Origin of the sequence: Streptomyces sp. NPDC048637 (assembly GCF_040650675.1) — a bacterium.
GTDB lineage: Bacteria > Actinomycetota > Actinomycetes > Streptomycetales > Streptomycetaceae > Streptomyces.
On the sequence record NZ_JBEZHQ010000032.1, the window covers coordinates 1 to 57,671 of the forward strand.

The 57,671-nt window shown below is 72.3% G+C and carries 38 protein-coding genes (1 of these 38 running past the window's edge); 20 read left to right on the top strand and 18 right to left on the bottom strand.

Annotated elements, in window-relative coordinates:
• The first annotated feature begins 311 nt into the window (after window positions 1–311).
• Window positions 312–1,541, top strand: a complete 1,230-nt coding sequence (locus tag AB0C46_RS30450) for a S1 family peptidase (protein ID WP_362831740.1) — start codon at window positions 312–314, stop codon at window positions 1,539–1,541.
• Between the two features lie 25 nt (window positions 1,542–1,566).
• Here AB0C46_RS30450 and dnaE read toward each other — a convergent pair whose 3' ends face one another.
• Complete coding sequence (gene dnaE / locus AB0C46_RS30455; RefSeq protein WP_362831741.1) at window positions 1,567–5,175, bottom strand: DNA polymerase III subunit alpha; 3,609 nt, start codon at window positions 5,173–5,175, stop codon at window positions 1,567–1,569.
• Window positions 5,176–5,533: 358 nt separating this feature from the next.
• On the opposite strand from dnaE, the gene AB0C46_RS30460 reads away from it, so the two are divergent.
• Window positions 5,534–6,589 (top strand): LysR family transcriptional regulator, encoded by a 1,056-nt coding sequence (locus AB0C46_RS30460; protein ID WP_362831743.1) that lies wholly within the window; start codon window positions 5,534–5,536, stop codon window positions 6,587–6,589.
• Window positions 6,590–6,798: 209 nt separating this feature from the next.
• Here the strand turns inward: AB0C46_RS30460 and AB0C46_RS30465 are convergent, their stop codons facing one another.
• The gene (locus AB0C46_RS30465) at window positions 6,799–7,185 is read right to left on the bottom strand and encodes a MarR family transcriptional regulator (protein WP_362831744.1); all 387 of its coding nucleotides are present in this window, start codon (window positions 7,183–7,185) and stop codon (window positions 6,799–6,801) included.
• A gap of 85 nt (window positions 7,186–7,270) precedes the next feature.
• On the opposite strand from AB0C46_RS30465, the gene AB0C46_RS30470 reads away from it, so the two are divergent.
• The 6 genes from AB0C46_RS30470 to AB0C46_RS30495 all read left to right on the top strand — a co-directional run bounded on the left by AB0C46_RS30470 (window position 7,271) and on the right by AB0C46_RS30495 (window position 14,506).
• The gene (locus tag AB0C46_RS30470) at window positions 7,271–8,746 is read left to right on the top strand and encodes an MFS transporter (protein ID WP_362831746.1); all 1,476 of its coding nucleotides are present in this window, start codon (window positions 7,271–7,273) and stop codon (window positions 8,744–8,746) included.
• A 266-nt stretch (window positions 8,747–9,012) separates the two neighbouring features.
• A complete protein-coding gene (locus AB0C46_RS30475; RefSeq protein ID WP_362831748.1) occupies window positions 9,013–9,705 on the top strand; it encodes a PepSY domain-containing protein in 693 nt (230 codons plus the stop codon).
• 249 nt (window positions 9,706–9,954) lie between these two features.
• Window positions 9,955–10,422, top strand: a complete 468-nt coding sequence (locus AB0C46_RS30480) for an acyl-CoA thioesterase (RefSeq protein WP_362831750.1) — start codon at window positions 9,955–9,957, stop codon at window positions 10,420–10,422.
• Window positions 10,423–10,599: 177 nt separating this feature from the next.
• Complete coding sequence (locus tag AB0C46_RS30485; protein ID WP_362831751.1) at window positions 10,600–12,621, top strand: LodA/GoxA family CTQ-dependent oxidase; 2,022 nt, start codon at window positions 10,600–10,602, stop codon at window positions 12,619–12,621.
• Window positions 12,618–13,787 carry an FAD-dependent monooxygenase gene (locus AB0C46_RS30490; RefSeq protein ID WP_362831753.1) on the top strand — a complete coding sequence of 390 codons (1,170 nt, stop codon included), beginning with the start codon at window positions 12,618–12,620 and terminating at the stop codon, window positions 13,785–13,787. The genes AB0C46_RS30485 and AB0C46_RS30490 overlap by 4 nt, the downstream gene beginning before the upstream one ends.
• Window positions 13,784–14,506 (top strand): hypothetical protein, encoded by a 723-nt coding sequence (locus AB0C46_RS30495; protein ID WP_362831754.1) that lies wholly within the window; start codon window positions 13,784–13,786, stop codon window positions 14,504–14,506. The genes AB0C46_RS30490 and AB0C46_RS30495 overlap by 4 nt, the downstream gene beginning before the upstream one ends.
• 106 nt (window positions 14,507–14,612) lie before the next feature.
• Here the strand turns inward: AB0C46_RS30495 and AB0C46_RS30500 are convergent, their stop codons facing one another.
• Window positions 14,613–14,804, bottom strand: a complete 192-nt coding sequence (locus tag AB0C46_RS30500) for a DUF397 domain-containing protein (protein WP_362831755.1) — start codon at window positions 14,802–14,804, stop codon at window positions 14,613–14,615.
• A 3-nt stretch (window positions 14,805–14,807) separates the two neighbouring features.
• The gene (locus tag AB0C46_RS30505) at window positions 14,808–15,641 is read right to left on the bottom strand and encodes a helix-turn-helix transcriptional regulator (RefSeq protein ID WP_362831828.1); all 834 of its coding nucleotides are present in this window, start codon (window positions 15,639–15,641) and stop codon (window positions 14,808–14,810) included.
• 187 nt (window positions 15,642–15,828) lie between these two features.
• On the opposite strand from AB0C46_RS30505, the gene AB0C46_RS30510 reads away from it, so the two are divergent.
• From AB0C46_RS30510 to AB0C46_RS30550, 9 genes are all read left to right on the top strand, one after another.
• On the top strand, window positions 15,829–16,248 hold the full coding sequence (locus AB0C46_RS30510; RefSeq protein ID WP_362831756.1) for an ATP-binding protein: 420 nt from the start codon (window positions 15,829–15,831) through the stop codon (window positions 16,246–16,248).
• Between the two features lie 520 nt (window positions 16,249–16,768).
• A complete protein-coding gene (locus AB0C46_RS30515; RefSeq protein ID WP_362831757.1) occupies window positions 16,769–23,917 on the top strand; it encodes an SDR family NAD(P)-dependent oxidoreductase in 7,149 nt (2,382 codons plus the stop codon).
• Entirely contained in the window at window positions 23,910–28,793 is a 4,884-nt protein-coding gene (locus tag AB0C46_RS30520; protein ID WP_362831758.1) for a beta-ketoacyl synthase N-terminal-like domain-containing protein, read from the top strand. The genes AB0C46_RS30515 and AB0C46_RS30520 overlap by 8 nt, the downstream gene beginning before the upstream one ends.
• The gene (locus AB0C46_RS30525; RefSeq protein ID WP_362831760.1) at window positions 28,783–29,100 is read left to right on the top strand and encodes an acyl carrier protein; all 318 of its coding nucleotides are present in this window, start codon (window positions 28,783–28,785) and stop codon (window positions 29,098–29,100) included. Before AB0C46_RS30520 ends, AB0C46_RS30525 begins: the two co-directional genes overlap by 11 nt.
• A 7-nt stretch (window positions 29,101–29,107) precedes the next feature.
• On the top strand, window positions 29,108–29,914 hold the full coding sequence (locus AB0C46_RS30530) for an alpha/beta hydrolase (protein WP_362831762.1): 807 nt from the start codon (window positions 29,108–29,110) through the stop codon (window positions 29,912–29,914).
• A gap of 2 nt (window positions 29,915–29,916) precedes the next feature.
• Entirely contained in the window at window positions 29,917–31,200 is a 1,284-nt protein-coding gene (locus AB0C46_RS30535; protein WP_362831830.1) for a glycosyltransferase, read from the top strand.
• 5 nt (window positions 31,201–31,205) lie between these two features.
• Window positions 31,206–33,068, top strand: a complete 1,863-nt coding sequence (locus AB0C46_RS30540) for a class I SAM-dependent methyltransferase (RefSeq protein ID WP_362831763.1) — start codon at window positions 31,206–31,208, stop codon at window positions 33,066–33,068.
• On the top strand, window positions 33,065–33,988 hold the full coding sequence (locus AB0C46_RS30545) for a galactokinase (RefSeq protein ID WP_362831765.1): 924 nt from the start codon (window positions 33,065–33,067) through the stop codon (window positions 33,986–33,988). Before AB0C46_RS30540 ends, AB0C46_RS30545 begins: the two co-directional genes overlap by 4 nt.
• A 62-nt stretch (window positions 33,989–34,050) precedes the next feature.
• Window positions 34,051–35,199, top strand: a complete 1,149-nt coding sequence (locus AB0C46_RS30550; protein WP_362831766.1) for an alkaline phosphatase family protein — start codon at window positions 34,051–34,053, stop codon at window positions 35,197–35,199.
• Between the two features lie 128 nt (window positions 35,200–35,327).
• On the opposite strand, the gene lysX is transcribed toward AB0C46_RS30550, so the two are convergent.
• Together lysX and AB0C46_RS30560 are read right to left on the bottom strand one after the other, a co-directional pair.
• Entirely contained in the window at window positions 35,328–38,645 is a 3,318-nt protein-coding gene (gene lysX / locus AB0C46_RS30555; RefSeq protein WP_362831767.1) for a bifunctional lysylphosphatidylglycerol synthetase/lysine--tRNA ligase LysX, read from the bottom strand.
• A gap of 68 nt (window positions 38,646–38,713) precedes the next feature.
• The gene (locus tag AB0C46_RS30560) at window positions 38,714–39,574 is read right to left on the bottom strand and encodes an Ig-like domain-containing protein (protein WP_362831768.1); all 861 of its coding nucleotides are present in this window, start codon (window positions 39,572–39,574) and stop codon (window positions 38,714–38,716) included.
• 279 nt (window positions 39,575–39,853) lie between these two features.
• On the opposite strand from AB0C46_RS30560, the gene AB0C46_RS30565 reads away from it, so the two are divergent.
• Window positions 39,854–40,048 (top strand): hypothetical protein, encoded by a 195-nt coding sequence (locus tag AB0C46_RS30565; RefSeq protein ID WP_018088533.1) that lies wholly within the window; start codon window positions 39,854–39,856, stop codon window positions 40,046–40,048.
• Window positions 40,049–40,142: 94 nt separating this feature from the next.
• Here the strand turns inward: AB0C46_RS30565 and AB0C46_RS30570 are convergent, their stop codons facing one another.
• From AB0C46_RS30570 to xylB, 6 genes are all read right to left on the bottom strand, one after another.
• Window positions 40,143–41,357 (bottom strand): phosphodiester glycosidase family protein, encoded by a 1,215-nt coding sequence (locus AB0C46_RS30570; RefSeq protein ID WP_362831832.1) that lies wholly within the window; start codon window positions 41,355–41,357, stop codon window positions 40,143–40,145.
• Between the two features lie 224 nt (window positions 41,358–41,581).
• The gene (locus AB0C46_RS30575) at window positions 41,582–42,220 is read right to left on the bottom strand and encodes an N-acetylmuramoyl-L-alanine amidase (protein WP_362831770.1); all 639 of its coding nucleotides are present in this window, start codon (window positions 42,218–42,220) and stop codon (window positions 41,582–41,584) included.
• Between the two features lie 245 nt (window positions 42,221–42,465).
• Window positions 42,466–43,881: a family 2B encapsulin nanocompartment shell protein gene (locus AB0C46_RS30580; protein ID WP_362831772.1), complete on the bottom strand. Its 1,416-nt coding sequence runs from the start codon at window positions 43,879–43,881 to the stop codon at window positions 42,466–42,468.
• A 146-nt stretch (window positions 43,882–44,027) separates the two neighbouring features.
• On the bottom strand, window positions 44,028–45,440 hold the full coding sequence (locus tag AB0C46_RS30585; RefSeq protein WP_362831833.1) for a family 2B encapsulin nanocompartment shell protein: 1,413 nt from the start codon (window positions 45,438–45,440) through the stop codon (window positions 44,028–44,030).
• A 161-nt stretch (window positions 45,441–45,601) separates the two neighbouring features.
• The gene (locus AB0C46_RS30590; protein ID WP_362831773.1) at window positions 45,602–46,876 is read right to left on the bottom strand and encodes an ROK family protein; all 1,275 of its coding nucleotides are present in this window, start codon (window positions 46,874–46,876) and stop codon (window positions 45,602–45,604) included.
• 65 nt (window positions 46,877–46,941) lie between these two features.
• Window positions 46,942–48,372, bottom strand: coding sequence for a xylulokinase (xylB, locus tag AB0C46_RS30595; RefSeq protein ID WP_362831774.1), 1,431 nt, complete (start codon window positions 48,370–48,372; stop codon window positions 46,942–46,944).
• A 130-nt stretch (window positions 48,373–48,502) separates the two neighbouring features.
• On the opposite strand from xylB, the gene xylA reads away from it, so the two are divergent.
• Window positions 48,503–49,666, top strand: a complete 1,164-nt coding sequence (gene xylA / locus AB0C46_RS30600) for a xylose isomerase (protein WP_362831775.1) — start codon at window positions 48,503–48,505, stop codon at window positions 49,664–49,666.
• A gap of 18 nt (window positions 49,667–49,684) precedes the next feature.
• On the opposite strand, the gene AB0C46_RS30605 is transcribed toward xylA, so the two are convergent.
• Window positions 49,685–50,650, bottom strand: a complete 966-nt coding sequence (locus AB0C46_RS30605; protein ID WP_362831777.1) for an acetylxylan esterase — start codon at window positions 50,648–50,650, stop codon at window positions 49,685–49,687.
• Window positions 50,651–50,785: 135 nt separating this feature from the next.
• Here AB0C46_RS30605 and AB0C46_RS30610 point away from each other — a divergent pair, with 135 nt between their 5' ends.
• Entirely contained in the window at window positions 50,786–51,640 is an 855-nt protein-coding gene (locus tag AB0C46_RS30610) for a hypothetical protein (RefSeq protein ID WP_362831779.1), read from the top strand.
• Window positions 51,641–51,757: 117 nt separating this feature from the next.
• On the opposite strand, the gene AB0C46_RS30615 is transcribed toward AB0C46_RS30610, so the two are convergent.
• From AB0C46_RS30615 to AB0C46_RS30635, 5 genes are all read right to left on the bottom strand, one after another.
• Window positions 51,758–52,597: an amino acid ABC transporter ATP-binding protein gene (locus AB0C46_RS30615; protein ID WP_362831780.1), complete on the bottom strand. Its 840-nt coding sequence runs from the start codon at window positions 52,595–52,597 to the stop codon at window positions 51,758–51,760.
• Window positions 52,594–53,379 carry an amino acid ABC transporter permease gene (locus AB0C46_RS30620; protein ID WP_362831781.1) on the bottom strand — a complete coding sequence of 262 codons (786 nt, stop codon included), beginning with the start codon at window positions 53,377–53,379 and terminating at the stop codon, window positions 52,594–52,596. The genes AB0C46_RS30615 and AB0C46_RS30620 overlap by 4 nt, the downstream gene beginning before the upstream one ends.
• An 11-nt stretch (window positions 53,380–53,390) precedes the next feature.
• Window positions 53,391–54,188: a basic amino acid ABC transporter substrate-binding protein gene (locus tag AB0C46_RS30625; protein WP_362831783.1), complete on the bottom strand. Its 798-nt coding sequence runs from the start codon at window positions 54,186–54,188 to the stop codon at window positions 53,391–53,393.
• Between the two features lie 170 nt (window positions 54,189–54,358).
• Window positions 54,359–55,279 (bottom strand): homocysteine S-methyltransferase, encoded by a 921-nt coding sequence (mmuM, locus tag AB0C46_RS30630; protein WP_362831785.1) that lies wholly within the window; start codon window positions 55,277–55,279, stop codon window positions 54,359–54,361.
• A gap of 152 nt (window positions 55,280–55,431) precedes the next feature.
• On the bottom strand, window positions 55,432–57,671 hold the 3' portion of the coding sequence (locus tag AB0C46_RS30635) for a glycoside hydrolase family 2 TIM barrel-domain containing protein (RefSeq protein ID WP_362831787.1). 811 nt of this gene lie beyond the right edge of the window; only the last 2,240 of its 3,051 coding nucleotides appear in the window; the start codon falls outside the window, past its right edge — the gene reads right to left on this strand; it ends in the stop codon at window positions 55,432–55,434.

A 57,671-nucleotide genomic window follows, 5' to 3' on the forward strand; every position in this document is an offset into this window, starting at 1 on the left:
CCCCGGGGGGTGGGGGGGGGGGGGGGGGGGGGGGGGGGGGCGGCCCGCCCCCCCCCCCCCCCCCCGCCGCGCATGACGGGCATTCAGGTGTCGTCGCTCCCGGATGGCGGGCACCCGAGTAGGTCACATTGCGCAGCGCCTCAGGCAGCTGCCGGAACGCCACCGCGCCGTGGACGGTGGGGACTTGACGGCCGGGTTCACGGAACACCCGGTCATGATGCCGGGGATCTTACTCATGCCGCACGCCCCGGTGTCGAGCACGCTCACCACATCGGATCCGACGTGCACTCGACACCGCGAGGAGATCCCCGATGGAACGCCGCTTTCGCAAGGCAGCTCTCTGGGGCGCGACCGCCGCCGCCGTCCTGGCGGCGGTCGGCCCGTTCAGCCCGGCGCACGGCGTGCCCCGGCCCGACCCGACGCCCCAGCCCTCGCCGCGCGGCATGCTCGACGCGATGCGCCGGGACCTCGGGCTGACGGCGGTGCAGGTGCGGACCCGGCTCGCGCAGGAGACCGACGCGCACCGTGCCGCGGCGGCCGTGCGCCGGGCGCTGAGCACCCCGCCCGCCGGGATGTGGTTCGACAAGACCACCGGCAAGCTCGTCGTCGCGGTCACCGGCGCCGCCGACGCACAGCGGGTGCGGGCCGCCGGGGCGGTGCCCAAGACGGTGCCGCACGGCCGCGCCGCGCTCACGGCCCTGGTGCGGCAGATCACCGGCCGGGCCGGCGACGGGGTGCCCGGCGTCACCGGCTGGGGCGTGGACGAGCGGGCCAACGGTGTGGTGGTCCGCGTCGACCGCACCCGGCACACGGCCCGGACCGCCGTCTTCGAGCACGGCGTCCGTGAACTCGGAGCGCGCGCGAAGATCCCCGTCACCGTCGAGCGCAGCGACCAGACGCCGCGTCAGCAGGGCGGCACGGTGGTCGGCGGTGAGCGCTGGATGCCCGGCAGCGAGGGCATCTGTTCCATCGGCTTCTCGGTGACCGGGCCGGGGGACTTCCAGGGCTTCCTCACGGCCGGTCACTGCACCCTCACCGCCGATCAGGCCGCGTTCGGCAAGGACGGCAGCCTGATGGGGACCTCCAACCGGGGCGGCGGGCACAGCGTCAACGGACGCGAGGGAGACTTCGGGCTGGTCGAGGTCGACCAGCCGGACTGGACGGTCAGCTCGAACGTGGCCGGCCAGGGCGGTGCGCCGGTCACCGTCACCGGCGCGCAGGAGGGCCTGGCCGGTATGTCGATGTGCCACTCCGGGCAGAGCAGCGGCTGGCACTGTGGGGAGATCACCCGGGTCGACCAGACCGTGGACTACGGCAACGTGGTCATCGAGGGCCTCTCGTTCACCAACGCCTGCTCGGCGCCCGGCGATTCGGGCGGATCGTATGTCACCCAGCCCAACGCCCCGAAGGCCCTGGGAGTGCACTCGGGCGGCGGCGCCGCCGGCTGCGGCAACTTCGGCGGTGCCACCATCACCATCTTCCAGCCGGTCGGCGAGGCCCTGGAGAAGTGGAACCTGCGGCTGAAGACGGGCAGCCCCTGACGCACCCGTCGCCTGTGGCCCGCCGTCATGCCAGGCCCGCCCACGCGTCAGCTCCGAAGCTGCCCTTCACGTCGGAGGCGACGGTGGTGGCGTCCACCTTGGCCTGCAGGGCGTAGACGGTCGTCTTGCGTGCGCCGCGGACGCTGAGGTGCACCGGGCTGTCGCCCGGGTGGTCCGCAAGGATGCGCTTCAGTTCTCTGACGGACTGTTTGGTGATCCGGTGGGCGGGGAGGGCCAGCCGCACGGGGGGTTTCCCGCCGTGCTCGGCGCAGGACACGTCCAGCACCGCGAGTTCTCGGCCGAAGACGTTCACGGTTCCGTCCCGGTCTTCGATCTTGCCCTTGACGGAGATGACGTTGTCTTCGGCCAGCGCGTGCTGCACCAACTGGTAGGCGGCGGGGAAGAAGAGCACCTCGATACCGGCATCCCGGTCCGCGAGGTTCACGATGGCCCAGGCGTTGCCCTGTTTGGTCATCTTGAGCTGAATGCCGGTGATCAGTCCGGAGAGCTGCACGTCCCCGGTGGTGCGGCCGGAGGCGAGCAGTTCGGCGAGGGTGCAGTCCCGTGCGCCGGAGAGGATGTGCTCGGCGCCGTCCAGCGGGTGGGCGGAGACGTAGAGGCCGAGCATCTTGCGCTCGGTCGCCAGGAGCTGTCTGCGGGGCCACTCCGCGTCATCGATGGGGAAGTCGAGGCCGAAGGCCGGTGCGCCGCTTCCTTCGCCGTCGCCTTCGCCGCCCAGGCCGGCGAAGAGATCGTCCTGCCCGAAGCTTGCCGCCTTCTTCACGGGGATGATCGCGTCGATGGCGGCCTCGTGGACGGCGGTGAGTCCCTTGCGTGAATGGTCCAGGGAGTCGAAGGTCCCGGCCTTGATCAGGGACTCCACAGCGCGTTTGTTCAGTGCGGGCGGGTCGGCCTTGTCGAGGAAGTCGGCGAAGGAAGTGAACTTCCCTTTCCGGCGGCGGGCATCGACGACGGCCTCGATGACGTGGTCGCCGACGTTCCGTACGGACCGCAGCCCGAACCGTACGTCGTCACCGACAGCGGTGAACTCGGCGACGGACTCGTTCACGTCCGGCTGGAGGACCCGGACGCCGTTCTTGCGGGCGTCGGCGAGGTAGACCGCGGCCTTGTCCTTGTCGTCGCCGACCGAGGTGAGCAGGGCGGCCATGTACTCGGCCGGGTAGTTGGCCTTGAGGTAGGCGGTCCAGTACGAGACAAGTCCGTAGCCGGCGGTGTGGGACTTGTTGAACGCGTAGCCGGAGAACGGGAGCATGACGTCCCACAGGGCCTTGATGGCTTCCTCGCGGTACCCGTTGCCCCGCATGCCGTCGTGGAACTTGTCCCACTCCGCGGCCAGCACCTCCGGTTTCTTCTTGCCCATCGCACGGCGCAGCAGGTCGGCGCCGCCGAGGGTGTACCCGGCCAGTTCCCGGGCGATGGCCATGATCTGCTCCTGGTAGACGAGCAGATGGAAGGTGTTGCCGAGGATCGGCTCCAGGGCGTCGCGCAGTTCGGGGTGGATCGGAGTGATCTCCTGGCGGCCGGTTTTGCGGTGTGCGTAGTTGGTGTGGGCGTTGGCCGCCATGGGGCCGGGCCGGTAGAGGGCGTTGACCGCGGCGATGTCCTCGAACCGGGTGGGTTCCATCTGCTTGAGGAGGACGCGCATGCCGCCTCCGTCGAGCTGGAAGACACCGAACGTGTTGCCCTCGGCGAGCAGCCGGTACGTCGTGGCGTCGTCCAGAGGAATCACGACGGTGGACGGGTCGCCGTCCAGGGGATCCACGGTGGCCAGGCTGATGCCCCGGTTCTCGCGGATGTTCTCGATCGCCTGGTCGATGACCCCCAGGTTCCGCAGCCCCAGGAAGTCCATCTTGATCAGACCCATGGCTTCGCAGGACGGATAGTCGAAGCCAGTGATCTTCACGCCGTCCGAGGCACGCATGTGCAGCGGGATGCGGTCGGTGAGCTTCGTCTTGGAGAGGATCACCGCCGCGGCGTGCACGCCGGTGCCGCGGGTGAGACCCTCCACCCCGCGGGCGGTGTCGATGACCCGCTTCACGTCCTGCTCGTTGTCATACATCTGCCGGATCTCGCCGGCCTCGCCGTACCGCTCGTGGGAGGGGTCGAAGACGGCAGCCAGCGGGGCGGACTTGCCGTTCTGGTCCGGCGGGAGCGCTTTGGTGATCCGCTCGCCATGGGCATAGGGGTAGCCGAGGATGCGCGAGGAGTCCTTGATCGCGTTCTTGGCCTTGATCTTGCCGAACGTGTTCACCATGGCGGTGTACTCCTCGCCGTACTTCTCGGTGACGTAGCGGACCATCCGGTCGCGCTGACGGTCGTCGAAGTCGAGGTCCACATCCGGCGGGTTGATGCGCTCGGGGTTCAGGAACCGTTCGAACAGCAGGCCGTGCTCCAGGGGGCACAGCTCGGTGATGCGGGTGGCGTAGGCCACGATCGAGCCGGTGGCCGAACCCCGCCCCGGACCGAGCGGGATCCTGTTCTCCCGGGCGTGGCGGCAGATGTCCGCCACGACGAGGAAGTAGGAGCTGAAGCCCATGGGACCGATGACCGTCATCTCGGTCTCGAAGCGGTCCAGGATGTGCGGGGGGACCGGGTTCCCGTAGCGCACCGCCAGGCCGTTGAGGACTTCCCTGCGAAGCCACGACTCCTGCGTTTCGCCCTCGGGCACGTCCGGGAACTGCGGCATCTCGTCGACGTAGTCGAAGACCTCGTCGTAGGACTCGATGCGCTCGGCGATCAGCAGGGTGTTGTCACAGGCTTCCGGAAGCTCGGAGAACAGGCTGCGCATCTGTGCGGCTGTCTTGAGGTAGTAGCCGGAGCCGTTGAAGCGGAAGCGGCCCGGGTCGTCCTTGTTCTTGCCGACACCGATGCACAGCAGGCTGTCGTGAGCGTCGGCCTGGTCCTCGGTGACGTAGTGCGCGTCGTTGGTGGCGAGGAGGGGGATGTGCAGTTCCCCGGCCAGCCGCAACAGGCCCGCACGGACCGCACGTTCGATGTCCAGACCGTGGTCCATCAGCTCCAGGAAGTAGTTCTCGCGGCCGAAGACGTCCTGGTAGGCCGCGGCAGCAGCCTTCGCCTCGTCGTACTGGTTCAGCCGCAGACGGGTCTGGATCTCGCCAGAGGGGCAGCCGGTGGTGGCGATGATGCCGTCCGGCCGTTCGGCGATCAACTCCCGGTCCATGCGCGGTTTTCCGGCAGGGAACTGACCCTCATAGCTGGCCTGCGTGCTGAGCCAGAACAGGTTCCGCAGGCCCTGGCTGTTGCGCGCCCACATGGTCAGGTGAGTGAAGCGGCCGCCACCGGAGACATCCTTCGACCCCTCACCGTCCGCGCTCGTGGCGCGTCGGCCTCCCGGCCCCCAGAACTCCTGCTTCCGGACGAACCGGGAGGAAGGTGCCACGTACGCCTCGATGCCGACGATCGGCCTGATCCCCTCGAAGCCCTTCGCGACCTGCGCGAACTCGTAGGCACCGAACATGTTGCCGTGATCGCTCATGGCGATCGCCGGCATGCCCTGCCGGGCCACCTCGGCGAACATAGGCTGCAGCTTCTGCGCGCCGTCCAGCATCGAGTATTCGGTGTGATTGTGCAGGTGGACGAAGGAATCCGGCACGTGGGGGTCGCCTCCGGGGTGAGTAGGGAGCCCCGTCCCGGTCAGAGACGCGGGTGGGGGGCCTTGTCGGTGGTCGACCGCACCGGCATCGGCAGCTGGGTGGACGGCTCGACCCGTCGCGGTGCGGTCGCGCCGACGGGGCGACCGATGGGTCGAACCGCCCGTGCGTGTGGTCGGTCCGAGCCCTGGAAATGCAGGCCCGGCAGCCACCCGGCTGCCGGGGCGGCGCTCCTGTTGCCGCACCGCTGGCGAAACCGCATGTTGACCAGAGACATCAAAGCGAGCGTGGTGTACCGGAATCAAACAACCATTTCACCGATCAGACTCAACGATTGGTTGTCCACCTAGGATGCTCAGCGTGGATCTCATCGCCGTGCGCACCTTTGTCACCGCCGTGGACGCGGGACAGTTCCAAGAAGCCGCCGCCAACTTGTCGATCACCCCACAGGCCGTCTCCAAGCGCATCGCCGTGCTGGAGAAGGACCTCGGTGTGCAGCTGTTCAGCCGTACGGCCCGTGGGGCCCGGCTCACCATCGACGGACAGGCGTTCCTGCCGTACGCCCGGGCTCTCCTCCAGGCCGAGGAACGGGCAGCCGCTTCCGTGCGGCCAGGGCGCCGGGCCTTGCGCGTCGACGTGATCGGCCGCCGGCTCTCGGTGGCAGGTCTGCTCCGCGACTTCCACCGCGCGTATCCCGGGACCGATCTCGATGTCGTGACCCTTTTCGACTACGACGCGGCCATCGCCGCCGTCCGGTCCGGGACGATCGACGCCACCTTCCGCGCCGTCACCATGCCGGGCCGGCACCTCCCCGACGGCATCGAGGCGACTCCGGTCTTCGACGAACCGCTGCACCTGTTCACCGGACCGGCTCACGAGTTCGCCGCCGCCCGCGCGATCGCTCCCGCCCAGCTCGCCGGCCGCCGGATCTGGATGCCCGGCAACACCCCCGGCACCGAGTGGGCCGCCTACTATGACGAACTCGCTGCCACCTTCGGTCTCACCATCGACGGTATCGGCCCCGACTTCGGTATCGAGCCCCTCCTCGACACGATCGCGGACTCCTCGACGCTGGCGACTTTCGTCAGCGAGCGGACCCCGCTGGTCTGGCCGGCCGGCCACGACCTGCGGCGCATCCCCCTCCACGACCCGACCCCGGTCTACCCGCACTCACTGATCTGGCGCACCGACAACCCGCACCCCGCCCTCACCGCACTGCGTCACCACCTCACCTCCGCATACGCCGGCCGCCTCGACAGCGGGACCTGGACACCGGGGTGGGCTCAGCGCACTTCATCAGGACCCACACCGGCAACGACCCCCGGCGAACCGAAGCCCTGCAGCACTTCCGCCACGCCTGCCACCACCACCGCAGCCACACCGCACTCGCAGGCCGGTCACCCATCAGCCGTGTGAACAACGCTGTGGGTCAGTAGACCCAGGCCTTCTCCCGGGGCGTCCGGGCATCCCGTACAGCCGGCGTCGGACGGAGGGACCGAGCCGGACGAGGTCGGCCGCAGCCGGCCATCGGCCCCCGGCCGCTCGGCGGCAGTCGGCTCGTCGGAGCCATCCCGGCCATGCGGGATCGACCTCTCACAAGGTCACCGACGTGCCGCGGGGGCTGGTCAGTTGTCTCCGTGGAGAGTCCGCGCCAGCACGGAGCGGTGGGTCGGCTTCGCGTCGCTGTAGCGCTTGCGGCCTTCGTCGGTGAGGACGACGAAGATGCCGCGGCGGTCGAGGTCGCACATGACTCGCTCGACGAGGCCGCCTCGCTCCAGCCTGGCGACCAGGCGGGAGGCGGCGCTCTGGCTCAGGTGCACCGCGTGAGTGAGGTCCTGGCCCCGGCACTTGCCGTGGTCGGAGGAGGTGAGGAGTTCCAGCGCCTCGAACTCGCTGACGCCCAGGCCGTGCTGTGCCTGCAACTCGTGCTCAAGAGCGTTGTACACGGTGGCGTGACGGGCGAGAAGCCCATGCCACTCGTCGACCAATTCCTGCTCTGAGCCACCGATCATGGGGCGAGGATAACATGCGCCAGCATTTGATGCACGGAGATTAAATGCGCTTGCATTCGATGCGTGTGCATGTGAGAGTCACGGCATGACTTCCTCCGCGCCCTTGTCCGCCTCCACCGTCACGTGGAACGCCAAACTCTGGGGAGTGCTGCTCACGGCCTCCCTCGTCATCGGCCTCGATGCGCTCGACGTCTCGATGGTGGGCGTCGCCCTCCCCTCCATCCAGGCAGACCTGGGCCTGTCCACCAGCGCACTGCAGTGGATCGTCAGCGGCTATGTCCTCAGCTACGGCGGACTGCTGCTGCTCGGCGGACGCGCCGCCGACCTGCTCGGACGCCGCCGGGTCTTCCTGACCGCGGTGGCCGTGTTCGCCGCCGCCTCCGTGCTCGGCGGCCTGGTCGACGACGGAACCCTGCTCATCGCCACCCGCATCCTCAAGGGCATGGCGGCGGCGTTCACCGCACCTGCCGCACTGTCCATCGTCACCACCACGTTCACCGAAGGCCCCGCGCGCAACAAGGCGTTGGGCGTCTTCTCCGTCTTCGGTGCCAGCGGCTACTCGGCCGGCCTGGTGCTCTCCGGCCTGCTGACCCAGGTCGGCTGGCGGTGGACGTTCTTCTTGCCCGTACCGATCGCGGTGATCGCGTGGATCGCGGCCAATCGCCTGCTCCCCAAAGACGGCCCCCGCCCCTCCGGCGGCTATGACATCCCCGGCGCGATCACCTCGGTCGGTGCGATGCTGCTGCTCGTCTACACCGTCGTGGAGGCGCCGGAAGCCGGCTGGGCCGCGCCGAACACTCTGATCCAGTTCGCGATCGCCGCGGTGCTGCTGCTCGCCTTCATCGTGATCGAACGCCGCAGTGCGCATCCGCTGGTCCGTCTCGGCATCCTCCGCTCGGGCTCGCTGGCACGGGCCAACCTGGGCATATCGGTGTTCTTCGGCGGCTACATCGGCTTCCAGTTCGTGGTCATGCTCTACTTCCAGTCGGTGCTGCAGTGGTCGGCGCTCCAGACCGCGCTGGGCTTCCTTCCGGCCGCGCTGATCGTCGCCTTCGGCTCGCCGAAGATGGAGCCGCTGATCGCACGGATCGGCACACCGCGCACCATCGCGGGCGGCGTCATCGCCCACCTCATCGCCTACGTGCTCTTCCTCGTCATCGACCGGGACGCCCCCTACGCCGTCGGTGTGCTGCCCAGCATGATCCTGCTCGGCATCGGGTTCACCCTGGCCTTCGCGTCCTTCAACATCCAGGCCACCGCCGGCATCCCGGACCACGAGCAGGGCCTGGCCGGCGGCCTGCTGAACACCTCCACGCAGGTCGGCGGCGCGATCGGACTCGCCATCGTCACGGCCGTCCTCACCGCCGGAGGCGAAGGCAAGACCGGCCCCGACGCCCTGCTCGCGGGCTTCACCCCGGCGCTGCTCACGATCACCGTCCTCTCGGCGATCGGCCTGCTCATCGGACTGTCCGGAGTGCTCGGACGGCGCAAGCTCGACAAGCCGGCGGTGGAGCCGACGGACATCCCGGCGGACGAGCGGGAACTCGCCCTCGTCGACTAACCGGCCCCGTCACGGCACATCCCGGTGTGGCACCAGCCAGAACCGGGATGTGCCGTTCCGGGTACACATCGGGGTGACTGACGCGGTACGGCTGCTCCTTGGTGAGCATGAGCCGACCGGAGCGGCCGGATGCGGGACGCCGGCCGGAGAGCTTCCCGGCTTCAGGTTGTGTTCAGGTTCGGTTCGGCACTGTGGTGAATGTCGGAAGGGCGCGACAGGGCCCGCCGACGGAACGAAACCGCGACACGATCCGGAGGAATGTCCCCATGAAGGCCACCGCCAAGCGCACGCTCACCACCCGCGCCGTCGTCCTCGGCACGGCCGCCGCCGTCGCACTGATCGGCGGCACGGGTGCCGCGACCGCCTTCGCGGACGACGACGCCCCGGCCCCGCACTCCTCGGTCCAGCTCTCCCAGAACGAGCGCCACTTGGACGACACCGCCAAGGACCGTGCACAGGTCAAGGCCGACAAGATCAGCCAGTCCGAGGCCACCGCCAAGGCCCTCAAGGCCGTCCCCGGCACCGCGACCTCCGCCGAACTCGACAACGCGGACCGCGACGGCTCCCTCATCTGGGAGGTCGACGTCCTCGGCAAGGACCACAAGAACCACGACGTCACCCTCGACGCCGGCAACGGCAAGGTCCTGAACAAGCACACCGACCGCGACGACGACGCCGCCCAGGACGCCGCCGAGACCCAGGCCCTGGTCAACGCCGACAAGACCGGCCACGCCAAGGCCACCGCCAAGGCCCTGAAGGCCGTCCCCGGCACCGTTGTCTCCTACGGCCTCGACGACAACGACCGCAACGGCTCCACCGTCTGGGAGGTCGACGTCCTCGGCAAGGACCACAAGAGCCACGACGTCACCGTCGACGCCGCCAGCGGCAAGGTCCTCAACCAGCACATCGACCAGGACGACCAGGGCGACCAGGGCGAAAACGACCGCGACGACGACTGATCAGGCATCAGGCCTCCGCCTGCCTGAGACTCCTGCTCCCCCAGAGCCCGAAGGGGCCGTGCCCGCCACTGTCCGGCGGACGCGGCCCCTTGGCCTGTCCCAGGTGTGAGTGAAGTAGCGCTGCGAGCCGAACTCACCAACAGGAGGGAACGGCCTGGCCCTTCGCGCCTACGATGTGTAGTCAGTGGCCAATGAGGCACCGGGGGCCCGAGTGGCGGACCGGTGTCTACGGGGAGCGGGAGAAAGCGCGTGACAGAAGCGGCGGAGTCGGCAGTGGGTACGGACGCGGCGGGGCCGTTCGCGGTCGGGATCACGGTGCGTGGCTACGAGACGGACAGCCAGGGCCATCTCAACCAGAGCGTCTATCTGCAGTACGCCGAGCACGCCCGCTGGTCGCTGCTGCAGGCGAGCGGTATCCGCCAGAGCGCGATGGTGGACCGCCGCGTCGGCCCGGTGACCGTCGAGACCACCATCCGCTACCTGCGGGAGCTGCGGGCCGGTGACGAGGTCGAGGTGAGTTGCGCGTTCGTCTGGGGCGAGGGCAAGACCTTCCGGGTCGAGCAGACCATTCGGAAGGCGGACGGGACGGTCGCCGCCGAGGTGAGTGCCGTCGGCGGGCTGCTCGATCTCACCGAGCGCAAGCTGCTCAAGGACCCGCGGGCGGCCTTCCGTGACCTGGCCGACAAGCCCTCGCTGCTGGGTCTCGCCGACGGCTGACGAGCGCGGTCCGCGCCGCCGCCCCGGTTTCCGTCCCGCGGGACCGGGCGCGGCCGGCCGACCCGAAGGGGTGAATCCGTTCATCCATTGCGATGCCTGGAGGTCGCAGCGCGCACGAGGCTGATCCACGTTTGAGCCGTCGGGGGGCACCAGACCCGCCCAGTGAAAGGCTCCTCGATGGACACGCAGATCGTGCAGGTCAAAATCCACCCCGCCATCGGCATAGCCCGGGTCGGCAACAGTGACAAACCGCCCTTCATAGGCCCGGAGTCACCGGACCAGCCGCCGCTGCCGCCCGGCTCGTACAAGGACAGCTCGGGGAAGGTCATCCGGCAGGCCGCCCGGTTCCGGGTCTACGGCTACAACCAGGCCGGGGAAGCCGTCCGGGAACTCAAACTGGGCGAAGACGGCGTCACCGAGATCAAGTGGTCGGTGCACCTGGCCAACAAGAAGTCCGCCTGGTACCAGTTCCACGTCCCGCTCGACATCCGCGAGGCCCAGAGCCTGCCCGACACCCAGCTGCGCCGGCGGAACTTCGACGTCCGGGGAGCCGACCGGAAGAAGCTCGTCATCGACGCCGGCCGCAAGCAGATCCGCGCCTCCCAGCACGAGACCGCCGCCCTCTCCGGGAAGATCATGAACCGGGCGGTCCCGCTGGGATCGATCGCCGTCCAGAGCGACGGCCGTCTGCTGGTCGTCGGCGGTGTCGGCAAGTCGGCCTCCTACGCCACTCCCGAGAAGCCGATCTCCGGCGTCGCCAACAATGACACCTGGTACGACGACGTCTCCGACGGTCCGGTCACGGCGGAGGTCACCATCGGGGGCGTCACGAAGGCCGCGAGCCCGGCCTGGGCCGTGGTGGCCCCGCCGCACTACGCGCCCGGTGTGAAGACCGTCCGCACCCTCTACGACCTGCTCTACGACGTGTTCGTCACCGAGCACACCCTGCCCGCCGAGCAGCAGGTCTCCTACCCCGAACACATCGAACCGCTGCTGAGCCGGTTCTGCGATCTGCAGTGGGTCAACCATGGCTTCGCCACCCAGTTCGGCTGGGAAGGCCCGCACCACTTCCTCCACCCGGCCATGCGCAAGCGGCTCGCCGACCCGGGCGAGGCCAGCCGGGAACTCCGCCGCCAGGTCTATGTCCAGATGCGTGACTACGAGCGGGACGGGACGTCACCCCTGCCCTGGCCCTGGCTCTACGGCGACGCCATGTCCAGCGGTAAACCCACCTCCGTCCGCCAGCACATCAGGATCTCCAGCGAGCAGGACCGGATGCTGGCCCTCTGGGCCGACGGCCACTTCACCTCCGGCCCGCCCCGGAAGGGCCAGCCGGACGTGGACGCGGCGCCCGTCGCCGCACAGCCGGGTCTGCTGGACCGGGCCGCGCTGGACAACTGCGCCGCCGACGCGTTCCACCCGGGCTGCGAGGTCACCTGGCCGATGCGGCACAAGACCATGTATTCCGAGCCCTTCCGCATCCTGCTCCGCACGCCGGAGAACCCGGAACCCGACTACGGAGACGTGCTCAGCGTCCAGGACGCCCTGGGCAAGAACGGCCCGCTGCACGCGCAGGGGCCGGGCGACCTCACCCGCTGGATGGCCGCCCCCTGGCAGTGCGACACCGCGAGCTGCCGCTCCGGCTACCAGGTACGGTCCGGGCTCGGCCCCCGCTACAGCCCCTACCTGCCCACCTTCTGGCCCGCCCAGATGCCCAACCATGTGCTCAAACAGTCCGACTTCGCGACCGTCAACACCCCGCCGAGCGGCTCCGACGACAGCGCCAGGGAGAAGGCCTTCGAGAACCGGGCGGTATGGCTGCGCGGCCTGAAGGGCACCGACTTCAACAAGCAGCGCCGGCAGATGATCGACGACTGGTACAAGTTCGGCATTGTCGAGCCGCACGAATACACCGTGGGTGACGCGAAGTTCCCCAAGTACATCCAGGTGGAGTCCGAGCCCGGCTATCCGCCGGCCCCTGACCACGCCAACCTCGTCAACATCCATGTGCCCGAGGCGGGTGCGCCCCAGCTGGCGGGCGTGGCCGATGCCTGGACCGGGGAGGTCCCGGCCGAGACCGTCGAGTCCATGCTCGTCCAACAGGCGGTCCAGGAGGTCAAGGAGGCGACCGGCCGGGACGAGACGGAGATCGCCGCCGGATACCTGGAGAAGCTCGACCCCTTCCACGGCACCCAGTGAGCCCCGCACCCGCCTACGACGTCGTGGTCGCGGGCGGTGGCCCGGCCGGCTGTGCCGCCGCGCTCTCCCTCGTACACGCCGGGCGGACGGTCCTGCTGGCCGACGCCGGCACCGGCCCGCCCAAGGCCGGTGAGGCGCTGGTGTCCATGGGCCGGCTGCTGCTCGCCGACCTCGGCGTCGCCGAGCCGGTCCTGGGCAGCGGCCATCTGCCCTGCCACGGCAACCTGTCCGCCTGGGGCTCGGCCGAACTGCACGCCGTGGACTTCCTCCACGACCCGTACGGCCACGGCTGGCACCTCGACCGTCCGCTCTTCGACCGGCGGCTGCGCGCCGCCGCCCGCGCGGCGGGCGCCGAGGTCGCCGAGCACACCGCCGTACGGAGCCCCTCCCGGCAGGCGGACGGCACCTGGCGGCTCGCCCTGCGCGACCGGGCCGGCGGGGCAGACGGGGCAGGCGGGGCCGGGGAGCGTACGGTGCGCTGCCGCTGGGTGGTGGACGCCACCGGCCGGGGCGCCGCGATCGCCGTCCGCTCCGGCGCCCGGCGGCGCACCGGAGACCGGCTGACCGCGCTCCACCTCACCCTGGACCCGGCCCCGCAGACCCCCACCGACGGCCGTTCGCTGGTCGAGTCCGACCAGGACGGCTGGTGGTACACCGCCCTGCTGCCCTCCCGGCACCGTCTGGTCGCCTACTTCACCGACCCCGACCTGCCCGTCGCCGCCGCCCGCGGCGCCGAGCGGTTCCGCCAGCGGCTGCTGGCCACCCGGCACATCTCCCGCCGGGCCCGCCCGCACGGGCTCACCACCCTGCGCCCACCCCGCCGCGCCCCCGCGCACAGCGCACATCTGGACCGGGTGCACGGCGACGGCTGGACGGCCGCCGGGGACGCGGCTGCCGCCTTCGACCCGCTCAGCTCCCAGGGCATCCTCACCGCCCTCTACACCGGGCTGAGCGCGGGCCAGGCGGTCGACGCCCGGCTGCGCGGCGACCGGGCGGCCCTGGCCGACTACGCGGCCAAGGTCAGCACGGCCCGTACCGCCTACCAGCACGGCCACCGTGCCGTGCACGCCCAGGAAACCCGCTGGACCGACCGGCCCTTCTGGGCCCGGCGGCAGCGGTCCTTCCACCACAACCCCCCACCCATGAAAGGCGAGACCTCATCATGAGCCCCACCCCCGAATCCGGCCCCATGGACGGACACGAGCACATCCACCGCTTCCTGCTGCTGGGCAAGAAGAAGCTGTTCTTCTACCACCTGGCGCTGTACAACCCCCAGTCCGGGCACAACTACCAGGCGGTCTTCAGCTTCTCCATCAAGGACAACGGTGAGCTGCGGGACATGTACCTGAAGGATCTGGCGCAGCACGAGAACCAGCGGGTCTTCTACTCCCTGCGCTGTCCGCACCACTTCGAACTCCCGGAGCTGCAGCAGGGCAAGGAGTTCCGGGTCCATCTGGAGCGGGTCGTCGTGAAGCCGGACGGCAGCCGCGACTTCCAGCAGATGACGACGGCCGAGACCACGGTGGACTGCAAGAGGGAGGACGTCCTCTCCTTCCGCAAGCTCGGAGAACTGCCGTACCCCGAATACCTCACCTACCTGGTGTTCGGCGAAGGCGACGAGATCCACCTCGCCCACCAGCTCGCGGAGCGCCCGAACTGGGACGAGGCCGTCACCATCGCCCCCGCGCAGGCCATCGACCCGGCGCTGCTGAAGAAGGTCCCGACCCTGGTCATCGACTCGATCAGGGACGCCCACGACAGGCTGGTCGAGAGCCCGCTGAAGAAGGGGCAGCAGTACCAGGGCAAGCTCAACGGGAACGGCCCGACGGTCGACTTCACCGTCGGCCGCCAGGGCTGGTGGAACCACACCAGCCTCAACAACTGATCCACCGCAGCCTGATTCCGTCTGACCCGGCCCGGCCCGCGAGATCTCGCGGACCGGGCCGGCCGGGCCGAAGGACAAGCCCTGGTTCTCGCTGGCGGCGCGGCCCCTATCGCTCGAACCGGCCTGTCACGACGGCGCTCCGGAAGGCGGTCCAGGTGTCCGGGCCCAGCTGGAGTAGGGGGCCTGCGGGGTTTTTGGAGTCGCGTATGGCGACCGTGCCCGGGATGTTGGTGGCCACCTCCACGCATTCCTCCTTGTGATCGCTGTAGCTGGACTTGCGGTAGCTGTAATCGGTCATGGCTCACAGTTCTCTGCTGAGGCTGCTGATGAACGCTCGCGAATCACCCTCCCCGAGGGCATGCTGTGCGATTCTCTCGAACAGTTCATCATGTTGAGCAGCCCCTTCTCCGCCTTCGAGCCACAGCGGATGAAGCGGGACGTCCTTGTAGAGCACGTCCATTGCCCCGGGTTCGGCAAATGAGATGACGCTGAAGCCGCAACCCATGCCGAGTTGGGCTCCTGCACTGAAGGGGAGTACCCGGACACTGACATTCGGGCGTTGGGACATGGCAGTCAGGTGTTCCAGCTGCCCGCGCATCACGTTCGTGCCGCCGACGACATTCCGGAGCGCGCCCTCGTGGAGGACCGCCTGAAGGTGGAGTGGAGGGGTGTCAACGAGGCGGCGCTGTCGTGCCAATCGTGCGGTTACGAAGTGATCGTTCGAGTTCAGCGCGCTTACGTAATCGGAGGTTTGCAGCAGCCCCGGGACGAAGGCGAGCTGCCACGTCCTGATGGCCGTCGCCGCGCTCTCCAAGATTGCGTACTCCTTCATCGAGGGGGAGAAGGGGGCGTCGTTCCACCAGCCCTTGCTCTTCCGTCGTTCGCGATCGACACGCGCCACCTCAAGAAGCCCGCCCACGGTAGCTGGTTCGTCCACGCCGTACAGCGCACACAAGGCGCGGATGTCCGGGTCGCGCATGGGGACCCAGCCGCCCTCCATCTTTGCGACCTTGTTGGTGGAAGCGCTAAGCGTCTTGGCGGCCTGCGTCTGCGTCAGACCTGCTGCTGTCCTCAGGCGAGTGAGCTCCCCACCCAGCCTGCGTCCCAGGACAGTTGACGTGCTGTTTCCCTGCATTGGCTGACTCGCTTTCACGCGAGCAGTCTGGTGCCGACCGTACGGAGCTCGCAACTCGTGCGGGTTAATTACCCCAAGGTGAATTGAAACGATCTCGCTCGAATGCCTACCTTGCGTAGTGAACCGCTCGCGCAGCGAGGCCAGCCGGTGACGGCTGCCTGCTGCCCTGAACCGGAGGTGGCCGAAGGTGATCGCCCCACATCCCAACCCGGCAGAAGTGGTCCTCCATGAGGACGTACTCGACTACACCCCACGCCCCAAAAGCATCGCCCTGGCACGTAACCGCGCCGCCCGCCTCATCGCCGAATGGGGTCACGACCAACTGGCCGACGATGCAAAGGTGCTGGTCTCCGAACTGGCCACCAACGCTCTGCGCCACGCCCACGTCCGCGGCCGGCTCTTTCGCGTACGCCTCACCCACACCGACTCCGTACTCCGCATCGCTGTAACCGACACCCGCGGCGAATGCCTCCCTTGCGTCGGCGAGCCCCCGTCGCATGCGTCGCACGGCCGCGGCTTACTGCTTGTCCGTGCGCTCTCGGCCCGCTGGGGCGTCCACGTACTCGGCGTCGGCAAGACGGTCTGGTGCGAGCTGGAGCTCAAGTAAAAATTCCAGGTCGATTGAGGCGCCAGGGCCGGTTTTCGGTCGCCGGAGCAGCTGCAGATCGGCCCGGAAACGCCGGGAGGTGGGCGGTCTGGGGGAGAGGAGCGCAGGTCGGAGCGGGGGTGACGGACTGAGGGGCCGGTCCGGGTGCCGTCTTCGTGACCTTGGCGCAATCAACTACCACCTGTTGCACGTGCGTTGACAGTGCACGGGGGTGGCCGCACGATGCAACGCGGCATCAGCGGGATACCGCTGGTTACCGCAGGTGGCAGTGGTCAGCGTGTTGCAGTGGTCAGCGTGTTCGCCCCCCCCGGCAGAAGGAGCGCCCGTGGTCCCCCGGCCCCCGTTCCCCGGCACCCCCCTCTCCCGGTCCACCGGCCCCGGCTCCGTGCCCGACGGCCCGCGCCACAGCGGGCCTTCGGGCCCCGGACCCGCTGCTTCCGGACCGGCCCCCGGGCCCGCGAGCCCTGCCCCTGCACGTGGCGCGCCCGCCCACCCGGAGGCCACCGGCCGCGATCTCGTCGTGGCGCTCTCACCGTTCGAGGAACCGGGCGAGCGGATCGTCCTCGCGGCCGCCCGCGCGGGCGCGCTCGGCCTGCTGGATCTCGGCCGGGACCCCGGCCCGGCGCGCGCCGCGCTCGACCGGCTCGGGGGGATCTCCCACGGCGTGCGGATACCGGTGGGGTGCCCGCTGACGCCCGCCGAGCTGCCCGACTCGGTCGACACCGTGCTGCTCGCCGACCCACGGGCCTGGGCCGACGTACGGGCCTGCGCCGCCCCCGAGCCGCCTGCCGCCCCCGAGCCGCACACCGCTCCCGCTCCCGCCCCCGCCCCCGCCCGCGGCCCGGCCCCCGGGCGGCCGGAGGACTGGGCCGGCGGCGGGCGGCGCCGTGTCTGGGCCGAGGTCACCACCCCCGAGGAGGCCGCGGCGGCCTGTGCCGCCGGGGTCACCGCGCTCGTCGCCCGGGGTCATGAGTCGGGCGGCCGGGTGGGCGAACTCACCACCTGCGTCCTGCTGCAGCGCCTCCTGGCCGACCCGTCCGTGACCGTCCCCGTCCTCGCCGCCGGGGGCATCGGCCCGCACACTGCCGCCGCGGCCGTCGCCGGCGGGGCGGCCGGGGTGCTGCTCGACGCCCAGCTCGCGCTCACCACCGAGGGCGCGGACCGGCTGCCCCGGGCGGTCGCCGCCGCGATCCGCGCCATGGACGGCAGCGAGACCACCCTCGTCGCGGGCCACCGGGTCCTCACCCGCCCGGACCTCCGCCCGCCCACGGCCGACGGCGAAGCCGGGGGAGCGGACGACGGGGCCACCGGTCATGACACCGATCCCGCCCGCGTCGCCGCCCTGCTCGGCGCCCGGGACCTGCGGTCCCAGCTGCTCCCCATCGGCCAGGACGGTGCGTTCGCCGCCCGGCTCGCCGCGCGCCACCGCACCACCGGCGGCATCGTGCAGGCCGTACGGGCCGCCATCACCGGCCATCTCGACGCCGCGGTACGCAGCCGCCCGCTCGCCCCCCGCCCCGGCGCCCGCCATCTCCCCGTGGCCCAGGGACCGATGACCCGCGTCAGCGACGAGGCCGGGTTCGCCGCCGCCGTGGCCGCCGAGGGCGGGCTGCCCTTTCTCGCCCTCGCCGTTATGGACGGCGCGCAGGTACGCCGCCTGCTGGCCGAGACCGCCGAGCGGCTGGGCGAACGGCCCTGGGGCGTCGGCCTGCTCGGCTTCGCCCCGCCCGAACTCCGGCACGAACAGCTCGCCGCGGTCGCGGAGTTCGCCCCCGAGTACGCCCTGATCGCCGGCGGCCGGCCCGCCCAGGCCGCGCCCCTCGAAGCGGCCGGGACCCGGACCTATCTCCATGTCCCGGCGCCCGGACTGCTGGAGCGCTACCTCGCCGAAGGCACCCGGCGGTTCGTCTTCGAAGGGCAGGAGTGCGGGGGACACATCGGCCCCCGGGCCAGCTTCCCGCTGTGGGAGGAGCAGATCGAGCGGCTGACCGCCCACGCCCGGACGCATGGCGGGACGGCCGAGGGACTGGACGTGCTGCTCGCGGGCGGCATCCACGACGCCCGCTCGGCCGCCATGGCCGCGGCCGCCGCCGCCCCGCTAGCCGAACTCGGCGCCCGCGTCGGCGTCCTGATGGGCACCGCCTACCTCTTCACCGAGGAGGCCGTGGCCACCGGCGCCGTCCTCCCGGGCTTCCAGGACACCGCCCTGGCCTGCGACCGGACCGTACTGCTGCGGACCGCACCGGGCCACGCCACGCGCTGCGCCGACACCGCCTACACCGAGGACTTCGCGGCGGCCGAACGGCGCCTGGCCGCCCGCGGCGCGGACCCCCGGGCCCGGTGGGAGGAGCTGGAGCGGCGCAACCTCGGACGGCTGCGGATCGCGAGCAAGGGACTGCGGCACACCGACGGCGGGCCGCCCGCGCCCGTGGGGGAGCGCGAACAGCGGCGGGAGGGCCTGTACATGCTGGGGCAGGCCGCCACCGCCCGCAGCGCCACCACCACCCTCGCCGCACTGCACACCGCCGTGACCGACGGGGCCACCGCACAACTCGACGCGCGGGCACAGCAGTTCAGGACGCCCGCTGAGCCCCGGGACCGGGACGCGGCGCCGCTGGACATCGCCATCGTCGGCATGGCCTGCTGCTATCCCGGCGCGGCCGACTCGGCCCGCTACTGGTCCAATGTCGTCACCGGCGTCGACTCCGTCACCGAGGTACCCGCCGAGCGCTGGGACGCCGGTGTCTACCACGACCCGGACCCCGCGCGGGCGGGCGAGCGCACCCCGTCCCGCTGGGGCGGCTTCCTGCCCGCCCTCCCCTTCGACGCCCTCGCCCACGGCATCCCCCCGGCCTCCCTCACCGGCATCGAACCGGTGCAGCTGCTCGCCCTCGACGCCGCCGCCAAAGCCCTGGCGGACGCCGGATACGCCGGCCGCGACTTCGACCGCGCCCGCACCAGCGTGGTCTTCGGCGCCGAGGCGGGCACCGAACTGGCCGGCGCCTACGGGCTGCGCGCCCTGCACCCGGCCTATCTCGGCGACCTGCCGCCCGCCCTCGACGCCGAACTGCCCCGACTGACCGAGGACTCCTTCCCCGGCGTGCTCGCCAATGTCATCGCCGGACGCATCGCGAGCCGACTCGACCTGGGCGGCGCCAACTGCACCGTGGACGCCGCCTGCGCCTCCTCGCTCGCCGCACTCGACCTGGCCTGCCGCCAACTGCGCGACCACGACAGCGATATGGCGCTGTGCGGCGGCGCCGATGTGCACAACGGCATCAACGACTACCTGATGTTCGCTTCAGTGCAGGCGCTGTCCCCCACCGGCCGCTGCCGCCCCTTCGACGCGGCGGCCGACGGTATCGCGCTCGGCGAGGGCGTCGGCTGTCTGGTCCTCAAACGCCTCGCGGACGCCGAACGGGACGGCGACCGGGTCTACGCCGTCGTCAAAGCGGTCGGCACCTCCAGTGACGGGCGGTCCCTCGGGCTGACCGCACCACGGCCCGAGGGCCAGCGGCGGGCCCTGGAACGCGCCTACCACCGCGCCGGGATCAGCCCGGCGCAGGTCGGACTCCTCGAAGCCCACGGCACCGGAACCGTCGTCGGCGACACCACCGAACTCGCCGTCCTCACCGAGCTGTTCGAGGCCGCGGGAGCGGCACCGGGCAGCTGCACACTCGGCTCGGTCAAGTCGCAGATCGGGCACACCAAATGCGCCGCCGGCCTGGCCGGGCTGATCAAGGCAGCGCGTGCCGTGCACACCGGGGTCCGGCCGCCGACCCTGCATCTGACCCGCCCGGCCGCGGCCGGCGCGGCGGACACCGGCGGCCCGTTCCGCTTCGACACCGGAAGCGCCCGGCCCTGGCCGGTCCCCGTGGCCCGGCGCATCGCGGGAGTGAGCGCCTTCGGCTTCGGCGGCACCAACTACCACGCGGTGCTCGCCGGTTACGACGGCGCCCCCGAACCCGCCCACGCCCTGACAGACTGGCCCGCCGAGCTCTTCTGCTTCCGCGGCGCCGACCGGCCCGCCGCCGTCCGGGCCATGGAGCGGCTCACCGCGCGCCTGGCGGAGAACGACCAGGCCGGGCGCCCGTGGCCGCTGCGCGACCTGGCCGCCGAGACCGCGGCGGCGGACGGGCCGATCCAGGTCTGTGTGGTGGCCGAGGACCTCGACGACCTCGCCGCCAAGCTGACCGAAGCCCGCCGGTTCGCCGACGCCGAGGGCGTGTACCTGCGCAAACGGGACACCGACCCCGGGCTGCTCGCCTTCCTCTTCCCCGGACAGGGGAGCCAGCGCACCGGAATGCTGGGCGAGTTGTTCCTCGCCTTCCCGGCGCTGCGCGGCCTCCTGGACGACGCCGATCCGGACTGGGGCGCGGCCATGTTCCCGCCCGCCGCCTTCACCGCCGAGGACCGGGCCGCCCAGCAGGCCGCCCTCACCGACACCCGCGTCGCCCAGCCGGCGCTCGGCCTCGCCTCCGCCGCCGCCCACCGGCTGCTCACCACGCTCGGTGTGCGCCCCGACTGCACGGCGGGGCACTCCTACGGCGAGCTGACCGCACTGTGGGCGGCAGGCGCCTACGACACCGAGGCGCTGCTCCGGCTCAGTACCCGCCGCGCCGAGGCGATCCTCTCGGCCGCCGGCGACGACCCCGGCGCAATGGCCGCCGTCGTGGCCCCTGTGACCCGCGTACGGGAGCTGACCCGCGACACCGGCGTCGTCGTCGCCAATCACAACGCGCCCGAACAGAGCGTGATCTCGGGTTCCACGGACGCTGTGGAAGCGGCCGTGGCGGCGCTGCGCACGGCAGGTGCCGAGGCGCGCCGCCTGCCGGTCGCCTGTGCGTTCCACAGCCCGCAACTCGCCGCCGCCCGCGAGACGCTCGCCGCGGAACTGTCCGCGACCGAGGTGACCACGCCCACCCTCCCGGTCTGGTCCGGCACCACCGCGCGCCCCTACGCCCCGGAGGCGTCCGCGGTGCGGGACACCCTGGCCGGTCAGGTCGCCGCGCCGGTGCGCTTCGTGGAGCAGATCGAGGACATGTACGCCGCCGGGGTGCGCACCTTCGTGGAGGCCGGGCCCGGCCGGGTGCTCACCGGTCTGGTCGGGCAGATCCTGGGCGGACGTCCGCACACCGCGGTGGCGCTGGACGTACCGGGCGAGTCCGGACTGGCCCGGCTGCCGCACGTCCTGGCCCGGCTTGCCGCGGCCGGCGTCCCGGTCGACCCGGAGGCGCTGTTCCGCGGCCGTGCGGAACCCCTGCCCGCCGTGGCACCGCGCCGCCCGGGGTGGCTGGTGAACGGCCACACGGTGCGCACCGCCGACGGTTCCTGTCTGCCGGGCGGACTGCGCCCGGCACAGCGGGTGGACACCCGGCGGAGCGAGACGGGCGCGGCACATACGGAGGCCGGGGAGAGCGCGGCGCCTGACGGCGGTGCGGTGCCCGGGGAGAGCGCGGCGCTTAACGGCGGTGCGGTGCCCGGGGAATCCGCCCGGCACGCCGCCGTGCTGGAGTATCTGCGCACCACGCGCGAGCTCGTGACGGCCCAACGGGACGTCGTACTGCGGTACTTGGGCGAGGCGGCCGTGCCCGACCGGCCCGCCGAACCCGCTCCCGTCCCGGAGTGGACCGTCCCGCCGTACACCGAACCTGTCGGAGCCGGAGCCGGAGCCGGAGCCGGAGCCGGAGTCGGAGCCGGAGCCGGAGTCGGGCCCGCCGTCGCTGCCGAGGTCGTGGTTGCGCAGGCGCCCGCCACCGGGCCACGGCTCCTGAGCCCCGCCGAACTCCTCGATGCCGTCCGGGAGATCATCCACCAGCGGACCGGATACCCCCACGAGATGCTCGACGCCGGGCTCGACCTGGAGGCGGATCTCTCGGTGGACTCCATCAAGCGCGTGGAGATCATCGGCGCGCTGGCCGACCGGATCGGACTACCGCAGGACGCGGACGGGGCCACGGAGTCGGCCGTGGAGCAGCTCGCCCGCGTCAAGACCATCAGCGGCATCGTCGACTGGATCGCCGCCGCCCGCGCCGAGCCCGCACCGGCTCCCGCCGCACCCGTGCCCGCCGCACCCGTGCCCGCTCTCGTGCCCGCACCGGTCGCACCGGCCGCGGCGGTGCCGCCCGCGCGGTCCGTTCCCGCGCCCACCCCGGGGGGCCCGGCCGCCCCGGAGGCCCCCGACCGCGGCCCGCTGGCGCTGCGCCCCACCCGCTCCCTGGTCCGGGTCACCCCGCTCGGCCCGCCCGCGGCCCGGCCGCCCGCCGAGGTGGTGGCGGGCGGCGACTTCGCCGTGGTGGAGGACGGCCAGGGCGTGGCGCTGGCCCTCACCGCCCTGCTGGAGAGCCATGGCGCACGGGTACGCACCGTCCCCGCCGAGCGGTTGGCCCGGTGCGTCGCCGACGGGGCCGGCGGAGTGGTGGACCTCAGCGCCCTGCGGGCGGGCCGCGGCGCCGTACTGCCCGGACAGTTCGAAGCGTGGCGCACCGCTCTGACCGGCGGGGTCCGCCGCCTGCTGCTGGCCACCGCGGCCGGCGGCACGTTCGGCCAGGACGCCACCGCGGACGCTCCCGACCCGCTGCCCGGTGCCGGACTGCGCGGCTTCGCCCGTACGGCCGCCCTCGAATACCCCGACGTGCTGATCCGCGCCGTGGACATCGACCCCAAGGACCGCCCCGAACGCATCGCCGCCCACCTCCTCGCCGAACTGTGCGCCCCCGGCGAACCGGTCGTCGTGGGCCGCACCAACGGCACCCGCACCACCCTGAGCACCGTCCCCACGCCCCTGCCGGACGACCGGACCGTCCTCGGCCGGCCCTCGCTCGGCGCCGGGTCCGTGGTGCTGCTGACCGGCGGGGCCCGTGGGATCACCGCCCGTACGGCCCTTGCCCTGGCCCGCACCCACGGCTGCCACATCGAACTCCTCGGCCGGACGCCCCTGACGGAGACTCCCGAGGACCCGGCCCTCGCCCACGCCCACGACCGCATCGCGCTGCGCGCCGCCCTCCTCGCCCAAGGGCTGCGCAGACCCGCCGAGATCGAGGCGGCGGCCGGCGCTGTCCTGGCCCGCCGCGAGATCACCGCCACCCTCGCCGCCCTGGCACCGCTCGCCGCCTCGGTGCGCTACCACGCGGCCGATGTCACCGACGCGGCCGCCGTCCACGCCGTGGCACAGGACATCCGGGCCCGGCACGGCCGCCTCGACGGGATCGTGCACGGCGCCGGCACCCTGGCGGACAAGCTCCTGCGGGACAAGGACCCGGCCTCGTTCGCCCGGGTCTTCGCCACCAAGGTCGACGGCGCCCGCCATCTGCTGTCCGCCGCCGGTGACGACACCGGCTTCCTCGTCCTCTTCGGCAGCGTCGCCGGGGTCTTCGGCAACCGGGGCCAGGTCGACTACGCCGCCGCCAACGACGCCCTGGACACCCTCGCGACGGCTTGGTCGGCCCGTACGTCCCGGCGCGTCCTCGCCGTCGACTGGGGCCCGTGGGCGGCCGAGGGCGGCGGCATGGTCACCCCCGAACTGGCGCGCGCCTACGCCCGCCGGGGCATTCCGCTCCTGGACCCCGATGCCGCGGCCGCCGCCCTCCTGGACGAACTGGCCCACGGCACGGCGGCCCAGGTCGTGCTGGCGGCGGAGGCCGGCGACGAGGTGACGGGCGATGAGTGAGCACCGTGCCCGGCGGGCCGGCCCCCGGTCCACGGACGCCGCGATCGTCGGCATGGGCGCGCTGTTCCCCGGCGCCGGGGACCTCGCCGCGTACTGGCGCAACCTGGTGGCCGGTACGGACTGCATCACCGACGTGCCGCCCGGCCGCTGGGACCCGGAGATCTACTACGACCCGCAGGGTGCCCAAGGCCCCGCCCGCAGCGACCGCTTCTACTGCCGGCGCGGCGGCTTCCTGGACGATCCGGCTGCCTTCGACCCCACCCGCTTCGGCATCATGCCCGCCGCCGTGCAGGGCGCCGAGCCCGATCAGCTGCTCGCCCTGCGCACCATCGCCGACGCCATCGCCGACGCGGGCGGCCAGGAGCGGCTGCCCGCCGACCGCTCCCGTATCGGCGTCATCCTCGGCCGCGGCGGCTTCATGGGCGTCGCCACCGCCCGGCTCGACCAGCGGGTCCGTACGGCCCATCAGCTCGCCGTCACCCTGCGCGAACTCGCCCCGGAATTAGGCGAGTCCAGAATCCAGGCGGTGCGGGAGGCCTTCCAGGCGGGCCTCGGCCCGGAACAGCCGGAGGCCTCCATCGGCCTGGTTCCCAGCTTCACCGCCGCCCGCACCGCCAACCGGCTGGACTTCCGCGGCCCCGCCTACACCCTCGACGCGGCCTGCGCCTCCTCCCTGCTGGCCGTGGCGCAGGCCGTCGACCTGCTCGCCGCCGGCCGCTGCGACCTCATGGTTGCCGGAGCCGTGCACCACTGCCATATCGCCACCCTGTGGAGCGTCTTCACCCAGCTGCGCGCGCTCAGCCCCAGCCAGCACATCCGCCCCTTCGACCGCCGGGCCGACGGCACCCTGCTGTCCGAAGGCACCGGTGTCGTCCTCCTCAAGCGCCTGGCCGACGCCGAGCGCGACGGCGACCGGGTGTACGCGGTCATCCGGGGAACGGGAGTGGCGGGGGACGGCCGCGCCGCCGGCCTGATGAGCCCGCGGGCGGACGGCCAGATCCGGGCGCTGGAGCAGGCCTGGGCCGGTGCCGGGCTGGACCCGGCACACCCCGCGGCGCTCGGCCTGCTGGAGGCCCACGGCACCGGGACCCCGGTCGGCGACGGCGTCGAACTCACCACCCTAGCCCGGGTGTTCGGCCCGCCCGGTGCCGGCCTTCCGCCGGTCGGCCTGGGCTCGGTGAAGTCGATGCTCGGCCACACCATGCAGGCCGCCGGTATCGCCGGACTGATCAAGGCGGCGCTCGCCGTCCACCACCGGACGCTGCCGCCCACCCTGCATCTGGACGAGCCGCACGAGGGGCTGGCGCGGACCCGTATGCGCCCGGTCACCGAGGCCGAGCCGTGGGACGCCGGGCAGGCACCGCTGCGGGCCGGCGTCAACGCCTTCGGCTTCGGCGGCATCAACGCCCACGCGGTCCTGGAGGAGGCCCCGGGACGATGGATCCCGGCCGCACCGCCTCCGCACCGGGCGGCCCCGCACCGGACGCCCCCGCACCGGACGACCCCGCTGCGGACGACCCCGCTGCGGACGACCGAGCCGGAGCGCACCGTCCTGCTCGCCGCAAAAACCCCCGGCGAACTGGCCGACGCCTTACGGGAGTTGGGGGAGCCCGGCGCGGCGGCGGACACCCGCACCCCCGTGCCCGACGGCCCCTGCCGGCTCGCCCTGCTCGACCCCACCCCGCAGCGCCGCGCCCTGGCGGCCAAGATCCTCGCCCGTGCCCTGCCCTGGCGGGGCCGCGGCGAGGTGTGGTTCACCCCGAGCCCGTTCTTCGGCCGGTACGCCCGCCCGGAGGGAGCACGGCTCGCCTTCCTCTTCCCGGGGCTGGAGGCGGAGTCGCCGCCCCGTGTGGACGACATCGCCGACCGGATGGCCCTGCCCCGCCCCACGGTCTCCGGCGGCAGCGCTCTGGTCGAACGCGCCGTGGACAACCTCGCCGTCGGCCGCCTGCTCGCCCGTGCCCTGGACGAACTGGGCCTCGCCCCCGACCTGTTGACCGGTCACAGCCTCGGCGAATGGACCGCCATGGTGGTCGCCGGAATGTATCCGCCCCAGGCCGTGGACGCCTTCCTCGACGCGCTGCGGCCCGGCTCCCTCGCCGTACCCGACCTGGTCTACGCGGCCCTGGGCTGCGGCGCCCCGCAGGCGGCCGCCGCGCTCGCGGGCCTGGAGCAGGTCACGGTCAGCCATGACAACTGCCCGCACCAGTCGGTGATCTGCGGAGCGGCGCAGCCGCTGGCCGAGGCCGTCCGCAGGCTCGCCGGGCAGGGCGTACGGGCCCAGGAGATGCCCTTCCGCTCCGGGTTCCACACCCCGATGTGGGCGCCCTACCTCCATCAGGCCGGCACCGCCTTCGACGCCCTGCCGTTACGGGACCGGCGCCTCCCCGTATGGTCGGCGACGACAGCCGCCCCCTTCCCGGAAGGCCCCTCCGCGATCCGCCGGCTGGTGCTGCGGCACCTCCTGGAACCGGTCCGCTTCCAGGAGCTGACCAGGCAGCTGTACGAGACGGGTGTCCGCGCCTTCGTCCAGGTGGGCGCCGGCAGTCTCACCGGGTTCGTGTCCGACACCCTCCACGGGCAGGACCATCTCGCCGTCGCGGCCGCCGACTCCCGCCGCGACGGGCCCGCACAACTCCGCCGCCTGGCCGCCGCGTTGTGGACCGAGGGACTTGCCCCACGCTGGGACCGACTGGCCCCGGCGCGCGTCTCCGGCTCGCCGCCTGTTTCCGCACCGGCGCGCGGGTCCGACTCGGCGCGCGGCTCGGCCCCGGCGCGCGGGTCCGGCCCGGTCGTGGATAGCGCTGCGGGCTGCGCCGCGGACGATGCCACGGAGTGCGCCTCGGACTGCTCCGCGGGCCACGCCACGCCCCGCGCCACGGACCACACGCCCCGCGCCACGGACGACGCCACGACCCCCGAGGCGGCGCCGAAAAAAGCCGGTGCAGAGATACGGCTCGACCTCGGCTCGCCGCTGGTCCACCTTGGCGAGGGGGCGCTGCCACACCCCCGCCCGGCCGCCGCGGAACCGGTCCGCCAGGCCCTGGACGCGGTCCTCGCGGAAGCCCGGGTCGCCACCCGCACCGTCGCAGCCGCTGTCGCCGCAGCAGCCGTCCGCAGCGCCGCCGCCCCAGCCGCACCCCTCAATGCCACCGCCCCAGCCGCCCCTCGCACCGCAACAACGGCCCCGAACACCGCCACTGCCCCAGCCGCCCCCCACCCCGCAGCCGCCGCCCCAGCCCCAACCCCACCCCCAACCCCACCCCCAACTCCACCCCCAACCTCCGCCCCTCCGGCTCCGCTCCCCACCCCCCGTCACACCGTCCGTCGCCTCTCCCTGGAGACGCTCCCGTACGTTCGTGACCACTGCGTCTATCTCCAGCCCGATGACTGGCCCGAGCCCGCCGACCGCTTTCCCGTCGTCCCCATGACCACGCTGCTCGAACTGGCGGCGGAGACCGCCCGGGAGGCGCACCCCGGGCAGCTCGTCACCGGCTACTCCGACGTACGGGCCCTGCGCTGGCTGGCCGTCGCCCCGCCCGTCGACCTGGCCGTCACCGCCACCCCCGAGGGGGACGGCCGGGTGCGGGTGAGTCTCGGTGACTACGCCGCCGTGACCGTCCACCTGGCGGCACGTCACCCGGCTCCGCCGCCCCCCGATCCCGCGGGTCTGGCGTCCGGCGGGCCGGCGCCGGTCAGCGCGGAGGCCCTCTACCGGGACCGGTGGATGTTCCACGGGCCCGCGTTCGCCGGGGTCCACGAGGTCAGCACGCTCGGCGCCGACGGCATCCGCGGGACGCTGCGGGTACTGCCCGCGCCCGGTGCCCTCCTGGACGCCGCGGGGCAGCTCCTCGGCCACTGGATGCAGCTGAAACTGAGCGGTGACCGACTGGTCTTCCCCGCGACCCTGGACCGCGTACGGCTCTACGGGCCGCCGCCCCGCGCGGGCGCGCTGCTGGCGGCCACCGCCCGGATCCGCGAGGTCAGGACCGGCTCGGTGCGCGGCGAGGTGGAGCTGTGCGGCGCCGACGGCGGCGTATGGGCGCGGCTGGAGGGCTGGACGTACCGGCGCTTCGGTGCCGATGAGCGGGTGTGGCCGATGAAGTTCACCCCGGAGGTGTGCGGCATCGGTGAACCCCGGCCGGGCGGCTGGTGCCTGGCCCGGCGCCGCTGGTCGGACCCGGCCTCGCAGGAGCTGGTCATGCGCCGCTATCTGGGCGCGGCCGAGCGTGCCCGCTACGAACGGTGCGCGCCCCGGGCCCGTGCGGCCTGGCTGCTGGGCCGGATCGCGGCCAAGGACGCGGTGCGGGAACTGCTGTGGGAGTCGGGCGCCGGGCCCGTCTTCCCGGCCGAGATCCAGGTCGGCACCGACCCCCAGGGCCGCCCCTGCCTCCGGGGTCCGCTCGCCGATGGCCTCTATCTCTCGCTCGCGCACCAGGACCGGATCGCCGTCGCCCTCGCCCACCGGTCGGGCCCCGTGGGGATCGGCATCGAGCGCGTCACCGACGATCCGCAGGCCCTCGAACGGTTCGCCCTCACCCCGGCCGAACGCCGCCTGGCGGACGACCTGCACGCACGCCAGGCGTCCGGGAGCACCGGCCGCGCCTACTGGCTCACCGCACTGTGGTGCGCCAAGGAGGCCGCGGCGAAGGCGGCGGGCAGCGGCCTCGGCGGCCGGCCGCTGGAGTGGGCCGTGACACCCGCCCCGGGCGGCGCGCTCCGGGTGGTCTCCCCGGACGGCCGGCCCCACCTCGTCCACCTCGACTCCGTCGACGATCTGTCCGGGCGCCATGTCGTCGCCCGGACCGGGCCGCGGCCCGCGGACCGTACGGGCACCGACACCCTCACTCCCACGGAGGCCACCCATGGCAGCTGACCCGCTCCCCGCGCGCACCCGGACGATCCTGGCGGAGATCACCGACATGCTGGTGAGCGTCGTCGGCGACGAACTTCTCGTCGTGGGCGAGATCACCTGCGCCACCACCTTCAATGACGATCTGGCCCTGGAGAGCATCGAGTTCGTCGCGCTGGCCGAACTTCTGCAGCAGCGCTACGGCGCTTCGGTGGACTTCCTCGGCCTGCTCGCGGAGAAGGACATCGACCAGATCCTGGCCATGACGGTCGGCGAACTCGCCGTCCATATCGACCGGGTCACCACCGCCGACCCGGCCTGCGCGGGCTGACCGCGCCATGGCCCTCACACCCGCGGGCGGGCTGCGCCTGCACACCCAGCGGCTGCCGGGCCAGGGCGGCGGCCCCCGGCCCGGCGGCCCCACCGTCGTCTTCCTCCACGGGCTGGTGATGGACAACCTGTCGAGCTTCTACTGCACCCTCGCCGGCCCGGTCTCGCGCGCCGGGCACGATGTGCTCCTCTACGACCAGCGCGGGCACGGCCGCAGCGAACGCCCGCCCAGCGGCTACGACCGGGACACCTCGCTGGCCGATCTCGTCGCCCTGCTCGGCTCCCTGGGCCTCGACGACCGCCCGGTCCACCTGGTCGGCAACAGCTACGGCGGCGCCCTGGCGCTGCACACCGCCCTCGTCCGGCCCGATCTCGTCGCCTCCGTCGTCCTGATCGACGCCCATCTGACCGGCGACTGGATCGAGGACATGACCGACACCCTCTCCGTCGCAGCCCTCGGCCTCGAACACGGACGGCTGGCGGAGCAGTTGGCCGGGCTCGGGCGGCGCAAGGAGGCCCGGCTGACCGCCACCGCCGACGCCCTGCTCAACCACACCACCCTCATCGAGGACATCGCGGCGGGCACGCCCTTCACCTCCCGCGACTTCGCCCGGCTGCGCTGCCCGGTCCTCGCCGTCTACGGAGAGCACTCCGAACTCCTTCCCGGAGCAAGAGAGTTGGTGCTGGGTGCGCCGGACTGCGAACTCTGCGTGCTGCCCGATGTGGGGCACACCGTGCTCAACGAAGCCACTGAGGGGCTGTGCGAGGCGCTGCTGGCCCGGCTCGGCGCACCGGCCGGGGTGGTGGCCCGATGAGAGTGCTGTTCGTCGTCCCGCCGCTGGCCGGGCATGTCAATCCCACCCTCGCCGTCGCCGCCGAGCTCGCCGCGCGCGGCCATCAGGTCGCCTGGACCGGCCCGGCCGCGGCCCTGGCGCCGCTGCTGCCCACGGGCTCCCTGCTGTACCCGGCGGGCGACCGGGACGCGGCCGACGGCCATGACCTGGGCGGTGCGCGATGGCGCGATCTGCGGGGCATCGCCGCCCTCCGCTTCCTGTGGGCGGAGGCCCTCATCCCGCTCGCCCGCGCGATGCTGCCCGGAGTGCACACCGCCGTCGAAGCCTTCCGGCCCGATGTCCTGGTGGCCGACCAACAGGCCCTCGCCGGGCCCCTGGTGGCGCGCCGGCACGGTCTGCCCTGGGCGACCTCGGCGACCACCTCGGCCGAGATCATCCGGCCGTTCGACGACTTCCCGAAGGTGGGGGAGTGGGTGGCGCAGCGCATCGCGGCACTGCTCGCCGAGTGCGGTGCGCCCGGCGGCTGGGACCCCCGCTTCTCCCCGCACCTCGTCCTGGTCTTCTCCACCCCCGCGCTCATCGGCGACGGCGGGCCCGAGCGGGCCGCGGCGAGTGCGCAGGACGCGGCCGACGGCGGGCCGGGCGGCGTTGCGGGAAGGTACCCGCCGCACTACGCGTTCGTCGGCCCCGCCTTCGGTGCCCGTCCGCCCGCCGGTGACTTCCCGTGGCGCCGGCTCGACCCCGGGCGCGCACGGGTGCTCGTCTCGCTGGGCACCCTCAACCGCGCGGCGGGCGCCCGCTTCTACCCCGCGGTACTGCGCGCCGCGGACGCCCTCGCGGACCGGGCGCAGCTGATCCTGGCCGCCCCGGGCGATCTCGCCGGGGACATTCCGCCGCACATGCTGCACCAGGAGTACGTCCCTCAGCTCCACCTGCTGCCGCACCTCGACGCGGTGCTGTGCCACGGCGGCCACAACACCGTGTGCGAGGCGCTCGCGTATGGGCTGCCGCTGGTGGTGGCACCCGTACGCGACGACCAGCCGATTGTCGCCCGCCAGGTGGCCGAGGCCGGGGCGGGGGTACGGGTGCGCTTCGGCCGGGCCCGTACGGACGAACTGCACCAGGCCCTGACCGCCGTGCTGGACGCCCCGGCCCACCGCCGCGCGGCCCGCCGCATCCAGGCGTCCTTCGCCGCGGCGGGCGGCGCCGCAGCAGCGGCCGACCGCCTGGAGAAACTGCCGGCCGGACCGCGCCCCGGCCCGTCCGTGCCCGGCACCGCCCCGACCGAGAACGAGAAGGGACCGTGAGCCATATGACGCGAGCGCACCGTTCGGGACACCGCACGCGATGGGCGGCGGCCGTCGCCGTGACGGCCCTGGGCGCGGGCACCGTACGCGCCCGCCGCAGGCTCGCCGCACTGCCGGTGCTCGACCCCGCCGGGCCGCACGACACCGCGCGGCCCCCGCTGACCGGCTGGCAGCTGATCACCGCGCCCGGTGTCGTCGCCGACGAGGCGACCCTGCGTGCCGCGGTCACCCACGCCACGCGCGAAGGACTGCGCGTCGTGGACCTGATCCCGGCCCACCTGGACGCCGAGAGCGCCCTCGGCCTGCTCCGGCTGCTCGACCCCGCGGCCCACCGCACGGACCGGTGCGCTCCGGGCCACGGCGCGGGCCACGCCCTGCTGGTGGCCGACGACATCCACCGGCGGGCCGGGCTCGACGCCGAGGCCCCGCCGCACTCGGTGGCCGGCCTGATCCGGCTGCTCCGCACCCTCAAGGAGTACGCCCCGGACGCCACCGGCTGGGCCATCGCCCCCGGCCTGCGGTCCCCGCACCCCGACCCCGCCCGGCGTGCCGAGGAGCTCCGCGCCCGGGGTCTCCCGCCCGCCCTGCTGTCCGCCGCCCAGTTGGCAGGTCTGGCCCTGCTGGCCAAGTGCCTGTTCTCGGCGCCGCGTTGGGGCGCGGCGGCGGCCGCCCTGTACTGGCTGCAGCCCGCCGCCGTACTGAGCCCGGCCCGGGGCCTGCGCCCCGCCGGCCTGGCCCGCGCCACCGCGTCCCGTCCGCTGCGCTCCCTGTCCGCCGCGCTGCGGACCCTGGCCACCCCGCCCGCCGAGCCGCCCCGGGTCACCGGCACCGCGGCACGCCATGCCGCCTACACCGCCGACCTCGCGGCCGGCACCGACCGGTTCTTCGAACCCCGCCGCGCCGACTGCCCCTGGTGCTCGGCACCCGACCCCGTCGTACGGGTCCGGATGCCCGACCTGCTCCAGGGCAAGCCCGGCCGCTTCACCCTGGAAGAGTGCCGCCACTGCGGCCACATCTTCCAGAACCCCCGGCTCACCCTGGAGGGGCTCGACTTCTACTACCGCGACTTCTACGAAGGCCTCGGCGGCGAGGGCGCCGCCCTGGTCCTCGGCCGGATGAGCGCCACCTACCGCGACCGCGCCGAGCTGCTCCGCCCCTTCACCACCCCCCGCAACTGGCTCGATGTCGGCACCGCCGCGGGGCACTTCTGCAACGCCGCCCGCGGGGTATGGCCCGACACCCGCTTCGACGGGCTGGACATGGGCGAAGGGGCCCACGAGGCCGAACGGCGGGGCTGGATCGCCACCGGCTACCAGGGCCAGTTCCCCGATCTCGCCGACCGGCTCGCCGGCCGCTACGACACCGTGAGCATGCACCACTACCTCGAACACACCCGGGACCCCCTCGCCGAACTCGACGCGGCCGTCAAGGTCCTGGCCCCCGGCGGCCATCTGCTGATCGAACTCCCCGACCCCGAGTCCCGGATCGCCCGTCTGCTCGGCCCCCACTGGCTGCCCTGGTTCCAGCCCCAGCACCAGCACCTGATGCCGGCCGGCAACCTCAAACAGGCCCTGGTGTCCCGGGGCTTCACCGTCCTCGCCGAGCAGCACGGCCCCGCCCACCAGAACAACGGGGACTTCCTCGGCGCCGTCGCCCTCACCGCGAACCGGCTCGCCCCCGACCCGCTCGCGCCCTGGGCCACCGTCCCCGCCACCCGCGCCCGCCGCACCGCCCGAAGTGCCGTACAGGCCATGGCGGTTCCCTGCTACGCCGCCGCCCTCGCCCTCGACACCCTGCGTACCGTGGTCGCGCGGGCCACCGACGGCGGCAACGCCTACCGGCTGCTCGCCCGCAAAGAGCTGGGATGAACGCGGTGGACCTGGCCCACCGCGCGACGGCGGACCCCCTGCTGCGGCTGCTCGCCCATGGCTTCGCGACGGGGTACCACCGCCTGCCCGACGCGGTGTGGCGGGCGCCGTACGCCTTCCGGCTCACCGCGCCCGTCGCCCCGCCCCGCACCGGTGCGGCGCCCCGGACCGGCCGGGTCGCGGCGGCCAACTGGCATGTCGCCGCGGCCGTCGCCCCGCGCGACGACGGAATGCTGCGCTGCGGCTCGCTCCAGCACCCGGCCGAAACCGCCGAACTCCCGCTCACCGGACCGGCCGCCCGCGCCCCCGGCTGGGCGGCCCGCCCCTACGCCGCGCTGCGCACGCTCGCCGCCGCCGGAATCGGCCGGGGCGGCGCCGATCTGCAGCTGAACGCCACCTTGCCGGATGCGGTGGGGCTGTCCGCCGCCGAACCGCTGGAGTGCGCGGCCGCACTGGCGGTCGCGTCCGTGCACGCCGACCGGGGCGGCTGCCCGCCGAACCGCGCGCAGTTGGCACGTCTGCTGGCCACCGCCGTACCCGGCGACGACGCGCTCCGCCGGGCCGTGCTCTTCGCCCGGACCGGTCGCTTGCTCGCGCCCGACGGCAGCCACCAGCCGCTGCACGCCCCGGACGGCGGCCCGGCGCCGAGCCTGCTGCTGGTGACGGCCCGCCGCTCCGCCGGCGATCCCACGGCCACCGCCACCGGTCTGGCCACCGCGGTCCACGACGCGCTGCGCGCCGGTGCCTGGTCCGCCTCCTGGCCCGGACGGCGGCCGGGCCGCAGTGTGCTGCTGCTGATGCCGCCCGACCGGCGCGCGGCGGTCCGGGCCGCGGTGGCCGATGCCTGCCGCCGCTGCGATCTGCCCGTACCGCGCTTTCTGCGGATCGCCGTCGCGGACGCGGCCCGACGCGAGGACTGACACCCCCCCCCACCGGCCCACCCCCCCCTCACCGGCCCCCCCGGACAAGGAGCTGAGACCTGATGAAACGCAGAGCGATCCGCCTGCGCAGGGCGGTCGTGGCGACACTCGGCACGCTCGGCCTGCTCGCCGTCGCCTCCGCGGCGGACGCGCGGACCGTCCGGTCCGCGCTGCCGTCCTACGACCACGTCGTGATCGTGGTCTTCGAGAACAAGCAGTACGGCGAGATCATCGGCAACTCCCAGGCGCCCTACCTCAACCAACTCGCCCAGGGCGGCGCCGGACTCACCGGGATGCAGGCCCTGACCCACCCCAGCCAGCCGAACTACTTCAACCTCTTCTCCGGCGCCACCCAGGGCATCACCGGCGACGGCTGCTACACCGCGCAGTCACTGTCCGAACCCAATCTCGCCCAGGAACTGATCGCGGCCGGCAAGACCTTCGCCAGCTACAACGAGGGCCTGCCGAACGAGGGCTCCACGACCTGCTCCAGCGGCCGGTACGCGCAGAAGCACAACCCCTGGTTCGCCTTCAAGAACGTCCCGGTGGCCACCGGCAAGACCTTCGCCCAGTTCCCCAAGGACGACTTCACCAAGCTGCCGACGCTGTCCTTCGTCATCCCGGACATGTGCAACGACATGCACGACTGTGCCGTCGGCAGCGGCGATACCTGGCTCAGGAACAATCTCGACTCCTACGCCCGGTGGGCCAAGGACCACAACAGCCTGCTGATGGTGACCTGGGACGAGGACAACTACCTCGGCTCCAACCGGATCGCGACCGTCTTCCACGGGGCCCACGTCAAGCAGGGTGCGGTGAGCGGCGCCTACAACCACTTCAGCCTGCTGCGGACCTTCGAGGACATGTACGGCACCGGCCACGCGGGCAACGCCGCCACCGCCACCCCCGTCACCGGGGTGTTCGACACCGGCACCGAGCCGCCCGGCGACGAGCTCAAGCTCACCACCCCCGGCCCGCAGACCTGCCGCTTCGGCCAGACCTGCACCGTCCAGCTGACCGCCACCGGCGGCCGACCCCCGCTCACCTACCAGGCCACCGGCCTGCCGCTGGGCCTGACCCTCGACGCCGCCGGCGGCCGGATCGGCGGCAAACCCTGGCAGACCGGCACCCTCCCGGTCACCGTCACCGCCACCGACTCCACGGGCGCCACCGCCACCGCCGCCTTCCCGCTCACCGTCAACTGGTTCTGACCGACCGACCTGGGGGGAGGCACCCGCAAACGGCTCAGGCCACCCCCTTCAAGGTGGTGGCCTGAGCCGTACCGCCCGTCGTGACCGGGCGCTGGTTGCTGTGCGTGGGCGACTGCCGTCAGCTGCCGTCAGCGGCGCCGCACCAGCGGGAACGGCAGGGTCTCGCGGATCGACAGACCCGTCAGGAACATCACCAGGCGGTCGACGCCGATGCCCAGACCACCGGTCGGCGGCATCGCGTACTCAAGCGCCTGCAGGAAGTCCTCGTCCAGCTCCATCGCCTCCGGGTCACCGCCGGCCGCCAGCAGCGACTGCGCGGTGAGCCGCCGGCGCTGCTCGACCGGGTCGGTCAGCTCCGAGTAGGCGGTGCCCAGCTCGGTGCCGAACGCGACCAGGTCCCAGCGCTCGGCGAGCCGCGGGTCCTTGCGGTGCTGCCGGGTCAGCGGCGACACATCGGTCGGGAAGTCCTTGTAGAACGTGGGGAGCTGGGTCTTCTCCTCCACCAGGCGCTCATACATCTCCAGGACGATGTCGCCGCGGCCCATCTCCGGCTTCACCGGCACCGACGAGGCATGGCACAGCCGGCGCAGCCGGTCCGGGCCGGTGTCCGCGTCCACCTCCTCGCCGAGTGCCTCGGAGATCGCGCCGTAGACGGTCTTGACCGGCCAGTTACCCGAGATGTCGTGCTCCACCAGGCGGCCGTTCGCATCCGCCTTACGCGCGGTGGCGCTGCCGAACGCGGCGATCGCCGCGCCCTGGATCAGCTCCCGGGTCAGGTCGAGCATCACGTCGTAGTCGGCGAACGCCTGGTACGCCTCCAGCATCGTGAACTCGGGGTTGTGCTTGTAGGAGATGCCCTCGTTACGGAACGTCCGCCCCATCTCGAAGACCTTCTCCATACCGCCCACACACAGCCGCTTGAGATACAGCTCCGGCGCGATCCGCAGGTACAGATCGAGGTCGTAGGCGTTGATATGGGTGTGGAACGGACGGGCGTTGGCGCCGCCGTGGATCTGCTGCAGCATCGGCGTCTCGACTTCGAGATAGCCGCGCTCGATCAGTCCCTGGCGCAGCGCCTGCACGGCCGTGCTGCGCGCCCGTACGTTCTCCCGTGCGTCCGTCGAGACGACCAGGTCCACATACCGCTGGCGGACCTTGGCCTCCGGGTCGGACAGCCCGCGCCGCTTGTCGGGCAGCGGCCGCAGACACTTGGCCGTCAGCCGCCACCGGGTGACGAACACGGTCAGCTCACCGCGGTCACTGGTGCCGACCTCGCCCTCCGCCTCGACATGGTCACCGAGGTCGATGTCCGTGCCGAACCGGTCCAGCAGCTCCTTGCCGCTGCCGTCCCGGGTCAGCGCGAGCTGCAGATCGCCCGACCAGTCGCGCAGCACCGCGAAGAGCACTCCACCGTGGTCCCGGGTGAGCAGCACCCGCCCGGCGACGCTGACGGACTTGCCGGTACGTGTCCCGGGTGTCAGGTCCGGGTACTCGTCGTGGACCTGGCCCAGGGTGTGCGTACGCTGCACGCCCACGGGATACGGGTCGGTGCCGGCCTCCCGCAGCCGCTCCAGCTTGCGGTGGCGCACCCGCACCTGCTCGGGCAGCGCGGCCAGTTCCTGCTCGTGGAGCTCCTCCTCGGTCGCCGGACCCGTCTGCACCAGACCGAGTTCGTCCAGCGACGGCAGACCGGCCGTGCTCGCGGGGGCCAGCATCCGCTTCTTGTGGCCCTTGCCCCACAGCGTGACCAGGCTCGGTACGTCCACGAAGCCCTCGGCGATACCGGAGCCCAGGGCGATCCGGGCCAGCGCGCCGGCGTCCGCGTAGCACAGGAACCGCGGGTACCACTCGGGGTTGTACTTCGCGTTGGAGCGGTAGAGCGCCTCCAGCTGCCACCACTTGGAGAAGAACAGCAGCAGCCGGCGCCACACCTTCAGCACCGGACCGGCGCCGATCCGCGCGCCCTCCTCGAAGGCGGAGCGGAACACCGCGAAGTTCAGCGAGATCCGGCGCACTCCCATCGCCCCGGCCTGGGCGCACAGCCGGGCGACCATGAACTCCATGACGCCGTTGGGGGCGCTGCGGTCCCGGCGCATCACGTCCAGCGAGATGCCGTCCTTGCCCCACGGCACGAAGGACAGCAGCGCGATCATGTTGCCGTCGCCGTCGAACGCCTCGGCCAGCAGGCACTCCCCGTCCTCCGGGTCGCCCAGCCGGTCCAGCGCCATCGAGAAGCCGCGTTCGGTCTCGGTGTCCCGCCAGGCGTCCGCCCGGTGGATGACTTCCTGCATCTCCTCGTCGGTCAGCGCGGAGTGGCGCCGTACGCGGAAGGTCGCACCGGTCCGCTCGACACGGTTGACGGCCTGGCGGGTGACCCGCATCTCCCGGCCGTCCAGGTCGAAGTCCTTCACATGCAGGATCGCCTCGTCGCCGAGCTGCAGCGCACCGAGGCCGCAGCGGGCGAACGCCTTGGCGCCGCTCTCGCTCGCGCCCATGACGGCGGGCTGCCAGCCGTACCGCCCGGCGACCTCCAGCCAGGCCTCGATGGCCTGCGTCCACGCCTCACGGTCACCGACCGGGTCACCACTGGCCAGACAGACACCGGCCTCGACGCGGTAGGTGACGGCGGCCTTGCCGCTGGGGGAGAAGACCACGGCCTTGTCGCGGCGGCTGGCGAAGTAGCCGAGCGAGTCCTGGCTGCCGTAGCGCTCCAGCAGCGCCCGGATCCGGGCCTCCTCGTCGCCGTGCAGCGCGGCCTCCATCCGCTGCGAACGGAACAGCGTGGCCGCGGCGTTCAGCAGTGCCAGCGCACCGAGCAGTCCGAGGACGGCGCTGATCCAGTGCGGCGGATGGCCCTCGACGAGATGGCCGCCGACCAGCCCGCCACAGACGCGGTTGGTGGTCCACAGCAGCCGGTTGGCGGCGCCGGCCTCCAGGGAGCCGGGGGCCAGCGACACCAGCCCCCAGCCGATCAGCACCGCGGCCACGAGCCCGCCGACCAGCACCAGGATGGCGCGCAGGAACGCACCGCGCCGGGTGATCGCGTAGAACTCGCGGTGCGAGACGAGCAGCAGCACCAGTGCCCCGGCGCACAGCACCAGGGAGAAGGCGAACTCCCAGTACCCCTTGGCCAGGAACAGGGCGTCGGCCAGGGTGACCAGCACCATGTAGGCCACCACGAACCACAGCGCCACCCGCTTCCGGGCGGTCATCGCCGCGCCCAGGAGGAAGAGGAACGCCGCATAGGCGAAGTTCGGCGCCACCGGGATGGTGAGGGTGTCCAGCCAGTAGATCACCGGATGGAGTCCGCGCCGGAGGGGCCCGATCAGCGCTGTCAGGGCACAAAAGAGCCCCAATACGCTGAAGATGATGGCGAAGCCATTGGGGACGCGGCGCCGGAAGCGCCGCCACCCCGTGAGTTGATCCTGGTCCTGCACGGTGCTCATTCCGTCACATTAGGCTCTGAAAGGGGTCAGCTGCTCGACACGAGGGCGCTGTTTCTCTGCCACGGGGATCAGCCGTCATTCCAGTCTCCGATCCCGGTGGTGTGGTCGTCTTTCCCTCGTACGGGGGACGTGATGACCCCGGCGGGGTCACCCACGTGGACCTTGCCACAAACCCGCCCCATGTCCGAGTCGGTGCAACTCCGGCTGATGGTGAAGTTCAGGTCATAGTCGCCGGCGAAGTAGCGGCCGCCGCCGGAATCCACCCCGTCGAGCGCCGCCCGCACCGTGACCTGGGTGCCCGGTTTCCAGCGCTGTGCGGCCCGCCAGGCCACCTGGTCGTTGCCGCTGCGGTCCGTCGTCCAGTCCCAAGAGCCGGTCGTCCGGCCGTCGGTGGTGACACTCAGGCGGCGCTCCACCGCGGCCCGGTCGGTCACCGGGTGGTCGAAGGTGAGCGTGAGCAGCCGGTCGACGGCGACCACGGTGTCCTGTACGCCGGGGTCGAGCACCAGTGTGTTGAGCTTGGCCGCCTGCGCGGTGGTGAGGGACTCCTTGGCCGCACCGACGCCGCCCTCGGGGCTCTTGGTCCTGGCGACGACGGAGTACTTGGTGGCCGGGGCGATCTTGGCGCTGGAGGTCCAGACGGTGCCGTCGCCCTTGAGTCCGCCGGGCAGCCGCCGGCCCCTGGGGTCGGTGACCGTCACCTCGGTCAGGACGCCGCCCTCCGCGGTTACCTTGAGCTTGTCGCCGGCCTGCACGGTCCTGGTGCCGCCGGCCGCCGCCAGCGCCACCTTCACCGGGTCGGCCACGGGCGCCGGTGCCGCGAAGCCCGCGCACGCGCTGAGCGTGCTCGCGCCGACCGCCGTGACGAGGGCGAGCGCGATGCGCGGTGGCCGGGACGGCCTGCGGCGGGGGGAGTGGGACTGGCGCATCTAGGGGCTTTCCGTCTGCTGGGGGAGGGTGACGATGTCGGCGGCTAAGACGGCGGATCGCCACACTTCGTTGCAGGGAGTGACGTGATCCACGCCACAGTGGCCGGGTGTGTCGTCCGGCCCGCGCCCGCGCTGTGCCTCCGGTGCCCCGCCAGGCCCGTGACCCGCAGTGATCACCCGATCGGAGCACCCGGCCGGGAACCGGATATGCTGTGAAATACGCCAAACTGGCCACCCCTTGCCGCCCGTTCGGGCGGCGGTTGAGGAGGTGTGCGTCCCATGGCGATTTCCATCTCGGTCGTACTGCTGCTGGTGGTCCTGACCGTGATCTTCCTGCGCAGCGGCAAGCTCAAGTTCTCGCACGCCCTGGTGTGCGCCCTGCTCGGTTTCTATCTGGCGAGCAGCAGCCTCGCCCCGGACATCCACCAAGGCCTGTCCGGCGCCGCAGATGTGGTGAGCAGCCTGCGTCCGTGACGGTGGCGGCCGGTGGTGTCCTCGCCCGGCCCGGAGGTGCACCGTGGGTGCCGTGCCCACCGGCGGGTCCTGGCCGGCGGCAGCCCCGGGGCGCTCACCCGGCGGAGAACACCCCGAGCGCATTGGGCACCGGCCGCTCCGCGCCACCCGACGGATGGTTGCGGACCGTGGCTCCGTACGCGTCGCCGGTGACCAGGGTCGACGACCCGCCACCGTCCAGATCCATCGCGTCCCGCGCGCCCAACTGGGCCATGACATCGGCGAGTTCGCGCACCGTCAGACCGGTTTGGCCCGGCGCCCCGTCCAGCGCCATCAGATACAGCACCCGGCCGCCGGCCCCGATCCCCGCGGATGTGCGCACCGCCACGGCGGCCGGGTCCAGACCGGCCACCGGCGCGCCGTCCCGCACGATCGGGAAGCCGCCCACCGCGCAGCGCAGCCGGCCGCTTCCCTGGCCGTCCAGGTACGAGCTGACGCTCACCGGCTCACCGATATGCAGCATGCGCAGCTGCCGCGCCCCTTCCTCCCGGCCCACCAGCACCACGCTGCCCACGGCCACCCCGCCGGCGCCCGGTACCTCCCCGACCGCCGTCACCCGGCCGTGCCGGACCGTCACCTCCGTGGTCTCCGCACTGCACGGCGCCGCCCGGTCGGTGTCCGTACCGCAGGTGGCACGCACCCGGGACGCCGGACCCCACTGCGCGGTGTACGCGCCGATCCCGCCGACCGGCAGCGCGTACTGGTTCAGTCCGCGCAGCGGCAGCGCCCCCGCGCCGGTCAGCACCGCACCGTGCAGCGTGAGCCGGTCGAGCCGGGCGCGGCGGTCGTAGCCGACGCCGATGACGTCCTCGGTGGTCGCGCCGGGCGGCATGACCGGCCCGAACCGCTGCCCGTCGGGCACCGCGCCCTTCAGCTGCCGCCCCGAGGCCACGGCCGGGCCGACCGAGGCACCGGTCGCCTGCACACCCGGGTGCTGGGTCTCGGTGATATTGAAGAAGTCGCCGTTGACGGCACCCACCGCCCGGCGCTCCGCGGCCAGTTGGGAGACCGGCGAGCGCGCGCCGACCGCCCCCGGGTACAGCAGATCCACCGAGACCCGCGGATCGGCCAGATCGACGGTCAGCAGATGCCCGTGCACGGTGCCGCGCGGCACCGTCATCCGGAATTCGCCGTACGCCACACCGGGTGCCACCGATACGGCGGCGGAGCGGCGGAGGGTTGCGCCCGCGGCGGCGGCCGGCACCCCGCCCGCCACCCCTCCGCCGGCCAGCACACCCCAGGCCATGAGCACCGTCAGCACCGCGCGCACTCGACCGAATCGCCGCTTCACGATCCCCCCTGACGTCACGTCAACTGTCCCAGGTGCCGGAGACGCTCACTATGGCCCGGAGGTGTCATGAATCGGTACACCCGCAGAACGGCCGTCGTGTCGCTGGGCGCCGTCCTCGGGGTGTCCCCCCGGTCTCCGTGGGCCGCACCGCGCGGTAGCCGCAGACCTTCGGACCTCCCGGCGGCGTGGGACGGCGGGCCGGTTCAGCCGGCGTGCTGCCAGGAGACCGTGTTGACCAGCTGCAGATAGCGGGCCCAGTCCCAGAACTCACCGGGGTCGGTGTGGTCGGTGCCGGGGACCTCGACATGGCCGATGATGTGCTCCCGGTCCTTGGGGATCCGGTACCGGTCACAGATGGCGGCGGTGAGCAGGGCGGACTGCTCGTAGAGCGGGTCGGTGAACCATGCCGGGTCGCCGATCCAGCCCTCGTGCTCGATGCCGATGCTGCGGGTGTTGTAGTCCCAGTTCCCGGCGTGCCAGGCGACGTCCCGCTCGCGTACGCACCGGGCGATGTAGCCGTCGGCGGACCGTACGACATAGTGGGCGGCCGCCTTGTGCGCCGGGTCCTGGAACAGCTTGAGGGTGTCCGGGTAGGTCTCCTGGGTCACATGCACCACGACCGTCTCGATCGGATACTGCGCCGGGCGGTCGGCGGTGGTGAAGTTGGCCTTGTTCGCCGGAACCCATTCGACCGGGGGGTAGGCGCCGCCGGGCGGCGTCCGCCGGGGCGGAGCGGCACCGGCGGTGGCCGTCGTGAGGGGGGTGAGCGCGGCGGACGCGGCGAGCGCGGCCGCACCGGTCAGCAGACGCCGGCGGGCCGGGCGGTGGGGGGCGGGCTCCATGTGAACTCCTGACAAGGACCGAGGGGGGAGTGGTCGCGTACATGTCACGCACATGCGGTGCGTTCATGATGCGCAACAGGGCACGCCCTGCCAAGGGAATGGCCGTTCTGCCAATGGCTTGACCAAAGGCAGAACGGCGCAGGTCAGGAGTGTCGGGATACCTGATCGGACGTCACTCGGGTGCCACGCCGACGGCTCTGACGGCCGCTCGTGGACGTGGCGCCCGGGACCCGTGGACCCGCCGGTCAGTGGCCGATCTCGACGTCCTCCAGAATGCCCAGCGCGTCCGGCACCAGCACCGCCGCCGAATAGTAGGCGCTGACCAGGTAATTGATGACGGCCTGGTCATTGATGCCCATGAAGCGCACCGAGAGGCCGGGGCGGTACTCGTCCGGGATGCCGGTCTGGTGCAGCCCGACCACGCCCTGGTTCTCCTCGCCGACCCGCAGCGCCAGGATCGAGCTGGTCTGGTCCGGGGTGATCGGGATCTTGTTGCAGGGCAGCAGCGGAATGCCCCGCCAGGCGCGGACCGCGGTGCCCTCGCACTCCGCGGTGGTGGGGTAGATGCCCCGGGCGTTCCACTCCCGCCCGATGGCCGCGATCGTCCGGGGATGCGCCAGCAGGAACTGGGTTTTACGGCGCCGGGAAATCAGCTCGTCGAGGTCGTCGGGGGTGGGCGGACCGCTGCGGGTGTGGAGGCGCTGCTTGAGGTCGGCGTTGTGCAGCAGCCCGAACCCGGGATTGTTGATCATCTCGTGCTCCTGGCGCTCCCGCAGCGCCTCCACGGTCAGCCGCAGCTGCTGGTCCAGCTGGTTCATCGGGTCGTTGTAGAGATCGGCGACCCGCGAATGCACCTTCAACACCGTCTGTGCCACGCTGAGTTCGTACTCCCGCGGCGCCAGTTCGTAGTCGGCGAAGGTGCCCGGCAGGGCCGGTTCGCCGACATGGCCCGCGGCCAGCTCGATGGCCGCCTCACCGTGCTTGTTCTGCGCCGGCACCAGCGCCGCACCGACCTCCGCGAGATGGGTGCGCAGCGACTCCGACCGGCCCAGTACCTCCTCCAGGTCGCTGCGGTACAGGGTCAGCGCGGTCACCCGGGTCACCGCCCGGACGGAGTGCTCCCACTCCGCGTCCGCGGTCAGCAGCGCCGCCGCACCGATCGCGTCGCCGTCGGCCAGCACCCCCAGCACGGTCTCGTCGCCGTACTTGCCGGCGCCGATCCGGTCGAGCTTGCCGTGGGCGATCAGCACGATCCGGTCCGTCGGTCCGCCCGCCCGGGCCAGCACATCGCCGGGCGCGAACTCCCGCTGGACGAAGCGGTCCGCCAGCGCCTCCAGCGTCGCGGTGTCGGCGTAGCCGCGCAGCGGCGCCAGCTCGCGCAACTCCGCCGGAATCACCCGGACTTCGGAGCCGGTCGAGACAAACTCCACCCGTCCGTCACCGAGGGTGTGGGTAAGCCGGCGGTTGACGCGGTACGTACCGCCCGAGACCTGCGTCCAGGGCAGGATGCGCAGCAGCCAGCGGGAGGAGATCCCCTGCATCTGCGGCACGGTCTTGGTCGTGGTCGCCAGCTTGCGCGCGGCCGCGGTGTCCAGGCTGGAACGGGTCTGCTCGATCGCGGACGCCTGCGCGCCGGACGTCGGGTCCACCGATGTGGTCATGAGGAAGGCTCACCTGTTCTTGTCTGTGCTGTGCGTAGACCGGTGCGGTGCGGTGCAGTGCGGAGTGGAGTGGAGAAATGGCCGCGCGTCAGGGCGGGGAGAACTGCCGCTCCCTATGGACGCGCCGGTTTTCTGCCGGGTTTCGTTCAGTGGCCGATCTGTACGTCGTCGAGAACACCCAGCGCATCCGGCACCAAAATGGCCGCCGAATAATAGGCGCTGACCAGATATTTGATGACCGCCCGGTCGTCCAGGCCCATATAACGCACCGAGAGACCCGGCTCGTATTCATCGGGAATTCCGGTCTGGTGCAGGCCGACGACGCCCTGCTGCTCCTCGCCGGTGCGCAGCAGCAGAATGGAACTCGTCCGCTCCTTCGTCACCGGAATCTTGTTGCACGGGAAAATCGGCACCCCGCGCCAGGAGGGCAGCGAATGCCCCATGAAATCAACTGTGGCCGGATACAGTCCGCGGGCGCTGCACTCCCGTCCGATGGCGGCGATCGTCAGGGGATGGGCGAGCAGGAAGCCCGGGTCCTTCCAGACCGTCGCGAGCAGATCGTCGAGGTCGTCGGGGGTGGGCGGGCCGGTGCGGGTGTGGAGGCGCTGCTTGAGGTCGGCGTGGTGCAGCAGCCCGAACCCGGGGTTGTTGATCATCTCGTGTTCCTGGCGCTCCCGCAGCGCCTGGACGGTCAGTTTGAGCTGCTCCTCGACCTGGTTCATCGGGTCGCTGTAGAGGTCGCCGACCCGGCTGTGGGTGCGCAGCACCGTCTGCGCGACGCTGAGTTCGTACTCCCGGGGCGCCAGGTCGTAGTCGACGAAGGTACCGGGGAGGGGCGGCTCGCCATGGTGCCCGGAGGCGACGGCGACTGCCGATTCCCCACTCGCGTTCGTCGGCTGCGCGGAGCCCTGAGAGGCCGTCGCCAGATGCTCGCGCAGCACGGGGGAGCGGTCGGCGATCTCCTGTGCGGCCTGCCGGGACAGCGTCATGACGGTCACCCGGGTCACCGCGCGATAGCTGAACCGCCAGGTCGCCCCGGGGTCGGTGAGCGGCTCGTCGCCGAGGTGATCGCCGCCGGCCAGCGCTTCGAGCACCGTCTCCTCGCCGTATTTGCCGGTGCCGATACGGTCCACCCGGCCGTGCACGATCAGCACCAGCCGGTCGCCCGGCCCGCCGGCCTCGGTGATCAGTTCACCGGGCCGGTATTCCTGCTGGGTGAAGCGGTCGCCCAGGGCCGCCAGTACCTCGGTATCGGTGAACTCCCGCAGGGCGGGCAGCTCGCGCAGCTCGTCGGGGATGATCGCCACATCGCTGCCGCTGGTGTCGAAATCGATGCGCCCGTCGCCGAGAGTGTGGCTCAGCCGGCGGTTCACACGATAGGTGCCACCGGACACCTGCACCCAGGGCAGCAGCCGCAGCAGCCACCGGGAAGTGATGCCCTGCATCTGCGGTGCGGTTTTGGTGGTGGTCGCCAAATTCCGTGCCGCGGTGGTACTCAGGCTGGAATTCTGGGCGTCTTCCGCACTGCCGTGCAGCGACTCGTCGGCAATCGTCACAATGCCACCTATCCTCGGAGGGTGCGATGCGGCCCGCCCCGAAACCCCGGTCAAGGCAGTTCCGCGGCAACCCGCCGAACCGAAGGTAGTGGTGCTGTTTTTATCGGCACAATCGCTCGATGGGGTGGCATGGAATTCCCGCTCCATGGAAAGGTTTAGCGGGCTCAATTCCGGGGAGGGTGTGCCGGGGCGCAGGAACGGAGAGGATCGTCCAGGACGGCCCGGAGCGCGGCGTGCGCCGCCCCGAACAGCGGTCCGTCGGCGCCCAGCCGGGACACCGTCACCCATGGCCCGCCGGCCCGCCCGGCATCCGCCGTGACGGCCGTCCGCAGCGCCAACTCCCGCTCCAGGGACGGCAGTACCCAGGGCGCCAGCCCGGCCAGCGCACCCCCGAGGACCACCGCCTGCGGATCGAGCAGATTCACCGCCCCGGCGAGCGCGATGCCCAGCGCCGTCCCCGCCTCGTGCAGGGCGTGGACGACGGCGGCGTCCCCGTCGGCGGCACGGCGCGCCAGCAGACCGATACGGGCACCCGGCCCCGGATGTGCCGCCGCCCGCTCGGGGGTGAGCCCGCCCGCCCGCAGCACGGCCTGTTCCCCCGCGTACTGCTCCAGACAGCCACGGCCGCCGCAGTCGCACGGCGGGCCGTCCGGATACACCGGCACATGTCCCAGCTCCCCGGCGAAACCCCGGGCGCCCCGCAGGAGTTGACCGTCCACGACGACCGCGGCGCCGATTCCGATCTCCGCCGACACATGCACGAAGTCCGGCGGCGGGGCCGGTCGGCCGGGTTCGCCGCCCAGCTGGAGTTCGGCCAGCGCGCCGAGGTTGGCCTCGTTCTCGACGGTGAGCGGGACGGCGTGCGAGCCGCCCTCCGGGGTCGTTGCCCCGGCGAGCCCCGGTGCGAGATCGGCCGCCCGCCAGCCGAGGTTGGGGGCGTGCACCACGGTCGTCGCGTCACGGGCCACCAGACCGGGCACCGCGACCGTCAGCCCGGCCGGCCGCAGTCCCTCGGCAGCGATCTCCGCGGTCACCTCGGCGAGCAGGGCGGACAGGTGCCGCAGCACGGGCCCGGGTGCGCTGTGCCGGTTCGCCGCGTCGGCGGCCACCCGGGCCCGGACCCGGCCGCGCAGATCGACCGCGCAGACCGCCAGGTGGTCGACGCCTATCTCGGCCCCTATCCCGGCCGGGCCACGGTCGCTGACCGCCAGTTCGCTGCCCGGCCTGCCCCGGCCGCCGGTCGCCGCCCGCCCCGTCTCGACCAGCAGCCCGGCCCGCAGCAGCTCGTCGACCAGCGGGGCCACCCCCGCCCGGGTCAGCCCGATCCGGGCCGCGACCGCCGCCCGGGAGAGCGGCCCCTGTGCGGCCACGGTCCGCAGCGCCCGGGCCAGATTGCGCCGCCGGATGCCGTGCTGGGTGTCGCCGCCGGACGCGGTCACGGGGGTCTCCTCCGGGTGAGGGCGGGTGCCGGTGTCCCTGCTGGTCCACGGCTTCGGGGGTGCGGTCACCGTCGCAGCAGCGGCTCGCCGTCGGCGAGCGTCGCCGTCAGCCGCTCCCAGGCGGCCTCGTCCCGCGGCCGCGCCTCGTACTCCGCGCCGCGCGCCGTCCCCCAACGACGGGCCACCGCCGCCGGATCCTCCTCCAGCAGCAGCCCCGCCGCCTGTGCCGCCGCCCCGAGCGCCACCAGCTCCCGCGCCTCGGGCACCACCACGGGGCGGCCCGACAGCCGGCGCACGGTCTCCCGCCAGGCCTGCCCCCGCGCTCCGCCACCGATCAGCAGCAGCGGCGCATCGGGCGCGGCGTCCGCGTCCAGCACCCGGTCCAGGGCCTGCAGCAGAGTGAACACCGCGCCGTCGTAGGCCGCCTGGAGCAACTGACCGGCCGTGGTGTCGTGCCGCAACCCGTGCACCAGACCCGAGGCGCCGGGCAGATTCGGGGTGCGCTCACCGTCGAGGAACGGCAGCATCACCACCTTGCCCCCTTCCTCCACGGCCTCCCGGTCGCGGCCCAGCAGCGCCGCCACCCGGTCCACGGCGAGCGTGCAGTTCAGGGTGCAGGCCAACGGCAGCCAGTCGCCGCGGGCATCGGCGTAGCCCGCCACGGTGCCGGTCGGATCGGCGGGCCGGTGGGTGGAGACCGCATAGACCGTCCCCGAGGTGCCCAGGCTCAGCACCGGCCGACCGGGGCGCAGGCCCAGACCGAGCGCGGCCGCCATGTTGTCCCCCGTCCCGGCGGCCACCAACGCGCCCTTGGGCAGCGGCAGATGGCCGGCGTGGACGGTCCCGGCGGCCTCGCCCGGCAGCGCCACCCGCGGGAGCAGCTCGGGGTCCAGCCCGACGTGTGCCAGGATCTCCGCGTCATAGGACTCGGTGGACGATGCCCACCAGCCGGTCCCGGACGCATCGCCGCGATCGGTGACGGCCTCGCCGGTGAGCCGCTCGGTGAGGTAGTCGTGCGGCAGCCGTACCGCGGCGGTGGCGGCGGCCGCGGCCGGTTCGTTCTCGCGCAGCCAGGCCCACTTGGCCACGGTGAATGCCGGCCCCGGCACGCTCCCGAACCGGTCCGCCCAGGCCGCTGCGCCGCCCCGCTCTTCGATCAGCCGCTCGCTCTGGGGCGCCGGCCGGACGTCGTTCCACAGCATGGCGGGACGCACCGGCGCACCGGCCGCGTCCAGGGTGACCAGCCCGTGCTGCTGGCCGCCTACGGACACCGCGGAGGCCTGCCGCGCCGCATCGCCGCACTGTGCCAGCGCCTCGCCCAGCGCCTGCCACCACTGCCGTGGGTCGCTCTCCTTGCCGGCGCCGCCACTGACCGTGTGCGGCGCCTGGCCCCGGGCGACGACCGCTCCGGTCACCGCGTCCACGACCAGCGTCTTCGTGGACTGCGTGGAGCTGTCCACCCCGACGACCAGCGGTCCGGCTGACTGTGCGCCCATCGTGCACTCTCCCTCGGCGGCCCGTCGTCCATGCTCTCGGTACAGGGGGTTCCCCGGTGTGCTGTCGCATATTAGTTTGGCCGCGGGATAATTTGTAAAGCGCCTTGACGAAATGATCGAGGGAGTCGCGATGAGCCTTCAGCCCGTGCCCGGGGACAAGTTCAGCTTCGGCCTGTGGACCGTCGGCTGGCAGGGCCGTGACCCCTTCGGGGACGCCACCCGCCGCGCCCTGGACCCCGTCGAATCGGTGCACCGGCTCGCCGACCTCGGCGCGTACGGCGTCACCTTCCACGACGACGATCTGATCCCGTTCGGCGCCGGCGACATCGAGCGCGGGGCGGCCGTCAAACGCTTCCGGCAGGCGCTGGACGCCACCGGCCTGATCGTCCCGATGGCCACCACCAACCTCTTCACCCACCCCGTCTTCAAGGACGGCGCCTTCACCGCCAACGACCGCGGCGTCCGCCGCTACGCCCTGCGCAAGACGCTCCGCAACATCGACCTCGCCGCCGAGCTGGGTGCCCGCATCTATGTCGCGTGGGGCGGCCGGGAAGGCGCGGAGTCCGGCGCGGCCAAGGATGTACGGGCCGCCCTGGACCGGATGAAGGAGGCGTTCGACCTCCTCGGCCAGTACGTCCTGGAGCAGGGCTACGACCTGAGGTTCGCCCTCGAACCCAAGCCCAACGAGCCGCGCGGCGACATCCTCCTCCCCACCGTCGGCCACGCCCTCGCCTTCATCGAACGGCTGGAGCACCCCGAGCTCTACGGCGTCAACCCCGAGGTCGGGCACGAGCAGATGGCCGGGCTGAACTTCCCGCACGGCATCGCCCAGGCGCTGTGGGCGGACAAGCTCTTCCACCTCGACCTCAACGGCCAGAGCGGAATCAAGTTCGACCAGGACCTCCGCTTCGGCGCGGGTGATCTGCGCTCCGCCTTCTGGCTGGTCGACCTGCTGGAAACGGCCGGCTACGACGGGCCGCGGCACTTCGACTTCAAACCGCCGCGCACCGAGGACCTGGACGGCGTCTGGACCTCGGCGGCCGGCTGTATGCGCAACTATCTGATCCTCAGGGAGCGCGCGGCGGCCTTCCGGGCCGACCCGGCGGTCCAGGACGCGCTGCGGGCCGCGCGACTGGACCAGCTGGACCGCCCCACCGCCGAGGACGGCCTGGCCGGTCTGCTCGCCGACGGCACTGCCTACGAGACCTTCGATGTCGAGGCGGCGGCGGCCCGCGGGATGGCCTTCGAGCATCTGGACCAGCTGGCGCTGGAGCATCTGCTGGGGGTGGTGTGAGGGCTGCCCCCGGTCCGCTCACCCGAGCAGTCCGCGCAGGAACGCGATCTCGGCGGCCCGCTGCTCACCGCCGCCGCTCTCATGGGCGTTGAACCGCCATACCTTCAATTCCTTCTCGCCCGCGTAGTGATGGAACGCGGCAAAACCGGTGGACGGCGGCACCACTTCGTCGCGCAGTGCCGTGCCGAAGAGCGCCGGGGCAGAGGCGCGGGCGGCGAAGTTCAGGCCGTCGAAGTGGTCCAGGGTGTGCAGCGCGGTGTCGATCCGGCCGCGGGCACCCGCGAAGTAGCGGGTGAGTTCACCGTACGGGCCGACATCCGTGATCTCGACCGCGCGGCGGATATGCGTCAGGAACGGCGCATCGATCAGCGCACCGGCCAGACCGGGGACCAGGCCCGTCATCGCCAGCGCCGCGGCGCCGCCCTGGCTGTGGCCGGCGACCACGATCCGCTTGGCGTCCACCGCGTGATGCCCCCGCGCCGCCTCCACGGCCCGTACGGCGTCGGTGAACAGCCGCCGGTAGTAGTAGCCGTCGGGATCGAGCAGCCCCTGGGTCAGCTTGCCGGGTACGCCCGGATTGTCGGAGCCGACCGGATCCGGGGTGTCCCCGGGCCGGTTGGGGCCGCTCTGGCCCCGGGTGTCCATGACCAGCGTGGCGTACCCCGCGGAGGGCCACAGCAGCCAGTCGTGCGGCAGCAGCCGCCCACCGCCGTACCCGAGGTACTGCACGACGCACGGCAGTTGCCCGGCGGCCGCGCGCGGGAGCAGGAACCAGCCGCGGATGGGGTGCCCGCCGAAGCCGGCGAACGTCACGTCATAGGTGCGGAGCAGGGCGAGCCCCGCATCGACCTCGGTGAAGCGCGCGTCGAGGTCATGGGTACGCGCCTCGACGAGGGTGCGCCGCCAGAACGCCTCAAAACCGGCCGGCTCGGGACGCGGTGGGCAATAGGTGCGCAGCGTGTCCAGGGGAAGGTCGGTGAACACGGAAAACCTCCGAGCCGTAGGCTGGCTTGCTATCTGTCGCCAACGGTGCCCAGTGTCCGGACATTTCAGACGTGAATTGTTCCAGGTTGGTCACCGGGCCCCGTAAAACCGAGCAAAGAAGCGATCCTTTCCGTCATGAGCTTTCCTCCGCCTCCGCCGCCGAACCAGCCGAACCAGCCGCCGCACGCCACCCCGGGCGGCTTCGGCCCGCCGGCCGGTGGCTATGGGCCGAGCGGTCAGGGACAGGGACAAGGCGGGTACGGCCCGGGTGGCTACGGTCCGCCCCCGGGCGGCAACCAGGCCCCCGGTGGTTACGGCCCGTCCGGGGGCGGCTACGGCCCGCCCGGCCCCGGCGGCCCCGGCGGCTGGCAGCAGCCGCCCGGCCCGCCCGGCGGTGGCGGCAACGGCAAGACCATTGCGGCGATCATCGGCGGCGGGGTGCTCGTGCTGGCCGCCGTCATCACCGTCATCGTGGTGAACAACAGCGACGACGGCGGCAACAACCGTGCCCGGCCGTCCGGTTCGAGCACCAGCGCCACCCCGTCCGAGAGCGCGTCCCCGACGCCCTACGACGACCCCACGCCCAGCGCAACGCCCACCGAAACCGACTTCGAGAGCATCATGCCGACGCCCTCCAACGGCAAGGTCCCCTTCTACCTGCTGAAGCCCGGCGACTGCTACGACCGCCCGGTGGACGGCGGCGGCTACAACGAAGACGCCTCCTGCAGCCGCCCGCACGACGCCGAGGTCGTCTCCATCCACCGTCTGGAGCCCGGACTCACCACCGAATCGGGCATCAAGTCCAAGGCCGCGTCGCTGTGCCGCAACGAGCTGGAGCGCAAGGCGGCCCGGCAGCCCCCCGGCACCGCCGAGGGCACCCACATCCAGTTCCCCACGCTCAATGGCTACAAGCTCGGCATCAAGACCGTCAGCTGCAGCCTGGCGGGCAACAGCACCGCCACCAGGAAGCTCACCAAGCCGCTGTCCTGAACCACGGCGGAGGGCGGCGGCTCTCCACGGGGCGAGGGCGGAACACCTTTCCGGCGTTCCGCCCTCGTCCCGTCGGCGCACCTACCGCGGCAGTCCGGCGCACGAGGCGCCAGGCGCTCAGCGATCGACCCGCTTGCCCGCCGCACCGGTGTCCGCGACCTCGCCGACCTCGGCGGCCGCCGGATCCAGCACCCGCGCCAGAAACGTCCTGGTCCGCTCGTGCTGTGGGGCACCCACCACCTGCTCCGGGGTGCCCTGCTCGACGATCACCCCGCCGTCCATGAACACCACCCGGTCGGCGACCTCCCGTGCGAAGCTCATCTCGTGGGTGACGACGAGCATCGTCATCCCTTCCTGCGCCAGCGCCCGCATCACCGCCAGCACATCACCGACCAGCTCCGGGTCCAGTGCCGAGGTCGGCTCGTCGAAGAGCATCAGCTCCGGGTCCATCGACAGCGCACGGGCGATGGCCACCCGCTGCTGCTGTCCGCCCGACAACTGGGCCGGATAGGCGCCCGACTTGTCGCTCAGTCCGACCCGTTCGAGGTTGGCACGGGCGATCCGCTCCGCCTCGGTGCGGTCGCGGCGCAGCACCCGCCGCTGGGCGATCGTGAGATTCTCCAGCGCGGTCAGATGCGGGAAGAGGTTGAAGGACTGGAAGACCATCCCGATCCGGCGGCGGACCCGGTCGATGTCCACGTCCGGGTCGGTGACCTCGGTACCGGCCACCACGACCCGGCCCGCGCTCGGTTCCTCCAGCAGATTCACACAGCGCAACAGGGTCGACTTCCCGGACCCCGAGGGCCCGATGACACACACCACCTCACCGCGCGCCACCGAGAAGTCGATCCCGCGCAGCACCTCCAGCTCCCCGAAGGCCTTGCGCAGGCCCTGTACGTCGATGGCCTTCGCGTCCACCGTCTCCGGTGCCGCCTGGTCGGTCGTCACGCCGCTCACCTGGCCTTCGCCGTACGGGCCTCCAGCCGACGGACCAGCTGGCCGAGGGGGAGGGTGATCACGAGATAGAGCAGCCCGGCGATCAGGATCGGGGTCAGACTCTTGTGCTCATTGAGCGCGTCCCGGCCGAAGTTGGCCAGTTCGAACTGGGTGAGGGACAGACCCAGCAGATACACCAGCGAGGAGTCCTTGGTCAGCAGAATCAGTTCATTGGTCAGCGGCGGCAGCACGATACGGAACGCCTGCGGAATGACGATGGAGGCCATCGCCCGCCCCTGCGACATCCCCAGCGAACGCGCCGCCTCCGTCTGCCCCTTGGGCACGGCCTGAATACCGGCCCGGATGGTCTCCGCCATATAGGCCGCGCCCACCAGCCCGAGCGACAGCATCACGGTGATGTTCATATCGAGCGCGACCTCGAAGGCCAGCGGCACACCGAAGCCGAGCGCGATGAACACCAGCAGACAGGGGATGCCGCGGAAGAACTCGATATAGGTGACCGCGAGCCACCGGTAGGGCGGCACCGACGAGAGCCGCATCAGCGCGAGCACCAGCCCCAGCGCCAGACCGAAACCGAATCCGAGCAGGGTGTAGAGGACGGTGTTCACCAGCGCCGTGGTGATGATCTCGGGGAAGAGCGCCTTCGCGACCTCGACGTCGAAGAACGCCATCCGCAGCTGGTGCCAGTCGGCGATCAGCGCGAAGACCACCACGGCGGCGACCAGGACGCCGTACTGCACGCCGCGGACCGCCCGCGCGCGCTGTCTTTTGGACAGTGACATGACGGCCGGCCTCAGCTCTGCGGGGTGGTGCCGAACCACTTCTTGTAGATCCGGTCGTAACTCCCGTCGGATTTCGCCTTCTTGATCACCGCGTTGATCTTCTTGCGCAGTGCGTCATTGCCGGTGCGTACGCCGATGCCGTAGTGCTCACCGGTGTTGAATTCCGCGGTGACCTTGGTGTCCGGGTTCTGCTTCACATAGTCGAAGAGCACACCGTTGTCATTGATGCCCGCAGCGACCTGCCCGGACTTCACGGCGGTCAGCAGCAGCCCCAGATCCTCGAACTCCACCAGCTCGACGCCCTTGCCGTGCTTCTTGGCAAAGATCCCGCCGGTGGTGGCCTTCTGGTATCCGAGCTTCTTGCCCTTGAGGTCCTCGACCTTCTTGACGGGCTTGCCCTGCTTCGTCAGCAGCGCCTGAGTGGCATTGAAATACGGATCGGAGAAATCCATGACCTTGTCCCGCGCCGACGTGATCGTCATGCCGGCAGCCGCCAGATCGCATTTGCGGATGGTGAAGTCCTGGCCGGTCTCGATGCCTTCAAAGGGGGTGTTGACGATCTCCTGTTTGACGCCGAGATCCTTGGCGACCAGGTCCACCAGATCCACATCGAACCCGACGACCTTGCCGTCCTTCTTCACCTGGAACGGTGCGTACGGAAGGTGGGTGCAGGTCTTCAAGGTCCCGGACGAGACCAGTTCCAGACCGCCGGAACCCTTCTTCCCGTCGGACTTGGTGCTGCTGCACCCCGCCAGAACGACGACGGCCGTGGCAACGGCTATGACAGGCAACGCGGAGCGAGCGGACACAGGCCCTCCAGGGGCAGGATGAACATCAACCAAGCCATGCGTGCTGCGATGTGGCTGCATCCTGCCATCGGCCCGGGGCTCTGTCGCCGCTGCGTCGGTTGCGTCTGTGTAACGCCTTCGGCCCGCGTCCCGGTCCGCGGCGCCGCTGGTCCCGCGCCCGGGGGCACCCGTCAGCGGCCGAGCCCGGCCGCCAGCTCGGCGATGGCGCCCGGGCCCACCCGGCAGCAGCCCCCGATGAGCCGGGCGCCGTCCGCGGCCCAGGCGCCGACCCGGTCCGGGCTGAACGCCGGGCTGCCGCACCAGGCCCGTGCGGCGGCGTCCCAGCTCTCCCCGCTGTTGGGATAGACCACCACCGGCTTGCCGGTGACCCGCGCCGCCAGCCGCACCGCCCGGTCCGCGTCGTCCGGCGCGCAGCAGTTCACCCCCACCGCGATCACCTCGTCGGCCTCCGCCGCCACCGCGAACGCCTCCGCCAGCGGCTGCCCGGCCCGGGTACGGTCCCCCGCGACGCTGTACGACAGATAGGCCGGGACACCCAGCCCGCGCACCGCCCGCAGCAGCGCACGGGCCTCCTCCGCGTCCGGCACCGTCTCCAGCGCCAGCACATCGGGCCGCGCCGCGGCCAGCACCTCCAGACGCGGCCGGTGGAACCGCTCCAGCGCCGCCACCGACAGGCCGTAGCGGCCGCGGTATTCGGAGCCGTCCGCCAGCATCGCGCCGTACGGGCCCGCCGAGGCGGCCACATACAGCGGCCCGGCGACCCCGCCGGCCCGCGCCCGCCCGGCCGCCTCACGGGCCAGCTCCACACTCCGGGCGAGCAGCACAGCGGCCTGCTCCGCACCGGTGCCACGCCGCGCGAACCCCTCGAATGTCGCCTGATAGCTGGCGGTGATCGCGACCTGCGCCCCGGCCTCGTAGTACGCCAGATGCGCCTGCACGACGGCCTCCGGGTCCTCGGCCAGCAGCCGCGCCGACCACAGTGCGTCGCTGAGGTCGTGCCCGGCGGCCTCCAGCTGGTTCGACAGCCCGCCGTCGAGGACGACCGGCCCCGCGGCGAGGGCATCGGCGAGCGGCGGGGAGGTGCTGACCATGGTGCGAAGCCTCTCAGTGCTGCGGGACGCGCGGGTGCCCACGCCTCACCCAAGATCGTAGTCCCGGCCGGTGCGAACGCTCCTGGTCAGCCGTGGGGACCGCACCGTGCGCCGGCCGGGACCGCGGGCCGGCGCACGGTGCGGCGCGGGGATCAGCGCAGCGACGAGAACACGAACGAGAAGCGCGCCGGCGCCACCTCCAGCCGGTGCTGCGGCAACACCCCCGGCCCGCACGACTGGCTGCCGATGCCGTGCTGGGCATGGTCGAGATGGACCCACAGGTCCTCGCCGGGCCGCAGATCCGTGGTGTGGCGGGCCGCGGTCAGCTCCTCGGCCGGCCACCGGCGGGCGGCGAAGAAGAAGTCCGGGTCCCCCTCGATCCGCAGGCCCGAGCCGTCCGTACGGGTCAGCTCCGCCCAGCGCACACCGGGCCGCGCACCGTTCTCCTGCGGCCGGACGTACGGCGTCTGGAGCGCGTCCACCGGCATCGACCAGTGGCCGACCCGGGCGGCGGCCCGGGTGTCCGGATAGCCCTCGCCGGGCCCGCCGCCGAACCACTGGGCAAGGCCCAGGCTCCCGCACACCCGCATCCGCACCCCCAGCCGCGGCAGCGGAACCGGCCAGTCGCCCTCCGGTTCGACGCTCAACTCCAGCCGCAGCAGGTCGTGTTGTGCCGTCCAGCGGTAGACCGTGCGCAGCGCCGGCGGCGCCCCGTCCGGGGCGACCCGGGTGCGTACCACCAAGGAGTGCGGGCCGGTCTCGACGGCGTCGACGCGGTGCCGCATCCGGTGGAGGCCGAGCCGTCGCCACTCGGTGGCCGGCCGTGGCTCCGGCTGCCAGGGCGCGGCCTCGTCGTTGTCGGTCGGCGCCCGCCACACGTCCAGCCGGGGCCCGCCGAGGCGTACGCCGTCCAGATAGCCGAGCGTTCCCGTGGCGGCGTCGAAGGTCCCCGGACCGAGGACGATCACATTGCCCTCGCCGCGGCGCGGGGTGGCGGTGGCGGCCGGGGGAGTGGTGGCGGGGCGCGGCGCGGCCGGCAGCTGACCCCAGGCGACCTCGTGCCCGGCGGGCGCCCATGCGGTGTCCCTGGTCAGTACCGCCTGGACCGTCCAGATCGCCTCCCCGTCGTCGCCCGGTGCGAAAGGCGGCGTCGACACCTCCACCACGGCCGACCCACCCGGCGCCAGCGGCGGCACCTCCAGCCAGCCGGAGCCGCGCAGCGCGCCGCCCACCTCGTAGACATAACGGAATTCGAGGTGGTCGAGGCCGGCGAAGTCGTACAGATTGGTGATCCGCGCGGCGCGCGCCGCGCCGTCATCGTCGGTCACCGCCTCGATCCGCACCGGTTCGATGACCTTCTTGAACTCCAGCAGGCCGGGGGAGGGCACCCGGTCGGGAAATACCAGCCCGTCGCAGACGAAGTTCCCGTCGTGCAGCTCCTCGCCGAAGTCGCCGCCATAGGCGTGGAACTCCTCCCCGGCGGGTGTCTGCTGCCGCAGCCCGTGGTCGATCCACTCCCACACGAAACCGCCCTGGCAGCGCTCATGGCGCTCGAACAACCGCTGGTACTCGCTCAGTCCGCCGGGACCGTTGCCCATGGCATGCGCGTACTCACACAGAAGGAAGGGGAGCGCACGTCGCCGGGCGTCCAGCGCCGGGTCGGACAGCGGCGCCTCCGCGCGCCGACCGATGCGCTCCACCTCGGCGTGGTCGGCGTACATCCGGGAGTAGACATCGGTGTCGGCGCAGCTGCGGTCGCCCTCGTAGTGCAGCGGGCGGGACGGATCACGCTCGCGCATCCAGGCGGCCATCGCGGACAGCCCGCGCCCCGTGCCGCACTCGTTGCCCAGCGACCACAGCACGATGCTGGGGTGGTTCTTGTCCCGCTCGACCATCCGCCGGGCCCGGTCGAGCAGCGCCGGCTCCCAGCGTGCGTCGTCGACCGGATTGTCCCGCCAGCCCTGCTGGGCGAACCCGTGCGTCTCCAGATCGCACTCGTCGACCACCCACAGGCCCAGCTCATCGCACAGATCGAGGAAGGCGGGGTGCGGCGGATAGTGGCTGGTGCGCACCGCGTTGATGTTGTGCCGCTTCATCAGCAGCAGATCGCGGCGCATCGTCTCGGGGCCGAGGGTACGTCCGGAGCGCGGATGGAACTCATGGCGGTTGACGCCGCGCAGCAGGATCCGCCGGCCGTTGACCTTCAGCAGCCCGTCCTCGACGCGGACCGTACGGAAGCCGATCCGCAGCGGGATCCGCTCGCCGGGGGTGACCAGTTCCCCGTCGTAGAGGTGCGGTTCCTCGGCCGTCCAGGGACGGACCGGCACCGTGGCACTCTCCCCGGTCGCCAGATCGAGGCCGAGTGCAGGGACGGTCACCCGGCCGGCCGGTG

What these genes read in the sequence shown, in the direction of transcription:
- AB0C46_RS30450 (WP_362831740.1), top strand. Translation starts at nt 312, where the DNA reads ATGGAACGCCGCTTTCGCAAGGCAGCTCTCTGGGGCGCGACCGCCGCC.
- AB0C46_RS30620 (WP_362831781.1), bottom strand. Translation starts at nt 53,379, where the DNA reads ATGTCACTGTCCAAAAGACAGCGCGCGCGGGCGGTCCGCGGCGTGCAG.
- AB0C46_RS30500 (WP_362831755.1), bottom strand. Translation starts at nt 14,804, where the DNA reads ATGACCGATTACAGCTACCGCAAGTCCAGCTACAGCGATCACAAGGAG.
- lysX (WP_362831767.1), bottom strand. Translation starts at nt 38,645, where the DNA reads ATGAGCACCGTGCAGGACCAGGATCAACTCACGGGGTGGCGGCGCTTC.
- AB0C46_RS30530 (WP_362831762.1), top strand. Translation starts at nt 29,108, where the DNA reads ATGGCCCTCACACCCGCGGGCGGGCTGCGCCTGCACACCCAGCGGCTG.
- AB0C46_RS30465 (WP_362831744.1), bottom strand. Translation starts at nt 7,185, where the DNA reads ATGATCGGTGGCTCAGAGCAGGAATTGGTCGACGAGTGGCATGGGCTT.
- AB0C46_RS30520 (WP_362831758.1), top strand. Translation starts at nt 23,910, where the DNA reads ATGAGTGAGCACCGTGCCCGGCGGGCCGGCCCCCGGTCCACGGACGCC.
- AB0C46_RS30485 (WP_362831751.1), top strand. Translation starts at nt 10,600, where the DNA reads ATGGACACGCAGATCGTGCAGGTCAAAATCCACCCCGCCATCGGCATA.
- AB0C46_RS30505 (WP_362831828.1), bottom strand. Translation starts at nt 15,641, where the DNA reads ATGCAGGGAAACAGCACGTCAACTGTCCTGGGACGCAGGCTGGGTGGG.
- AB0C46_RS30610 (WP_362831779.1), top strand. Translation starts at nt 50,786, where the DNA reads ATGAGCTTTCCTCCGCCTCCGCCGCCGAACCAGCCGAACCAGCCGCCG.
- AB0C46_RS30560 (WP_362831768.1), bottom strand. Translation starts at nt 39,574, where the DNA reads ATGCGCCAGTCCCACTCCCCCCGCCGCAGGCCGTCCCGGCCACCGCGC.
- AB0C46_RS30565 (WP_018088533.1), top strand. Translation starts at nt 39,854, where the DNA reads ATGGCGATTTCCATCTCGGTCGTACTGCTGCTGGTGGTCCTGACCGTG.
- AB0C46_RS30475 (WP_362831748.1), top strand. Translation starts at nt 9,013, where the DNA reads ATGAAGGCCACCGCCAAGCGCACGCTCACCACCCGCGCCGTCGTCCTC.
- xylA (WP_362831775.1), top strand. Translation starts at nt 48,503, where the DNA reads ATGAGCCTTCAGCCCGTGCCCGGGGACAAGTTCAGCTTCGGCCTGTGG.
- AB0C46_RS30550 (WP_362831766.1), top strand. Translation starts at nt 34,051, where the DNA reads ATGAAACGCAGAGCGATCCGCCTGCGCAGGGCGGTCGTGGCGACACTC.
- AB0C46_RS30580 (WP_362831772.1), bottom strand. Translation starts at nt 43,881, where the DNA reads ATGACCACATCGGTGGACCCGACGTCCGGCGCGCAGGCGTCCGCGATC.
- xylB (WP_362831774.1), bottom strand. Translation starts at nt 48,372, where the DNA reads ATGGGCGCACAGTCAGCCGGACCGCTGGTCGTCGGGGTGGACAGCTCC.
- AB0C46_RS30495 (WP_362831754.1), top strand. Translation starts at nt 13,784, where the DNA reads ATGAGCCCCACCCCCGAATCCGGCCCCATGGACGGACACGAGCACATC.
- AB0C46_RS30525 (WP_362831760.1), top strand. Translation starts at nt 28,783, where the DNA reads ATGGCAGCTGACCCGCTCCCCGCGCGCACCCGGACGATCCTGGCGGAG.
- mmuM (WP_362831785.1), bottom strand. Translation starts at nt 55,279, where the DNA reads ATGGTCAGCACCTCCCCGCCGCTCGCCGATGCCCTCGCCGCGGGGCCG.
- AB0C46_RS30545 (WP_362831765.1), top strand. Translation starts at nt 33,065, where the DNA reads ATGAACGCGGTGGACCTGGCCCACCGCGCGACGGCGGACCCCCTGCTG.
- AB0C46_RS30540 (WP_362831763.1), top strand. Translation starts at nt 31,206, where the DNA reads ATGACGCGAGCGCACCGTTCGGGACACCGCACGCGATGGGCGGCGGCC.
- AB0C46_RS30575 (WP_362831770.1), bottom strand. Translation starts at nt 42,220, where the DNA reads ATGGAGCCCGCCCCCCACCGCCCGGCCCGCCGGCGTCTGCTGACCGGT.
- AB0C46_RS30470 (WP_362831746.1), top strand. Translation starts at nt 7,271, where the DNA reads ATGACTTCCTCCGCGCCCTTGTCCGCCTCCACCGTCACGTGGAACGCC.